The organism is Streptomyces sp. NPDC032745 (genome assembly GCF_055579465.1).
The window spans coordinates 1-57,671 of sequence record NZ_JBVING010000010.1 but is presented as its reverse complement, the minus strand read 5'-3'; the positions used below and the strand labels follow the sequence as shown (position 1 = coordinate 57,671).

Below are 57,671 nucleotides of genomic sequence, written 5' to 3'. Positions count from 1 at the left end.
TGGCCTTGGTGTCGGCTTCTGGTTCGGCGTCGGCGTCGGCTTCGGCGTCGGCCTCGGTCACGGGTGCGGTGGTGTCTGTGTCCATGGTGTCCCCCTCAGCCCTTCGCCAGGGCGGTCTTGCGGTGGCGGGTGAACTCGGCCTCGTGGCCGGAGCCGCCGATGTAGCCCCACGGGAACTCGCTCGCGCGGTCGCCGAGGGCGCGGAAGTGCGGGGCCGCCTCGGCGTGCCGGCCGGCCGCGCAGTGCGCGGCGGCGAAGGCGCTGTGCGCGCCGACGAGCTGGTACGCCTCGGCGCGGGCCGCGGGGTGCAGGACCGAGTGCGCGGCGGCGTCGAGGAGGGCCTGCCGGGTCCCGGCGCCGCGCAGATACGTTTCTGCAGTCCGGTCGCCCGCCCGCTCCCGCAGCTCCAGGTACTGCTCCATCTGCGCGATCGCGACCAGGGCGCCGTTCGGGCTCCCGGGCGGCGCGGCCTTCGCGCACTCCTCGGCGAAGCCGTGCGCGGACTCCCAGGTTCCGCCCCACTTGGGGCAGATCTGCTGGAGCAGCTGCTGCTGGCCGGGGTAGTGGTGCGGGTGGTGCTCGGCGAGCCGGTCGTACCGGCGCCGGGTCTCGCCCGGGCCGAGTTCGAGGCCGCGCGAGGTGATGACGCGCAGGTACCAGGCGAGCGCGTACTGAGGGTGCTCGGCGCAGACGTCGATGAGCAGGACCTCCGCGCGCCGCAGGTGGGCGTGGAACTCGTCGAACTGCTGCCGTGTCACGTGCTGGGCGCGGTACCCGGAACGGATGGCCCAGCCGGCCTGGATCAGCCGGTCGGCGAGCAGGGACCGGGCCAGCGGGCCGTGCGGGTCGCGGTCCACGGCCTGCCGCAGGAACCCGTCGTGGTCGGGGATCTCTGCGACGACCCGGCAGGCGAGGGCTCGGTCGTCCTCGTCGGGGTGCGCCTCGAAGGCGGCGGACACGGCGTCCCAGTCGTGGCGCAGGACGGCGTCGCGCAGGGCGCCGAGGGCGGGGATGCGGTCGGCGGGTTCGAAGACGGGCCGGCCGGGCGGGGGGTGAGCGGACACGCGCGGATCATATGGCCGCCGGACGGGCCGTCAACAGGGATTTCTGCCGAACGTGCCTGCTCAGAAGCGCCCTTGGATCAGTCGTTGATCTTCCGGGCCGTGCCGAAGGCCACGAAGCCGCCGACGACGAGGAAGACGTAGTCCATCGCCTCCGCACCCTTCTGCCAGATGTCGCCCAGGCCGCTGACGCCCTCGTGGTCCAGGACGTCGCCGAGGCCGACGTTGCCGTAGTCGGCCAGTTGCAGCGCGATGTAGAACAGCTGGCCGAGGTAGACGGCGCCGAGCGAGAGGATCGCGCCGACCACGGGGAGCACGGGGTTCCTGCCGCCGAGCTTTCCGGCGGCGAAGCCGACCAGGATGCCGACGCCGACCGCCGCGTAGCCGATCTGGCGGTCGATCGCGTTCATGATCCCGCCGTACGCGGCGGCCGCGACCAGGGCGGCGACCACGGCAGCGGCGATGCCGAGGCCGATGTTGCCGGTCCGGGCGGGCTCGGCCGGGTACGGGACGGCCGGGGTCGCGGAGTCGGGCGCGGGCGGCTGGAATGGCTGGCTCATGAGAAATCCCCCCCAGGGATTCGGGCATACGCGTGGGCGTGTGCAGGAGGCACAGGGAGCCCAGGACGTATGTGCGAGATAAGTCGCCGCAGGCTAGCAGCCGGATCCGGCATCCGGAGAAGGGATTTGCGGCGTGGTCAGAGCCGGTGTGCCGCGCCCGCCGGGCTGGCGCCGCGGGTGTCCAGCAGCAACTGCGCCTTCACCGCCAGACCTTGGAGGTCGTACGTGCGGTGGTGCTGGAGCAGGATCGTCAGGTCGGCGTTCGCGGCCGCCTCGTACAGGGATTCGGCACGGGGGACGGGCTGGTCCCTGACGCGCCATCCGGCGATGTACGGGTCGTGGTAGCTGATCAGCGCGCCGAGGTCGAGGAGGCGGCTGGCGATCTCGCAGGCGGGCGAGCCCTCCTGGTCGCCCAGATCGGGCTTGTACGTGACGCCGAGCAGCAGGACCCGGGCCCCGCGGGCCGATTTCCCGTGCTCGTTCAGCAAGGTGGCGGAACGCTGGATGACGTACTGGGGCATCCGGCTGTTGATCTCCTGCGCCAGCCCGACCATGCGCAGGGGGTGGCCCGGGGTGCGGGTGGTGTGGGGCAGGTAGTTGGGGTCGAGGGGGACGCCGTGGCCGCCGACTCCCGGACCGGGCCGGAAGGCCTGGAATCCGTACGGCTTCGTCTCGGCGCAGCGGATGACGTCCCACAGGTCGACGCCGAGGTCGTGGCAGAGCACCGCCATCTCGTTCATGAGGGCGATGTTGACGTGCCGGTAGTTGGTCTCCAGGAGCTGCACGGTCTCGGCTTCGCGCAGACCGCGCGCGCGGACCACCTTCTCGGTGAGCCGGGCGTAGAAGGCGTGCGCGGACTCGGTGCAGGCGGGGGTGAGGCCGCCGATCACCTTGGGGGTGTTGGCGATGCCGTGGGTGCGGTTGCCCGGGTCGAGGCGGCTGGGGGAGTAGGCCAGGTGGAAGTCCCGGCCGGCGCGCAGTCCGGAGCCGGTCTCGAGGATCGGGCGCAGGTAGTCCTCGGTGACGCCCGGGTGGGCGGCGGATTCGAGGATGACGGTGGTGTGCGGGCGCAGCCGGGCGGCGAGCGTGCGGCCCGCCTCGCCGACGGCGGAGAGGTCGAGTGCGCGGTCGGCGCCGAGCTGGGTGGGGGCGCAGATGACGGCGGTGCGGACCCTGCCGAGTTCGGCGGGGTTGGTCGTGACCCGGAAGCCGGCGGCCGACATGCGGCGGACCTCGGCGGCGGTGAGGGTGGAGTCCGTGGCCGGACCGCTGTCGTAGCCGACCGTCTCGATTCCGGCGGCGACGGCCGCCTGGGCCAGCGGGAGGCCGAGGTGGCCGAGTCCGATGACGGCGAGATCTGCGGGCATGGGGTGCCGTCCCTTCCCTGGCATGCATGAGGGGGCTGGGTGCGCAAGCCCTGTGGACCGTGCGGGTCCAGGTGTGAAGCTGGCGCGATGTCAGACTAGGCGTATATATGACCGATCTGTCGTATTACGGGGTGATGGTCGCCGTTGTGTTGTCCACAGGCGGTGGCTGATGTGGGTGCGGCGGGTCAGAATCGAGGGCGGGGGATGTGAGCGGGATCACCCGCACCGAGCGGGGAAACACCCGCACCGAACGGGAGGCAGCCGTGAGGACAGCGACACTGGGGCCGGTCCAGCGCGAAGAGGCGCTCGCCCGGATGGCCGAGCGGGAACTGGACGTGCTGGTGGTGGGCGCGGGCGTGGTGGGCGCCGGCACCGCCCTCGACGCCGCGACCAGAGGCCTCTCGACGGGGCTGGTGGAGGCCCGGGACTGGGCGTCCGGCACCTCCAGCCGGTCGAGCAAGCTGATCCACGGCGGCCTGCGGTACCTGGAGATGCTGGACTTCGCCCTCGTACGGGAGGCCCTGAAGGAGCGCGGCCTGCTGCTGGAGCGGCTGGCCCCGCACCTGGTGAAGCCCGTGCCGTTCCTGTACCCGCTGCAGCACAAGGGCTGGGAGCGGTTCTACGCCGGCTCCGGCGTCGCGCTGTACGACGCGATGTCGGTGTCCAGCGGGCACGGGCGGGGGCTGCCGTTGCACCGGCACCTGTCGCGGGGGCGCGCGCTGCGGGTCGCTCCGGCGCTGCGCAAGGACGCGCTGGTGGGGGCCCTGCAGTACTACGACGCCCAGATGGACGATGCGCGGTACGTGGCGACGCTGGTCCGGACGGCCGCGGCGTACGGGGCGCAGTGCGCCAATCGGGCGAGGGTGGTCGGCTTCCTGCGCGAGGGGGAGCGGGTCGTCGGCGCGCGGGTGCAGGACGTGGAGGGCGGCGGGGAGTACGAGATCCGCACGCGGCAGGTGGTGAACGCGACGGGGGTGTGGACGGACGACACGCAGGCCCTGATCGGGGAGCGGGGGCAGTTCCACGTCCGGGCGTCGAAGGGCATCCACCTGGTCGTCCCGAAGGACCGGATCCACTCCTCGACGGGCCTGATCCTCCGGACGGAGAAGTCGGTCCTGTTCGTCATCCCGTGGGGGCGGAGCTGGATCGTGGGGACGACGGACACGGACTGGGACCTGGACAAGGCGCATCCGGCGGCGTCCAGCGCGGACATCGACTACCTGCTGGAGCACGTGAACTCGGTGCTGGCGGTGCCGCTGACGCGCGACGACGTGCAGGGGGTGTACGCGGGCCTGCGGCCGCTGCTGGCCGGGGAGTCGGACGCGACGAGCAAGCTCTCGCGCGAGCACACGGTGGCGCATCCCGTACCGGGGCTGGTGGTGGTCGCGGGCGGCAAGTACACGACGTACCGGGTCATGGCGAAGGACGCCGTGGACGAGGCGGTGCACGGGCTGGACCAGCGGGTCGCGGAGTGCGTGACGGAGGACGTGCCGCTGGTGGGGGCGGAGGGGTACCGGGCGCTGTGGAACGGGCGGGTCCGGATGGCGGCCCGGACGGGCCTTCATGTGGTGCGGGTGGAGCACCTGTTGAACCGGTACGGCTCGCTGACGGACGAACTGCTGGACCTGATCGCGGCGGACCCCGGGCTGGGCCGGCCGCTGGGCGGGGCGGACGACTACCTGCGGGCGGAGGTGGTGTACGCGGCCTCGCACGAGGGGGCGCGGCACCTGGACGACGTGCTGACGCGGCGGACGCGGATCTCGATCGAGACGTTCGACCGGGGGACGCGGTCGGCCAGGGAGTGCGCGGAACTGATGGCTCCGGTCCTGGGGTGGGACAAGCAGCAGATCGAGAAGGAAGTGGAACACTACGAGAAGCGGGTGCAGGCGGAACGGGAATCGCAGCGTCAGCCGGACGACCAGACGGCGGATGCGGCGCGGTTGGGGGCTCCCGACATCGTTCCGTTGTAACTCCGGGATGCGGAGGGGGGAACCGCGGACCCGGGGCGCCCGTCCGTTGCGGAGTGAGGAACAATGAGGGTTCTGCCGGGGCGGGTTACCGCACGGGTTCTCCCGGGGCGGGCCACCGGGGAGCCCGGAGGCTGCCGGAGCAGCCGGAGCAGGCGGCACGATCGCAGAGGGGACGCATGTCGAAGCCGGAGCACACCGAGTCGCCCGCCGAGTCGCCTGCGGCGAAGCAGGACCGGGCGAAGCCTGTGTCGGCGGAGCCAAAGTCGCCTACGGCGGACCAGGACGGCCACCCGACTCCTGCCACGCCGCCTGCGGCGAAGCCGGACCTGAGCAAGCCTGCGGCTGCCGCCGGGTCGGCGAACGCTGCGGCTGGTGCCGCCGGGGACGGGAAGCCGGCCCCGGGCGGGGCCGGTGGTGGCGCGTCCGAGGATGCGAAGCCTGCCCGCACGCCTGCGGCGAAGGCTGCTGCGGTGTCCGCCGAGTCGGCGGAGCCGAAGGACAAGGCACCTGCTGCGGCGAAGGCCGATCTGAGCAAGCCCGCGGCCGGCGCCGGGCCGGCGAAGGCTGCGGCGGGGGCCGGTGGTGGTGCGTCCGAGGGCGCCAAGCCTGCCGGCACGCCTGCGGCGAAGGCCGACCTGGGCAAGGCTGCCGCGCCGTCTGCCGCGCCGTCTGCCGGGGCGGCGAAGCCGGCGGGCGCGGTGGCGGAGTCCGAGGACAAGAAGCCTGCTGCGGCGAAGCCCGTTGCAGGGGGGAATCCCGTCGTCGAGAAGGCCGATGCCGTTGCGGCTGCCGTCAAGGCCGCTGCCGCCAAGGCCGCCGAGGGCGCGGGAGCCGAGGGGCGGCTGCTCGCACGCCGCTACCGGCTGCGTGAAGTGCTCGGCAAGGGCGGCATGGGCACCGTCTGGCGCGCCGAGGACGAGACCCTCGGCCGGACGGTCGCCGTCAAGGAACTCCGTTTCAGCACTGGCGTCGACGAGGACGAGAAGCGCCGCCTCATCACCCGCACCCTGCGCGAAGCCAAGGCCATTGCCCGGATCCGCAGCGGCGGCGCCGTCACCGTCTTCGACGTCGTGGACGAGGATGAGCGCCCGTGGATCGTCATGGAGCTCATCGAGGGCCCTTCGCTCGCCGAGTTCATCCGTGAACAGGGCCCGCTGACTCCGCACCGCGCCGCCGAGGTCGGCCTCGCCGTGCTCGACGTGCTCCGCGCCGCGCACGGCCAGGGCATCCTGCACCGGGACGTGAAGCCGTCCAACGTGCTCATCGCCCGCACCGGCCGTGTCGTCCTCACCGACTTCGGCATCGCCCAGGTCGAGGGGGACCCCTCCGTCACCTCCACCGGCATGCTCGTCGGCGCCCCCTCCTACATTTCCCCCGAGCGCGCCCGCGGCCAGAAGCCCGGCCCGCCGGCCGACATGTGGTCCCTCGGCGGACTGCTCTACGCCGCCGTCGAGGGCGTGCCCCCGTACGACAAGGGGTCCGCGCTCGCCACCCTCACCGCTGTGATGACCGAGCCGGTGGATCCGCCCAAGAACGCGGGTCCGCTGACCGAGGTCATCTACGGCCTGCTGGCCAAGGATCCGGCCCGCCGCCTCGACGAAGAGCGCGCCCGGGCGATGCTCACCGCCGTCATCAACGCGCCGGAGCCGGCCCCCGCCCCGGTCCTTGCCCCGGCCGTCGAGGAGACCCGGCAGATCTCGCTGGCCGACGCCAAGGAGGCCGCGGCCAAGGTCACCGCCGAAAGGGCTGCCGAGAAGGCCGCCGAGAAGGCGGAGAAGAAGGAGCGCGAGCGGCTCGAGCGCGAGCAGCGCGAACGGACCCGCGCTGCGCTGAAGGCGACCCGCAAGGCCGCAGCAGCAGCCGCAGCCGCAGCGGCGACGACGGCGGCCTCGGCTGCCGAGCCCCCGGTGACGGGCAAGCCGTCGCCGGTCGCGGCACCGCTCACCGACGTCATGTCCCGCCGCACCATCGCCTTCGCGATAGTGGGCGTGGTCGTCGTGCTCGCCGTCATCGGATCCCTGATCGCGTACGCGATCAGCGGTGACGACCCGTCCGACAAGAAGGAAGAGGGCAAGGGCGGTCCGGGTACGACGGCTTCCGGCACGCCGAACCCCAGCGCGTCCGCCAAGAACGGCGAGACCAACGCCACCGCAGGCAAGGGCGGCAGCGGCAGCACCGCCGGCACCGGCGCCGGCACCGGCGGCACCGCGCCGAGCCAGGGGCAGTCCCCTGGCGGGCAGCAGGGACAGAGTCAGGGCCAGGGGCAGAGCCAGGGCCAAGGCGCCTCGCCGGGCGGTCCCGGAGGCGCACTCCCCGAGGGATACGCCAAGGTGACGGACCCCGGGTTCCACTTCTCCATGGTGATGCCCTCGGGCTTCCACGTGACGGGCATAGCCGGCAAGAACTCCGGCGCGATATACAGCCGCGACGGCGGCTTCCCGCGCATCCAGGTCGACCACACCTCCAGCCCCGGCAACGACGCCCGCGCCGCATGGGCGGAGGCGGTCGCCGGAACGGCGAGCTCCAGCACGAACTACCGGACGATCCGGATCGACGCGACGGAGTACAACGGCTACCCGACCGTCGCCGACTGGGAGTTCGAGCGGGAGCAGAACGGCATCAAGGTCCGGGTGCTCAACCGCGGTTTCAAGGTGGACGGGAAGAACGGCTACGCCATCATGATCAGCTGCGCGGCGGACCAGTGGGACGGCGCGGAGTGCACGACGATGCGCAACACGGCGTTCCAGACCTTCCAGCCGCTCGGCTGAGCAGCCGCTCGCCACGAGCCTTCCCAGGCCCGGGACGCGGGCGCCCTGCGCGACGTATCGTGGCAGCGGGGCCATGGGACACGTGCGCCCCCAGCACTCGGGGGAGGCGAAGTGGAGGACTACGCCGGCCGGATCCTGGCCGACCGCTACCGTCTGCCGCTGCCGCCGTCGGACGAGTACGAGCTGGTCGAGACCCGCGCCTTCGACACGCGCAGCGGGCAGGAAGTCCTGGTACGGCAGGTGCCGTTGCCGGAGCTCGTGGATGCCGAGCTGCTGGACGGGGACGCGGCGGCCGGGGCCGGGGCGCGGGCCCCGATGGCGCCCGGGCGCCGGGCGGCGGGGGATCTGCCGGCCGTGCGCAGGGCCATCGCCGCTGCGCAGGCGGCCGCGTCCGTGCCGGACCATCCGCGGCTGGACCAGGTCTTCGACGTGTTCGCCGAGGGCGGTTCGCTGTGGATAGTGAGCGAGTTGGTGCCGGCGCGTCCGCTGGCCGCGCTCATCGCCGATGAACCGCTGAGCCCGTACCGGGCGGCGGAGGTCGCTGCGGACGTGCTGACTGCGCTGCGGGTGCTGCACGCGCACGGCTGGACGCACCGGAACATCACCGTCCGGACCGTGTTGATATGCGAGGACGGGAGGGTCGTGCTGACGGGGCTGGCGGCGGGTGCCGCCGAGGACGCCCTGTGCGGCTACGACCCGGTCCCGCCGAACCCCGGCGGGTCCGACGCATGGGCCCCGCCCGCCGCGACGCCGGCCCCTGCCCCGGCCCGGGGCTGGGGCACGCCCCCGGCGGCCTCCCCGAACCCCGGCGCCGGACCCGGCCGGAACTCCGCCGCCCAGGCCCGGAGTGCACCGCCCCCGGCATCACCGGAGCCGGGTACGGATGCCTTAGCCGCCGGTCCGGGCCGGGCCGCGGCGCCGGACCCCGACGGGGAGCAGGGCTGGGGGACACCGCCCGGTACGGGGGCGAACTCCGCGGGCGTCCGGCCCGGTGCGGGGCTCGCCGTACGGGGCGGCCGAGGCGGGGAAGGGGACGAGCCGGCGGGCGGCGGGCGGGATGCCGGTCCGGGCGCCGGCGGTTACGCGCCCCTCGTGGCGCCCGGGTACGACACCGGACCGCGGTACTCCGACCACATCACCCCCGGGGCTGCCGAGGAGCGGCCCGACCTCAAGGCGGCCGCCCGCGCCGGGGCCATCGCCGCGTACCGGGCGGGGGCACAGGCCGCCGCCGCGCGGGTCACCGAGCAGCGCAAGGGCGGATCCGAGCTCGCGCCGGAGCCGAGGCCGCAGGGGTCGAACCTCCCGCAGGGGTACTCGTACCCGTACGGCGGCCCGGAGACCGGTACGAGCGCGCCGTGGCACGGGGCCACCCCGCGTCGGCAGGCCGCCCTTCCGTCCGCCGAGCAGCCGGAGCCCGAGCCGCAGTCCGAACCGGCGCCGGCCCGTCCCCCGCTGCCCGCGCAACTCGCCCTGCCCCAGGGCTACCACCAGGCCGACCCCCCGCCCCCGGCCGCCCATCCCCACCCGGGCCGGCCGCAGGGCGCCGAGGGCCCGGACATGGCCTCGTACTTGCCCCCGGGCGAGCCCGGCCCCGTTCGGCAGAACGGGTCCGAGGGCCCGGACACGGGCTCGTACGTACTCCCCGGCGAGCCGGCCGCCCTGCTCCCGCCCGGCCGGTCTCGCCGGCAACAGGACGAGGTTGCGGATGCGGGCTTGAACCCGTACCCCGCCCAGTCCGCCCAGCCGGCCGGTGGCCCGTTCCCGCCCGGCCCGCCCGGCCCGGCCGGGCCGCAGGGGACCGGGGGTTCGGATGCCGCGGCCGCGCACCCGCTCCCCGGCCGGCCCAGCCCGCCCGGCCACGGCGGGGGTTGGGGTGGCGGCGGGATTCGGAGCGGGCTGGATGCCGAGCGGGCCCGGCAGACGCGGATGGCCGTCGTCGGGGCCGTCACCGAGCGGTGGGCCCCCGAGCAGGCCGGGCCCGTCACGGGGCCCTGGCAGCTGGCCGCCCCCGTCGGGCCCGCCACCGACCTCTGGGCGCTCGGCGCGCTGCTGTACCGCGCCGTCCAGGGCCACGCCCCGTACCCCGAGGACAGCGTCACCGAGCTCGTCGAGATGGTCTGCGCCGAATCCCCGGCCTTCGCCGAGGAATGCGGCCCGCTGCGCCCGGTCGTGGAGTCGCTGCTGCGCCAGGACCCCACCGAGCGCCCCGACTTCGAGGAGCTCCGCGGCTGGCTGCGCTCGCTCGTACGGTCCGCCCCCGAACCGGACGGCGGCCTCGGCGCGCTCCCGGTGCCGGAGCCGGATCCCGCGCGGCTGCCCGTCGTACGCCGGCGTGGCGAACTGCACGGCAGGCACCGCAATCCCGCACCCTCGCGGGGGCCGCGCTCCCTCGGACGGATCCTGCTCATCGGCATCCTCGCCCTGCTCGCCGGGGCGGTGGCCTACGCCATGCTCTTCCTGCCCCGGGAGGCAGACCGGCAGGACGCCGCCGCCAAGACCCCCGTGTCGTCCTCGGGCTCCCCCACCCCGCCCACCTCCGCTTCGCCCTCGCCGAAGCAGAGCCAGACGCCCCAGACCCCCCAGACCGGGGCCCCCGCCCCCGCCCCGCCCGGCTACACCACCCAGCAGGACCCCGAGCACTTCGAGATCGCCGTCCCGGGCGGCTGGGAGCGGCGCGGCATGAACGAGGCCGGGCAGGTCCGCTACACCGACGGGGAGTACGTCCTGACGGTCGTCCCCGGCCGCGACAAGGTCGACGGCAATCCGGACCCGGCGACGTACCAGAAGGACAAGGAGCCGGAGCTGGCCCCGTACCGGTCCTCCACCTGGGCCAGCGGCGGCGACGTCAAGACCACGAAGGTCGGCAACCAGCTCCGCGTCACCGGCCGGTACACGTGGATCGACGGCAACGGCCGCAGCGTCGTTGCCCGGAATTTCGTCGTGGCACTCGGCGGCAGTTACCACGTCGTCATGGTCACCGGTCCGCAGGACGGGGAGGGCAAGGTCACCGAGGTCTTCGAAAAGGCCACGGGGAGTTACAAATCGGGGGGCTGAAGCCGACTGACGGTGACTCAGTACGGCGATTGCGTCACAGTGCTGCCGGAACCGAGCCTTCACGGTTCCGGCAGCCCCGAGGGCTCCGTAATCTGGCCCGAAGTGCACAGAGTGGCGGGGTTTCGTGGAACAGCAGACAGGTGCGGGTGCGGTGCTCGCTGGCCGGTACCGGCTCGTGGAGCCCATCGGCAGCGGCGGCATGGGCAAGGTGTGGCGCGCGCATGACGAGCTGCTGCACAGGACCGTCGCCGTCAAGGAACTGACGGCGGGTCTGTACGTCGCCCAGGCCGACCGGGAGGTCCTGCACGCCCGGACGCAGAAAGAGGCCCGGGCCGCGGCCCGGATCCAGCACCCGGCGGTCGTCGTCGTCCACGACGTGCTGGAGCACGACGACCGGCCGTGGATCGTCATGGAGTACATCGACGGCCCCTCCCTCGCGGAAGCGGCCAAGGCGGCCGGCCGGATCGAGCCCACCGAGGCGGCCCGGATCGGGCTGCACGTACTGGGTGCGCTGCGCGCCGCGCACGCGGTCGGCGTCCTGCACCGGGACGTGAAGCCCGGCAACGTGCTGCTCGCCAAGGACGGGCGGGTCCTGCTCACGGACTTCGGGATCGCCGCGATCGAGGGCGACTCCTCCATCACGCGGACCGGCGAGATTGTCGGCTCCATCGACTACCTGGCCCCGGAGCGGGTCACCGGCGGCACCCCCGGTACGGCCTCCGACCTGTGGTCGCTGGGCGCGACCCTCTACACGGCAGTCGAGGCCCGTTCGCCCTTCCGCCGCACCTCGCCCATCTCCAGCCTGCAGGCCGTGGTCAACGACGAGCCGCCGGCGCTGCGGCAGTCGGGGGCCCTGGGACCGGTCATCACCGCCCTGCTGCGCAAGGATCCGGCCGAGCGGCCCTCGGCCCAGGAGACCGAGCGGATGCTGATCGAGGCGATGGAGGGCCGGGAGCCGAAGGCGGCGCACGCGTACGTGCCCACCCGCGCGGTGACTCCGGAGGAACTCACCGACGCCCAGGAGCCCGACAGCGGCACCGGCACCGGCAGCGCGACCGAGCCCGTCCCGCCCACCGGCCCGGCGCCCGATCAGGGGCGCACGGCGGCCCTGCCCGAACAGGACGGGCCCGCGCCCGCAGCGGGGAGCCAGGCCACGGGCCGGATCAAGCGGGCCGCGGCCGTCGCCCTCGTGGCGGCACTGGTCGGCGGCGGTGCCGTGTTCGGCGTGCTGAAGTTCACCGACGACACGGATGGGGGCGGCGGCTCCGACAAGAACGCGAGCGCCCCCGACCAGCAGGGTGACGACGAGGACGCCGGCCCTCCGGCGGGCTACAAGGAGGTCACCGACCCCATCGCCGGCTTCACCCTGTTCGTCCCGGAAGGCTGGAAGCGCCAGGCGAACGGCGATCAGATCGACTACACGCCGGACGACGGAAAGCACTTCATCCGGATCGCCTCCGATTCCACCCCGGACTACCAGGACCCGTACGCGCACCTGCTCGACCTGGAGAAGCAGGTGGCGAAGCGGACCGACTACAAGAAGGTGCGGCTGAACCAGAACACGTTCCGGGACAGCACCCGGGCCGCGCTCTGGGACTTCAGCTGGACGGAGAAGCAGAACCACCCCGGTCCGCGCAGGGCCAAGGAGCAGATGTACGTCGCCCCGGACGGGACGGAGTACGCCATCTACATGTCGAGCCCGGTCGCCGACTGGGCCACGACCGAGCAGCAGTTCGACATCGTGCTCAGCGGCTGGGAACCGCCTGCCAAGAAGCCCTGATCCCGTCACCCTGCCAGCGATCACTGGCGGAAATGGCAAAATCCGGTTACCGGCGGGTACCCAAAGGCTGTCCGGCGCAATACGCTCACCGGCATGACGGACTCGCAGGCCCCGGCCCCCCTCCGCACCGCACCGGCACCCACCAATCCGGTCGCCCCGGCCCCGGCCGGTGCCCGCACCGCCGCCGACGTGGTGACCCCCGACCTGGTCGCCCGGCTCACCCGCGGAGTGATCGGCTCCGGCCGGACCGCCAACCACACCCCGTTCACCGGGGCCAAGCTGGCGGACCTGCCCGAGGCCACCCCCGAGGACGTGGCCGAGGCCTTCGACCGGGCCCGCGCGGCCCAGAGCGCCTGGGCCGCGGCCCCCGTACGCAAGCGGGCCGCCGTACTGCTGCGCTTCCACGACCTGGTCCTGGCCCGCCAGGCCGAGGTGCTCGACCTCATCCAGCTGGAGACCGGCAAGGCGCGCCTGCACGCCCACGAGGAGGTGCAGGCCGTCGCCGTCGCCGCCCGGCACTACGGCCGCAAGGCCCCCGCGTACCTGCGCCCCAAGGGCCACACGGGCGCCATGCCCACCCTCACCAAGGTCACCGAGCTGCGCCAGCCGCGCGGGGTCGTCGGCCAGATCGCCCCCTGGAACTACCCCCTCGAGCTGTCCGTCGGCGACGCGCTGCCCGCGTTCGTCTCCGGCAACGCCGTCGTCATGAAGCCCGACACCGAGACCGCGCTCACCGCCCTGTGGGCCCGTGACCTGCTGATCGAGGCCGGACTGCCCGCCGAGGTCTTCCAGATCGTCCTCGGTGACGGACCCGTCGTCGGCCCCGAGGTGGTCCGCCACGCCGACTACGTCTCCTTCACCGGCTCCACCCGCACCGGCCGCGAGGTCGCCCAGGGCGCGGCCGCCCGCCTCGTCGGGGTCTCGCTCGAGCTCGGCGGAAAGAACGCCATGCTCGTGCTGCACGACGCCGACATCGAGAAGGCCGCCGCGGGCGCCGTCCGCGCCTGCTTCTCCTCCGCCGGCCAGCTCTGCATCTCCATCGAGCGGCTGTACGTCCACGCCTCGATCGCCGACGCGTTCGTCGAGCGCTTCGCCGCCCGTACGAAGGCCATGCGGCTCGGCGCCTCCCTCGCGTACGGCGCGGACATGGGCTCGCTGGTCGGCGAGCGCCAGCTGGAGACCGTGCAGCGGCACGTGGACGAGGCCGTCGCCAAGGGCGCCACCCTCGTCGCGGGCGGCACCGCCCGCCCCGACATCGGGCCGCTCTTCTACGAGCCCACCATCCTCGACGGCGTCGAGGCGCCGATGGCGGTCTGCGGCGAGGAAACGTTCGGCCCTGTCGTGTCCGTCTACCGGTTCACCGACGAGGACGAGGCGATCGCGCAGGCCAACTCCACCGCGTACGGGCTCAACTCCAGCGTCTGGACCAAGGACGCCCGCCGCGGCCACGCCGTCGCCGCCCGCCTGCGCACCGGCACCGTCAACATCAACGAGGGCTACGCCCCCGCCTACGGCAGCGCCCAGGCGCCCATGGGCGGCATGAAGGACTCCGGCCTCGGCCGCCGCCACGGCTCCGAGGGCATCCTCAAGTACACCGAGGCCCAGACTGTCGCCCACCAGCGGCTGCTCCCGATGGCGCCCTCGCTGGGCATGGACGACGAGAAGTACGCGGCGTTCATGACCCGCAGCCTCAAGGTCATGAAGGCTCTCCGTCTGCGCTAGGCACGCCAGGACCCAACCGGGAGGCACAAGCAGTGTCGTACGACCACGATTACGACTACGACGTCATCGTCATCGGATCGGGCTTCGGAGGGTCGGTCTCGGCGCTGCGACTGACCGAGAAGGGGTACCGGGTCGGCGTCCTGGAGGCGGGGCGCCGGTTCAGCCGCGAGAGCCTGCCCCGCAACAGCTGGGACCTGCGCAACTACCTGTGGGCCCCGGCCCTCGGGCTGTACGGGATCCAGCGGATCCACCTGCTCGGCAACGTGATGGTGCTCGCCGGCGCCGGGGTGGGCGGCGGCTCGCTCAACTACGCCAACACCCTGTACGTGCCGCCCGCCGCCTTCTTCGAGGACCGGCAGTGGGCGTCCATCACCGACTGGCGCGAGGAACTCGCCCCGTACTACGACCAGGCCAAGCGGATGCTCGGCGTACGCCTCAACCCGACGCTGACCCCCTCCGACGTCCACCTGAAGGCCGCCGCCGAGAAGATGGGCGTCGGGGACTCCTTCCACATGGCGCCGGTGGGCGTCTTCTTCGGCGACGGCGCGGACGCCGATGGCGGCTCCGGGGCCCGCCCCGGCCAGGAGGTCCCCGACCCGTACTTCGGGGGCGCCGGCCCGGCCCGCAAGGCCTGCACCGAATGCGGCGAGTGCATGACCGGCTGCCGGCACGGCGCGAAGAACACCCTGAACGAGAACTACCTGCACCTCGCCGAGCGCGCCGGCGCCGTCATCCACCCGATGACCACCGTCACCGCGCTCGCCGAGCACCCCGACGGCGGCTACCGCATCCGCGCCGTCCCCACCGACGCGCGCCGCCGGGGCATCGCCAAGGAGCTGCGCGCACGGTACGTGGTCGTCGCGGCGGGCACGTACGGCACCCAGACCCTGCTGCACACCATGAAGGACAACGGGCTGCTCCCGCGGATCTCGGACCGGCTCGGCGAGCTGACGCGGACCAACTCGGAGGGCCTGGTCGGAGCGCAGACCGACGACCGCCGCTACCGCCGACGCCGCGGCGCGGGCCCCGGCAAGGAGCAGCGCGCCGACTTCACCCGGGGCGTGGCGATCACCTCGTCCGTGCACCCCGACGCCGACACCCACATCGAGCCCGTCCGCTACGGCAAGGGCTCCAACGCCATGGGGTTCATGACCGTCCTCCAGGTGCCGTTCGGCAAGCACCGGGTCCGGGCCTGGTTCGCCCGGACCGCGAAGCACCCGGTGCAGCTGGCGCGCTCGCTGTCCAACCGGCGCTGGTCGGAGCGGACGATCATCGGACTGGTCATGCAGTCGCTGGACAACTCGCTCACGACGTACCGCAAGCCCGGCGGCCTCGGGAAGGGCCTGCTCACCGCCCGCCAGGGGCACGGCGCGCCGAACCCGGTGCAGATCAAGGAGGCCACCGAGGCGGCCACCCTGCTGGCCGAGGAGATCAACGGCTTCCCGGGCAGCAACATCGGCGAGCTGATGGGCACCCCGCTGACGGCGCACTTCCTCGGCGGGTGCCCGATCGGCGCCTCGGCCGAGGAGGGCGTGGTGGACCCGTACCACCGGCTGTACGGGCACCCGGGCATCTCGGTGGTGGACGGCTCGGCGGTCTCCGCGAACCTCGGGGTGAACCCGTCGCTGACGATCACGGCGCAGGCGGAGCGGGCGATGTCGTACTGGCCGAACAAGGGCGAGCAGGATCCGCGGCCGGAGCAGGGCGGGGCCTACACCCGGCTGGCGGCGGTGGAACCGGCCCGTCCGGCTGTCCCGAAGGAGGCGTTCGGCGCGTTGCGGCTGCCTTTGCTGCTGCCGGTGCCGGAGGTCCCGAAGAAGGCGTGACACGTGTAGCGGCGGCAGGGTCTGCGCTCCCCCTCCGAGCGCAGAACCCGCCGCCGCGTACATAAGTGACAGGTGATCAGTCCGGATGGTTGCATGTGATGCCCGTCACGCCGCGAAGTGTGCAACTGTGACCCGCCCTCAGGGGTCTCGGTCTTCATGGACAAGCGCATCTCCCTTTTGGCAGCTACGGGGTTGGCGACGCTGAGCCTCGGCGTGGCCGCCCCCGCGCTCGCCGCGGAACCCGCCTTCCCGCTCGGTGGCCCCTCCGCCCAGGTGCTCCAGCCGTACCCGGACTCGGGCGCCCCGAAGGAGCGGAGCCTTCGCTACAACCTGAGCTATGTGGGCCCCGGGAACAGCTTCCCGGGCGAGTTCACCATCAGCGTCGACCTGAGCAAGGTCGCCGGGGTGGCGTCGGTCCGGCTCGACCCGGCCAAGCCCAACCCGAACTGCACCGTGAGCGCCACCGCGATCGTCTGCAAGCAGCAGGGCCTGTCCGTCGGGAACCCGGGCGGCAACACGTTCGACCTGCTCGTCTCGGCCGCGCAGGGCAGCAAGAACGGTGTGAGCGGTGAGATCGCCGTCACCGGCAAGGTGGCGGGCGCGAGCGTCACGCCCGTCACCACCAAGCTGACCGTCGGCGGCCCCGACCTGCACCTGGGGGAGCTGAAGCTCAAGGCCGACGTGACGGCGGGCGAGCAGCAGGACCTGCCGCTCGCCTTCGCGAACCGGGGCACGCTGCCCGCCAAGTCGGTGGCGCTGGAGCTGGACGGCTCGGCCGGCCTGGAGCCGGCGGAGACGTACGACAACTGCCGGCGGCAGGACCACGGCGGCATGGGCGCCACCACGGTGTGCCTCGTCGAGGGCGAGTTCCTGCCGGGCGAGTCCTACCAGCTCGCCCCCGACTCCCCGCTGCACCTCAAGACGACCGAGCGGGCCTACCAGGACCGGCTGAGGTACGGGGTCGTCCCCGACCCGGCGCCGAGCAAGGACGCGCCCGAGGGCAAGCCGCCCACCGGCAAGAAGCTGAAGCTGGTCAAGGCATCGGCCGCGGTGCCGGTCACGGAGTCCAACCTGGCCGAGCGGGACGCCCAGCGGGCCCGGGACACCGACCTGAACCCGCGCGACAACGAGCGCGCGTTCGAGTTCACCGCCAAGGGCGCCCGGGCCGACTTCGAGGCGGTCACCGCCTCGCCCTCCGGCAAGGTGGGCGACACGGTCGTGGCCGAGCTCGGCTTCCGCAACAAGGGCCCGGCCGTGATCAGCCATCTGCGCTCGGGCCAGAGCGTGGCCCGTGCCGACATCGTGATGCCGGCCGGCGTGCAGGTCACGGACGTGCCCCGGAACTGCCGCGCGGTCAACGCCGACGGCAGCGACCGCGCGGAGCAGCTGGGCGCGCCGCGCTACTTCTGTGACGGCGGGCAGTTCGCGGACGTTCCCGGTACGTACGCCAGCCGGTTCGCGATGAAGATCGAGAAGGCGGTGGCGAACGCCAAGGGCTCGGTCACCGTCGGCGAGCCCGTCGCGGGCGGCACCAAGCCGCTCGCCTTCGACCCGGTCGCGGGCAACGCCCAGGCCGCGTTCGTGGTCGAGGTCAAGGGCGGTACGAGCCCGAGCCCGAGCACCTCGGCCTCCGCCTCGCCGTCGCCGTCCGCGTCCGCCTCGGCGTCGGCCACGCCGTCCTCCACCACCGCTGCCGGCGCCACGGGCGGCAACCTGGCCTCGACCGGCAGCTCGGTCGGCCCGGTCGCGCTGGGCGCGCTGGCCGCCGTGGTCGTCGGCGGTGCGCTGTACGTGGGGGTGCGCCGCCGGTCCGGCGGGCACGCGTAGGCGCAGGAACGGAGAACGGCCGGCCCGGGGCGTCCCCTGGGCCGGCCGTCCTTTTCCGGGGTGACCGGGCTGCTGTCCCCTGCCGTCCGGTCACGCGAAGGAGCGAGGTCCCACGGCGCACGTCCCCGACGGGCCGTACGTCTCATCGCTCCGGCGGTGCCACGCGTGGTGCTCGGTCCCGCGCCTGGCTGACGCGGCCATCCACACCAACGAAGCCCGTCGGGGCCGGTCACGGTCCGGACGAGTGACGAACAGGCGTAAGAGGCGCGGGCGCACGGGGCGGGGCGGCGTCAGACGCGGCCGCGGCACAGCTCCAGCAGGGTCATGGCGAGCGCGGTCCCGGGCTTGCCGAGGGCGTCGCGCCAGTGCTCGAGCACCTCCATCTCGCGCGAGAGGTTCACCCGGCGGCCGCCCGAGGAGATCCGGGCCTCCTGGATGACGGTCGAGACGGCCATCCGCTCCTGGATCAGGCCGATGATCCGGTCGTCGATGGCGTCGATGCGCTGGCGGGACTCGGCGATCAGCTGCGCGTGGGTGGTGGTCACGGTCATGTTCTTACTCCTGTGGGTAGTTCCGGCAGGAGCGGAAACGCCAGAGCGCCCCGGTCCTGTCGGACCGGGGCGCTCTGGGAAGTCAGCGGCTCAAGCGAGCATCACGAGGACCCATGGCGACCGGACCGGCCGGTGCCATAGGTAAAGAGGAAGCTCAGCTGCTTGCGCATGGAGTGGATTATGGCCGCCCACCCCCTCCCGGGCCAACCCGGCCCGGATCGTGAGACGGCCCGTCCGCGCGCGTGACGCGCGCATGGTCGGTGAACACCCGGCGGAACAGCTCGTGCCCGGTCCGCCCCGTGTGCCGCAGGGCCCAGTCCTGGGCGGCCTCCTGCGCGTCCTGCGGCCCGGACTCGGCCCCGCAGCGGTACGCCGAGCAGAACACCTCGTAGGTGACCCCGCCCTCGGGCGCGTGCCGGATGGTGTGCGCCGCGTACCGGAACACGGCCCGCCGGCTCAGCACCGGCTGCGCCCGCGGTGCGCGACGATCTCGACGTTGCAGTCCGACACCGCCGAGCGGTCCCCCCGCCGGTACGCATCCGACCGCTGCCCGGCCAGCGCCGCGCACACATCGCAGCCGGGGGCCGGTCTCGGGGCCTCGGCGGGCAGGGAGAGGTGGACGGGCGGGCTCATGGTGGTCTGCGATGCCATGAACTGGACGCTAGGGCTGGCTTGTTGGGTGGTGCCATCCGATGTTCTCGACTGTTCTCGCACACCGGTCAGGTGTTCTCGCATGTTCTCGGATGGTCTCGGGTAGGGGCTATCGCGGCGATCGCAGTCCCCTGAATGCTGGGGCGACCAGTTTCCGGCGGAAAGGGTGTGACCATGGCGCGTCGACTGCGCTTCAACGGCACGGGATCGGTTGGTGGCGGTTGCCCGGCCGTGCACGAAGACCTGGACAGCGGAGAGGTCATCGTTCACGGAACCCCGCTCAGCGACCCGGAGGACATCGCGCAGCTCCAGCACCTGGGCGAGGGGGAAATCCCGATCGTGGTCCCACGAGAGCTGCTGGTCGACTTCGGCCCCAAGGAAGTCACGCGCGTGCCGCGCATCCTCGATCTGGACGAGTTCGGGCGGCTCTTCGAAACCTTCGAGCACACCGCCTGGCGGCTGGAGACGCGGCGCCGTTTCGCCTCCGACGAAGCTGCCGAGACCTACGCCCAGTTCGTAGCGGGCCTGCCCGTCGAGTGGGACTACGACGACGAGTGGTCCCGCACCATCCGGTCGCAGAGTTCCCAGGGGAAGCGGGTCGAGCGCGTGCGGCTCGTCGACGACCCGCCGACGCCCGGGCAGCTGTACCTGCTCGACAACGCCAAGCGCAACTGCGCGGTGGGGGAGGACATCCGCAACCTCTCGCGTGCGGAGGCGAACCGCCTGCGCCTGCCGGCTGAGGACTTCTGGATCTTCGACTCCCGATTCGCCGTTCTGCTCAACTTCGACGATGACGACAACCTGCTCGACGTCGAGCTGATCACCGAGCCGGCGGAGGTCAACCGCTACGCCCAGATCCGGGACGTTGCCTGGCACTACGCGGTGCGGTACGAGGAGTTCGCCGCGGGCCTGACCGAATGAGCAGACCGCGAAGTAGCGTGTGCCGGTGAGCACAGACTTCCAGGCGGCGCGAGCCGCCCTCGGTGCCAGGCTCCGGGACCTGCGGGTCTCGGCGCCTGGCGGCAAGCTCACCGGGACACAGCTCGCGGACCGGCTCGGCTGGGCGCACTCCAAGGTCTACAAGCTGGAGAACGGCCGCCAGACCGCGAGCGCGGAAGACCTGCGGGCGTGGGCCGAGGCGACCGGTCAACCCGGTGCCGCCGACGAACTGCACGCACGTCTCGGCGGGCTCGAATCCCACATCCGCTCCTGGCGCCGACAACTTGCTTCGGGCCACCGCGCGGTGCAGGACGCGATCACCGCCGAACATGCCCGAACCAGCATCTTGCGGATCTGGGAGAACTGCGTCGTCGCAGGCATGCTCCAGACAGCCGACTATGCCCGCGCGGTCTTCACCCGGCACGCCGAACTCATGCAGTCGCCTCGGGACACCGAGGACGCCGTGCGTGCACGGGTCCGCCGTCAGGAAGCGCTGTACGACTCCGACAAGCGGCACCAGATCATGATGTGGGAAGGGGCGCTGCACGCCCGGGTCTGCCCGCCGTCGGTCCTGGCGGCGCAGCTCGACCGGCTGCTGAGCATCATCGGCCTTGACACGGTCGAGCTGGGTGTCATCCCCTTCACCGCGCCGTTGAAGATCCACGCCGGGAACGGGTTCTGGATTTACGACGAGCGGCTGGTGATCGTTGAGGACTGGCATGCCGAGCTCTGGATCGACGACGCGGGCGGCGTCGCGACGTACCTCCGGGTCTGGAACACCCTGCGCGAGTCCGCCGTGTACGGCGCCGAGGCTCAGCGCGTGATCAGCGAGGCGCGGCGGGCGCTGTGATCGGGGTGTCGCGGGGTGTCACGGTGACGTGCGCCTCGGATGGTGCGACAAAGTGGCGGCCGGCGCCACCGGTAGAATCGACAAAACAGCCACCTCTTCCGCCGGAAGGCCGCCCCGTGCCAGAAGCACCCTCCGCCGCCCACGACAGCGCCCCGGACACGGTTCTCGTCGTCGACTTCGGCGCCCAGTACGCCCAGCTCATCGCCCGCCGCGTCCGCGAGGCTCGGGTCTACAGCGAGATCGTGCCCAGCACGATGCCCGTGGCCGAGATGCTGGCCAAGAACCCCAAGGCGATCATCCTCTCCGGCGGCCCGTCCTCCGTGTACGAGGAGGGCGCCCCGCGTCTGGACGAGGCCCGCGCCCTCTTCGAGTCCGGGGTCCCGGTCTTCGGCATGTGCTACGGCTTCCAGCTGATGGCGACCACCCTCGGCGGCACCGTCGACAACACCGGCGCCCGCGAGTACGGCCGTACGCCGCTCGCGGTCTCCAAGGCCGGCTCGACCCTCTTCGAGGGCACCCCCGTGAACCAGTCGGTGTGGATGTCGCACGGCGACGCCTGCTCCGCCGCCCCCGAGGGCTTCACCGTCACCGCGTCGACGAACGTCGTCCCGGTCGCGGCCTTCGAGAACGACGAGAAGAAGCTGTACGGCGTGCAGTACCACCCCGAGGTGATGCACTCCACGCACGGCCAGCTGGTGCTGGAGCACTTCCTCTACCGCGGCGCCGGCCTCGAGCCCACCTGGACCACCGGCAACATCGTCGAGGAGCAGATCGCGGCCATCCGCGAGCAGGTCGGCGACAAGCGCGCCATCTGCGGCCTCTCCGGCGGCGTGGACTCCGCGGTCGCCGCGGCCCTCGTCCAGAAGGCCATCGGCTCCCAGCTGACCTGCGTGTACGTCGACCACGGTCTGATGCGCAAGGGCGAGACCGAGCAGGTCGAGAAGGACTTCGTCGCCGCGACCGGCGTGCAGCTGAAGGTCGTCGACGCGCAGGAGCGCTTCCTGACCGCGCTCGCCGGAGTCTCCGACCCGGAGACCAAGCGCAAGATCATCGGCCGCGAGTTCATCCGCGTCTTCGAGCAGGCCCAGCTGGAGATCCTCCAGGAGGACGGCCCGGCGGTGGCCTTCCTGGTCCAGGGCACCCTGTACCCGGACGTCGTCGAGTCCGGCGGCGGCACCGGCACCGCGAACATCAAGTCGCACCACAACGTGGGCGGCCTGCCCGACGACATCGAGTTCGAGCTCGTCGAGCCGCTGCGCCAGCTGTTCAAGGACGAGGTCCGGATGGTCGGCCAGGAGCTCGGCCTGCCCGACGAGATCGTCCAGCGCCAGCCCTTCCCGGGCCCCGGCCTCGGCATCCGCATCGTCGGCGAGGTCACCAAGGACCGCCTGGACCTGCTCCGCGAGGCCGACGCCATCGCCCGCCACGAGCTGACCGCGGCCGGCCTGGACCGCGAGATCTGGCAGTGCCCGGTCGTCCTGCTCGCGGACGTCCGCAGCGTCGGCGTCCAGGGCGACGGCCGTACCTACGGCCACCCGATCGTGCTGCGCCCCGTCTCGTCCGAGGACGCCATGACCGCGGACTGGACGCGCATGCCGTACGAGGTGCTCGCGCGGATCTCCACCCGCATCACCAACGAGGTGCCGGACGTGAACCGCGTGGTCCTCGACTGCACGAGCAAGCCCCCGGGCACCATCGAGTGGGAGTAGTCCCCGCTCGACGCCCGTGACGAAGCCGCCGTTCCCCCCGGGGAGCGGCGGCTTCGCCGTTGGTATGGCCTGTTGCGGGAGCCGCCGGTACCTTGCGCCGCGAGCCGAGCCGTCGAAGGAGCGCCCATGGCCCAGCAGCCCCCACCCGCACCCCCACCCGCACCCGCACCCGTGCCCGTGCCCGTGGACCGGCTGCGGTTCTCGATGCCGCCCGTGCACACCGGGGCGGCCGAGGAGCGCGCGTACCGCAAGGAGCGGCTGGCCGGGGCGCTGCGGCTGTTCGGGCGGCTCGGGTACGAGGACGGGGTCGCCGGCCATGCCAGCGCGCGGGACCCGGAGTTCGAGGACTGCTACTGGGTGAACCCGTTCGGGCGGGCCCTGGCCGCACTCACCGCCGACGACCTGCTCCTCGTCGACGGGGACGGGCGCGTGCGCCGGGGGGACCGGCGGGTCAACGAGCTGGCCTTCGCGGTGCACGCGGCCGTGCACCGGGCCCGCCCCGAGGCGGTCGCCGTGGTGCACACGCACGCCCCGTACGGCAGGGCGCTGGCCGCGCTCGGGGAGCTGCTCGCCCCGATCAGCGAGGAGGCCTGCGCCTTCTACGAGGACCACGCACTCCTGGACGGGTTCGCGGGTCCGCAGGACTCGGGGAGGATCGCCCGCGCCCTGGGCCCGTACAAGGCGCTGGTCCTGCGCAACCGCGGGCTGCTGACGGTCGGGGACTCGGTGGACGCGGCGGCCTGGTGGTTCGTCGCGGCGGAGCGCGCGGCGCAGGTGCAGCTGATCGCGCGGGCCGCCGGGAAGCCGGTGCCGATCGACCACCGCAGCGCGCTCGCGGCGCGGGAGCGGTTCGGCACGGATCTCGCCGCCTGGGTCAGCTACCAGCCCCTCTGGCAGACCGTCGCCCCGTGACGCCGGGACTGGGCCGGGCGGGTGACGTCAACATCATGAACGGTTAATCACCTGCTCTGACATCGTGCGCAATCCGGAGCACTGCCGCAGTGGTGCACAATTCGCTGGCATTGCACCGTAGTTCAGAGAGGCGGCACGCACGTGGCTGTCCAAGAGATGTCCCGAAGCACCCACGGCGGCACCTGCACCTGCGACGACTGCCCGCACGGCGCGCAGGAGGGGCACCGGCGCGCGGTCGTCGCGTTCACGGAGAAGAGGGACGAGTTCGCCGCCGGCCAGGGCCTGCCCGCGGCGGTGGCCCGCTCCGCCGGGGCGTCCCGGCAGTGGGTCTCCGACGAGCTGACCCTGTCGGCCCGTACGGTCGCCGACCGGGGCCGGGAGGCCGGCAACTCCTGGCTGTACCTGTTCTCGCGGCGGGCCGTGCTCGCCGTGTGGATCGCCGCCGGGGTGCTGCTGCTGGTGCAGGTCGGCACCGCGCTCGGCACCGGCTGGTCCACGGCGCGCACCGCCGGGCTGCTCGCGGCGGTGGTCCTGGCCGGGCTGCTCACGGTCGCCGCCCGGGCACAGTCGCTGCGGGGCGGGCTGCTCGCCCCGCTGGTCGGCGAGGACAACCGGCTGTCCACCTCGAAGGCGGTGCCGAGCGCGTGGGTGGTGCTGACGGCGTTCGCCGCGCTGCTGCCCGCGCTGCGGCTGGCGGCCTCCTCGCCCGGGCCGGAGCGGCAGGCACTGTACGCGGGGCTCGCGCTGGGGCGGGCGCTGCCGCTGCTGGCGGTGGTCGCGCTGACCTCGGCCGTGGCGGTGCTGGTGCGCCGGGTGGTCACCGTACGGATCATGGGCCAGCGGATGCAGAAGCTGCCGGCGGACCGGCCGCGCGGGGTCGACCTGCTGACGGACGACGCGGGCCGCGGGAGCTTCCCGGACGCGCAGTACGTGCTGGTCTCCACCGTGGTGCTGGCCTTCGCGGCGGTGTCGATGGCCCGGTTCCCGGACCGGCTGCCGCGGCTGCCGTGGGCGCTGGCCATGCTGGTGGCCCTGTCGGCGGCGGTGTACCTGGCGGCGAAGTACGCGGAGGTGACCCGTCCGCTCGTGCTGTCGGTGGTCCGCAGACGGGAGCCCGGCGACCTCGACGCGGCCATCCGGCCGGGCGACGACATCGAGATCCGCGGCGTGGGCTTCGTACCGCCGGGGGCGCAGACTCCGGAGATGCTGGCCCGGCTGGTCGTACGGGTCGGCGCGGTGCACGTGCACGTGCCGCTGGTGCCGGTCGCGGGCGGGTTCACCAACCCCTCGGACTCGGTCCTGACGGTGCCGGTCCCGGCGGAAGTGGAACCCGGGCGCATCGAGGTCCAGGTGGTCACGGCCGCCGGAGTGGAATCCAACCGTTGCACCATCGACGTGGCCGAGTGAACGGGGTACACATGGGGCGTGACCCGAACTGATGTCCCTTCCGCCGCCCCGGCCGGACTGCGGGAACAGGCCGCCCGGTACGCCCTGCTGCCGCTGCGGATCTTCCTCGGCGTGACCTTCGTCTACGCGGGCCTGGACAAGCTGACCGACTCCGCTTTCCTGTCCGCCTCCGGCCCCGGCTCCATCGGCGAGCTGATGCACGGCGTGCGCGACACCTCCGCGATCCCCGCCCTGGTGGACTGGGCCCTGCTCTCGCCCGTCGGCTTCGCCGTGGTGCTCGCCATCGGGGAGCTCCTCGTGGGCCTCGGCGTCCTGGCCGGCCTGCTGACCCGGATCGCCGCCACCGGCGGAGCGCTGATCTCGCTCAGCCTGTGGCTCACGGTGTCCTGGCAGGTGTCCCCGTACTACTACGGCAACGACCTGATCTACCTCATGGCCTGGATCCCGATGATCCTGGCCGGTGCGCCCTACCTGTCGCTGGACTCGGTGATCCGGTCGCGCCGGTCCCGGCGTACGGCGTAGGTCACCACCCCGACCAGTGCGGCCAGGCAGAGCCCGCCCATGGTCATCGGGATGACCAGGAACCAGGGCAGGTCGGCCTCGCCGGTCGCGTCGAGCAGGTACAGCACGCCCGCGGCCACCAGGACCAGGCCGGCCAGCAGCCGTCCGGGCTGGAACTCATGACGCGGCACGGGCCACCTCCACCTGTCCGACACCTGCGTTCAGGTGCAGCTCGATCGTTCCCCCGGCCTCGGTGCCGGCGGGCGGCTTCAGGGTCGCCTGCTGGGTTTCGCCGCCGCTCTTGATGCGTACGTCCTGACCGGTCTCCCCGGGCATGTGGATGTCGCCCAGCTTCACCGAGACGTCGGCCTGCGCGGTGACCTCGCGGGGCACGATCACCTTGAGCCGGCCCGCCTCCGCGGTGGCGCGGACGGACAGGGTGGTGCCCTTCGGCACGTCCAGCCGGCTCAGGTCCAGCGTGGCCAGCCCGGTGCCCGCCGTGTAGACGGGCTTGACGTCGGCCACCGCGGCCGGCCGCCATTCCACGGCCTTCCAGTCGGTGCCGATCTCGCGGGGCAGCGCAGAGGCCCCGGCGAGCAGCCCGGCGGTGATCATCGCGAGCAGGACGGTGCCGAAGCCGGTGCGGCCCTTGACCGAGCTGACCGCGAGGCCGAGACCGAAGACCGCCAGGGCCGAGGCGAGCCCGATCTGGAGGGCGTGCGAGAGGGTGCTGCCCTGCCAGACCGAAGCGGTGGCGGCGCCCCCGGCCAGCAGGGCCAGCACGAACACCCGGCCGCCGATGCCGCCGCGCGGGACCCTCGGGGCGGCGGCCCGCTCGGGCACCGCCGCGGCCCTGCCGCCCGCGGTGTCCGCCGCGGCCTCGGCGGAGTCGTCCGGGCCCCACAGGTATCCGGTGGAACCGACGGGGCCGGTGGTGCCGTCCTTGACCAGCGGGTCCCGCCACCAGGAGGGGGTGCCGGGCACGGGCGGAGCCTGGGTCTCCGGCGGGCCCGGGCGGTGGGCCGCCTGGGGCTCCGCCTCGGGGGCGGCGGCGGCGCGGCGGCGCTGCGACCAGTACGAGGCCCCGCCGAGGGCCAGGATGACCAGCACGGAGAACACGGCCAGTCCGCCGTTGTCCAGCATCGACAGGAACAGCGCGCAGCCGACCAGGGCCGCGAACACCGCGGCCAGGGTGGCGCCTTCGACCCGGCCCGTCAGCAGCTTCTTCGCCTCGCTGTCGTCCTCGCCCTCCACCGGCAGCAGCAGCCAGGCGAAGCCGTAGAAGATCAGGCCGACGCCGCCGGTGACCGCGAGGACGCCGAGCACGATCCGGAAGATCGCCGGGTCCAGGTCGAAATACCGGCCGAGGCCGCCGCACACGCCCGCGAGAACCTTGTCGCGCTTGCTGCGGCGCAGGGGCGGACGGTCGGCGGCGCGATCGGCGGGCCGGTCGGCGGGCCGGTCTGCGGACCGGTCGCCCGGCGGCGGTGCCGCGCCGGCACCGGCCGGCGACGGCGGGGAGTCGTGCTTGGTCATGGATCCATGGTGACGGGCCGCCGCGCCCCGCGGCACCGGGCCCGACCCTGGCACAACCCTGATATCCCCCCTACAGAACTGGGGGGATGCCCTGATGCCCCGCGTGCCGCGCGCGTGTGACCATCAGGAACATGCCCGTTTCCGCCGCCCCCCGTCCCCCGCACGCAGCAGAAGCCGACGAACCGCCGCAGCGCAAGCTCTACCGCAGTGCCGACGGCCGGATGCTCGGCGGTGTCGCGCGCGGTCTCGCCGGGCACCTCGGGCTGCCCGTCATCTGGGTCCGGCTCGCCTTCCTCGGCCTGTTCATGTGGGGCGACGGGCTGGGCGTGCTGCTGTACGCCGCCTTCTGGGTCTTCGTACCGCTGGGCGTCGGCGGGCGCACCGGCCACCGCTCCTTCTTCGAGACCCTCCCCGACGGCAGCCGGCGCCTGCGCAAGCCCGACAAGGGGCAGATCACCGCGCTCATCGCGCTGTGCATCGGCGCCGGGATCTTCATCGCCAAGGTCCAGGGCGGGGGCGCGTCCGGGCGCTACGTGTGGCCGACGCTGCTGGTCGGCGCCGGCGTGGTCCTCGTATGGCGGCAGGCCGACAACGCCCGCCGCGCCCACTGGGGCGCCGCCGCCGGACGCAACGCCCGACTCCTGCAGATGGCCCGGGGGTTCGCCGGGGTCGCGCTGGTCGGCGTGGGCCTGACCGTGTTCATCGTCGTACGCGGCTCCGCGGCGCAGCTCGGCAACGTGCTCACCGCGGCCCTCGCCGTCCTCGTCGGCATCGCCCTGCTGGCCGGGCCCTGGCTGATCCGGATGACGCAGGACCTCTCCGAGGAGCGCCTGATGCGCATCCGGGCCCAGGAGCGCGCCGAGGTCGCCGCCCACGTGCACGACTCGGTGCTGCACACGCTCACCCTGATCCAGCGCAACGCGGAGGACGTGGGCGAGGTGCGCCGCCTCGCCCGCGCCCAGGAGCGGGAGCTGCGGAACTGGCTGTACAAGCCGGAGGGCACCGGCAAGGACGAGGCCGAGGAGCCGGCCACCCTCGCGGAGGCCGTCAAGAAGACGGCCGCCGAGGTGGAGGACCACCACGGGGTCCCGATCGAGGTGGTCGTGGTCGGCGACTGCCCGCTGGACGAGAAGCTCTCCGCACAGATCCAGGCCGCGCGCGAGGCGATGGTCAACGCCGCCAAGTACGGTGGCGAGGGAGGGCCGGTGCAGGTGTACGCCGAGGTGGAGGGGCAGACGGTGTTCGTGTCCGTACGGGACCGGGGACCGGGCTTCGACATCGACGCGGTACCGGACGACCGCATGGGCGTACGAGAATCGATCATCGGCCGGATGCAGCGCAACGGCGGGACCGCACGGCTGCGGTCCGCGCCCGACGGCGGCACGGAAGTCGAGCTGGAGATGGAGAGGGCGGCGAACGCAGCATGACCGAAGAGACCGGCAGCGGGGGAGTGGCCAGGAACGTCCGGGTGGTGCTCGTCGACGACCACCGGATGTTCCGTACGGGCGTGCAGGCCGAGATCGGCGAGACCGCCCGGACCGGCGTCGAGGTCGTCGGCGAGGCGGCCGACGTCGACCAGGCCGTCACCGTCATCACCGCCACCCGGCCCGAGGTGGTCCTGCTCGACGTGCACCTGCCCGGCGGCGGCGGCGTCGAGGTGCTGCGGCGCTGCGCCCCGCTGATGTCGGCGGCCGAGGACCCGGTTCGGTTCCTGGCCCTGTCGGTGTCGGACGCGGCCGAGGACGTCATCGGGGTCATCCGGGGCGGCGCCCGCGGGTACGTCACCAAGACCATCACCGGGACCGACCTGGTGGACTCGATCTTCCGGGTGCAGGAGGGCGACGCGGTGTTCTCGCCGCGGCTCGCGGGCTTCGTGCTCGACGCCTTCGCCTCGACGGACGCGCCGCCGGTCGACGAGGACCTGGACCGCCTCACGCAGCGCGAGCGCGAGGTGCTGCGGCTGATCGCGCGCGGGTACGCGTACAAGGAGATCGCCAAGCAGCTCTTCATCTCGGTGAAGACCGTCGAATCGCACGTCTCGGCGGTGCTCAGGAAGCTCCAGCTCTCCAACCGGCACGAGCTGACCCGCTGGGCGACGGCGCGCCGCCTGGTCTGATCCGGGGTCCGGGGATCCGGGCACGGCGCACGCGCCGGGCGGGCTGGGCAGGCCGGGCGGGCTGGGCACGCCGGGCGGGAACCCTTGGCCTGTGATTTACGCCGCAGCCACCTGCGGGAACCCGCGCGTACGGCGCGGCACTCTTGGGTGGCGTGATGAGCTTGACGGGGATCCCCCTCTTCGCGACGGTGATCGCCCTCACGGCGATCGCCGTCGTCCTGCCGCTGGCCGTGTGGAGCAAGGTGCGCGGCCCCGCCGTCGTACGCGTGTCGACCCGTGCCCTGATGGTGCTGTTCGCCCAGGTCACCGCCGTTGCGCTGGTGTTCATCGCGGTGAACCGGCAGGAGACCTTCTACAACTCCTGGGGCGATCTGCTCGGCACCGGCAAGTACGTCACCGCCGCCCCCGACCTGGGCCCTGACGGGCTCGGCGGGAAGAAGGCCACGGAGGTCAAGGCGGAGCCGAAGGTGCTCCAGGAGTTCCAGCCGGTCGACGGCCTCGGCGGCCGGGTCAAGAAGACCGAGCTCAACGGCAAGATCTCCGGTGTCAAGGGCGAGGTCATGGTGTGGCTCCCGCCGCAGTACGACGACCCGGCGTTCAAGAACAAGAAGTTCCCCGTGGTCGAGCTGATCCCGGGCATACCGGGGACGGGCAAGTCCTGGTTCCAGGGGCTCAAGGCGCACGAAGTGCTGGAGCCGCTCATGAAGAGCGGCAAGGTACAGCCGTTCATCCTGGTCTCGCCGCGCGCCATGCTGCTGGGCAACGGCGACACCGGCTGCGCGAACATCGCCGGCAAGGTCAACGCGGACAGCTGGTTCAGCGTCGACGTCCGCAAGATGGTCACCGACAACTTCCGGGCGTCGGACGAGGCCCGCACCTGGGGTGTCGCCGGGTACTCGGCGGGCGCGTACTGCGCCGCCAAGCTGGGCATCCTCCACCCCGACCGCTACAGCGCGGCCGTCTCCCTGTCCGGCTACAACGACCCGGGCCAGGAGCCCACCTCGCTGGTCGCCCAGGACCCGGAGATGCGGCGCACCCACAACCTGAAGGCCCTGCTCAAGGCCGCGCCCACGCCGCCGGCGGTCGCGCTGTGGATGTCGGGAGCCGAGCAGGACGGCTACCTGTCCGGCACGGACCTCAAGGCCATCGCGCAGAACCCGACCACGGTGCACGCGGAGAAGGTGGTCGGCGGCCACAACCTCGACTCGTGGTCGAAGCAGATCCCGCAGACCTTCGGCTGGCTGAGCACGCAGGTCAAGGCGCCGTAGGCGGGAGTGACCGGGTCCCGACTGGCCGGGGCGAGGGGAATCGGCGACGATGGAATGGTCCCGGAACGCATGCCGTTGGTGCCGTGCCGCTTCACTGGCCGCCAGCATGGAGGGACATGATGGGTATCGTCGTAGTACTTGCCATCCTCGTGGTCCTCTTCGTCTATCTCGTATGGCAGCTGCGCGGACACGCCAAGGGGAGCAGCAGCCCGCCAGCCAACGAGCAGAGCAGCAGCCCGCCGGTCCACGAGCAGAGCATTCCACCGTTCCAGATCGTGGCCCTGGGCGTTCAGGGTTCGGGGAAGACGCTGCTGCTGGCCAGCATGTATCACCGGCTCCGGACGCCGACAGGCCAGAGCTATTTCCTCACCACATCGCACGCAGATGCGTTGCAGCTCAATCATTGGTTCAGTCAGATGGCAGACACCGCCTGTGCGGACGGCTGGCCACCCGGAACGGCAAAAGGCGAATCGCGGCATTTTTCGTTCACGGTGAAAACGCGCACCGCAGACGGAGCTCTCCCCGTTCTCCGGCTGAATTACCTGGAATACGCGGGAGAACTCCTGACCGAGCCTCAGGCGCCCGGATCGAGAGTGCAGGAAGAGCTGCTCGCCCACATCGAGGAAGCCGACGCACTGATCGGGATCATTGACGGCAACCACATCCGGCAGCATCTGGATGGTGTCGCCGGGGGGCTGATGCGTCTGGAGAAGACCCTCGACGCCTTGGTGCCGATCATGATTGAGGCGACGTGTCCCGTCAGCTTCGTCATCACCAAGTGGGACCTTCTCAGGGATCTGCACCCTGATGAGAGCACCCGGCTGGAACTCGTCCAGGACCTGCTGACGTCCAACGACCAGTTCCAGTCGCTGGTGAAAATCCACGGAGCCGCCCGGGTGGTCCGGCTCATCCCCGTCAGCGCGGTGGGTCCCGGGTTCGCGACGGTCGACTCCACAGGGAGGATCGTCAAGGTGCCCGAAGGCAAAGTACATCCCACGCGCGTGGACGTTCCGCTGTCGGCCGTGGTTCCCGACCTCTTCGACCAGGTCGAGGGCCGGCTCGACAGGGACGTCCGCTCGGCTCTCTACGCCGGGGCGCGTCGACGCAACCAACTGGGCCCTAGGGAGGCGCTTGCCTTCGTGTCCGCTTTCGCCGGCAAGGTGGCAGGCCAGGCACTGCTCGCGGCGTTCGGTGCCTCGGCGGCAACGCTGGCATGGACTGCCCTGCTCGATCTCTTCTTCGACTCCAACGTCAATGCGCGCGAGCAGTCGCAGACGCGTCTGGACCAGGACCTGAGCCAGGCCGAGAAGCGCCTCGAAGACGTTCGGGAAGCGCGGCGGCGGGTCATCGAGGACATGCGCCGCAAAGTGGGAGTCCTGGAAGACCAGTTGCCGCACTCCAGGCTGTCCTGACATGACCGGCCCCTGGTCCCCGCATCAGGCGTGGCCGTTCCTCGTCGCGCGCGGACGCCACCACGGCTACCGGACACTCCTCGCCCCCGACTTCCTCCTCGCCGAGCGCGACTACGGAGTGCTCGACGACTCCGTGATGCCGAGCGCGGTGGACGATCAGGCACAGGTCATGCCCGTGGTCACCAAGGCCGGACGTCCTCTGACGGTCGTGCACGCGACGCACCGGGTCACCGCGGCCGACATCGCGGAGCCGGGAGCGGCCCCCCCGGACCAGCCGCCGCGGGACGAGTACGGCCGCCCCCTCCAGTTGATGTACGGATTCGTCCGCGTAGACGGCGGTGGCGGCGAACCGCACGCGGACGATGTGAACGGAAGCCGTGAGACCGCGCTCCGTGTCTACCGACGGTTCCTCGCTGACGAGGAGGGCTTCACGGTCGAGCCTGGGCGGGCGTTCCCACTGCGCTCGGCCGGCACCCGCCAGCCGTATCCGCGACCGCCCGACGACGGGCCGACCTCAGCCCCACGCCCCTTGCCGAGTCGCACGACCTGGCCGATCCGCGCTGCGATCCTGGTGATCGTCGGGATTCTGATCCTCGTGCTGGCGAAAGGGTGCGGTTGCGGCCCGTTTCGAGAGGATGAGGATGCCGATCCGGACTGTACGTCGGTCAGCGTCGTCGAGCCCACGTGTCGACCCTTCATAGAAGCCCCGCGGTAGCACGCCGGCGGCGGCCCGGGGAGGGCTATGCCGGGCGGGAGGCGCCGGCCCAGGGCATCGAGTCGATCGGGGCCACGCGGACCGTCGAGCCGGGGCGGGGGGCGTGGACCATCTGGCCGTTGCCGATGTACATGCCGACGTGGGTGACCCCGGAGTAGAAGAACACCAGGTCGCCGGGGGCCAGCTGATCGTGCGAGACGCGCTGTCCGGCGTTGATCTGCGTGTAGGTGGTGCGCGGGAGGGAGACCCCGGCCGAGCGCCAGGCCGCCTGGGTCAGCCCGGAGCAGTCGAACGAGCCCGGTCCCGTCGCACCCCACACGTACGGCTTGCCGATCGCCCCGTACGCGAAGGCCACTGCGCGGGCGGCGCGCGTACCGTCCGCGACGGGCGCCGGCGGGGTCGTGGCGCGCGGACCGGCCGGGGCCGCGCCGGCCGATCGGGCCTCGTACGCGGCCCGCTCCTCGGCGGTGAGCTTGGCCAGCAGCCGCTTGGCGGTGCCGAGCTTGCCCTCGATGGTCGCCTTGTACTCGGCGAGTTCGCCCTCGCGGGCCCGCAGGTCGGCGAGCCGCCCGGCGGCCTGGTCCCTGAGCTGTCCGACCTCGTCGAGCCGGCGCCGTACCGAGGAGATCTCGGCGGCGCTGCGGTCGCCGGTCCGGGTGAGGAACGCGGCCCGGTCCAGGTACTCCTGCGGGTCCGCGGCCAGTGCCAGCTGCATGGCGGGTCCCAGGCCGCCGCTGCGGTACTGGCCGGCGGCCAGGGAGCCGAGCGCCCTGCGGGCGGTGTTGAGGCGGTCGGTCTTGCGGGCGGTCTCGTCGCGCAGCCCGTCGAGCGCGCGCTGGGCCTCGTCGGCCTTCACCTTCGCCCCGTTGTACCGCTCGGTCGCAGCCTCGGCCTCCTCGTAGAGCCGGTCCACCTCGGCCTTCACCTGGGAGGGCGTCTGCTGGGGGTCGGCCTGCGAGGTGCCTTCGAAGGCGGTGGCGGTGGCAGCGCCCGCGAGGGCGAGCGTGGCGGCGGTCCGCACGGTGCCGCGGGAGAGCGGGTGGAGCGGGCGCTGCCTGGGCTTTCGGTGACTGGCCACGAGGGCCTCACGTCCTTCCTCGCTCGGGAGCTCGGTGCTTGGAGGAGGACGCTAGACCTGAAGGTAACGGTCGGATGACGAGATGATCGTAAGTGCCCCGACGTGACCCGATGTGACCGGATGTGGCGCTTGCGGATCAGCGCCAGAGGACCGCGATGAAGATATTGACCACGGTCAGTCCGCCGACCGCGCCGAACAGCGCCTTCTCCACCCGCTCCTCGTCGCGCTTCACGTAGACGAGGGCGAGGATCACGAAGAGGACGGCGAGCTTCACGCCGATCTTGATGTTGTTGACATGGCCGCCGTCCATCTCGCGGAAGCCGACCAGCAGGACGCCGGTGACGAGCATCGTCAGCGCGCCGTGCAGCATCGCGGGCACGAAGCGGGCGGTGCCGGCGCTCATCGCCTTCATCTGGGTCAGGAAGCCGCCCAGGAGGGCGGCGATACCGATGATGTGCAGGCCCACGAAGACATTGATGAGTACGTCCATGGCGCCGAGCGTACGGGGGCTCCCGACCGGCCCGGGAAGCGGGTCGGCTCGCGACGGCCAACCTCCGGGAGCTCCTCCGGGAGGGTCCGTTCCGGGGGGTGTCCGTACGAGATCTGCGTACAGTGGCGGCATGCCTGCCGCCGCCGAGCCGACCCACCCCTGCGCCGAGGATCTCGACCTGGCCGAGGTGCTCGCGGCCCTCGGGCACCCCGCCCGCCTCGAGATCGTCCGCAAGCTCGCCTCCGGCGAGGAGACGTTCTGCGGCGAGGTCGTGCCCGACCTGCCCAGGTCCAGCGTCACGCACCACCTCAAGACGCTCCGCGAGGGCGGGGTGATCTGCCAGCGCCCGCAGGGGCGCAGGCTCTGCCTCACGCTGCGCCGGGACGACCTGGAGCTGCGCTTCCCGGGCCTGCTGGAGCTCGTACTCAGGTGACGTGAGGGGGACCACAGGGGCGGGTGCGGTCGATTTTCCGCGGCCGGGGCCGGGTGTCCGTCCCGACCCCTAGACTCGGAAAGCGATGAGCAGCCTCTTTGACGACAGTTTCCTGGCGGACCTCACCCCCTCCGACGAGGTCCCTCCGCCGCCCGAGGAGCACGCCGCCCCGGAGCCGGATGCGGACGATCTCTTCGGGGGCCGCTTCGACGCGCCCATGAGTGGTGACGCGTACTACCGGGACGGCTCCCCGAAGCCCGTCATCGACCCCGCGACCCTCCTGGACGGGCTGAACGAGCAGCAGGCCGCGGCCGTGGTGCACGCGGGATCCCCGCTGCTCATCGTGGCCGGCGCCGGCTCCGGCAAGACCCGGGTGCTGACCCACCGCATCGGCCACCTGCTGGCCGCGCGGGGCGTCCACCCCGGCCAGATCCTGGCGATCACCTTCACCAACAAGGCCGCCGGCGAGATGAAGGAGCGCGTCGAGGGCCTGGTCGGCCCGCGCGCCAACGCCATGTGGGTGTCCACCTTCCACAGCGCGTGCGTGCGCATACTGCGCCGCGAGTCGAAGCGGCTCGGCTTCACCTCGTCCTTCTCGATCTACGACGCCGCCGACTCGAAGCGCCTGATGGCGCTCGTCTGCCGCGACCTGGACCTGGACCCGAAGAAGTTCCCGCCCAAGGCCTTCAACGCCAAGATCTCGAACCTCAAGAACGAGCTCATCGACGAGGACGCCTTCGCCGGCCAGGCCGCCGACGGCTTCGAGAAGACGCTCGCCCAGGCGTACGCGATGTACCAGGGGCGGCTGCGCGAGGCCAACGCGCTCGACTTCGACGACATCATCATGACCACGGTGCACCTGCTCCAGGCGTTCCCGGACGTCGCCGAGCACTACCGGCGCCGCTTCCGCCACGTACTGGTGGACGAGTACCAGGACACCAACCACGCCCAGTACACGCTGGTGCGCGAGCTCGTCGGCACCGGCTACCCGGACCTGCCGCCGGCCGAACTGTGCGTCGTGGGCGACGCCGACCAGTCGATCTACGCCTTCCGCGGCGCGACCATCCGCAACATCCTCCAGTTCGAGGAGGACTACAAGGACGCCACGACGATCCTGCTGGAGCAGAACTACCGCTCGACGCAGACGATCCTCTCCGCCGCCAACGCGGTCATCGAGCGCAACGAGAACCGCCGCGCCAAGAACCTGTGGACCCAGGCCGGCACCGGCGCCGTCATCACCGGCTACGTCGCGGACACCGAGCACGACGAGGCGCAGTTCGTCGCCGACGAGATCGACCGGCTGACGGACGCGGGCGACGCCAAGGCGGGCGACGTGGCGATCTTCTACCGGACCAACGCGCAGTCCCGTGTGTTCGAGGAGATCTTCATCCGGGTCGGACTCCCGTACAAGGTCGTCGGCGGCGTCCGCTTCTACGAGCGCAAGGAGGTCCGCGACGTCCTGGCGTACCTGCGCGTCCTCGCGAACCCGGAGGACAACGTCCCGCTGCGCCGGATCCTGAACGTGCCCAAGCGCGGTATCGGCGAGCGCGCCGAAGCGATGATCGACGCCCTCGCGATGCGCGAGAAGATCACCTTCCCGCAGGCGCTGCGGCGCGTGGACGAGGCGTTCGGCATGGCCGCGCGTTCGACCAACGCGGTGAAGCGGTTCAACGTGCTGATGGAGGAGCTCCGCACGATCGTCGACTCGGGCGCGGGCCCGGCGGTGGTCCTGGAGGCGGTGCTGGAGCGTACGGGCTACCTCGCCGAGCTCCAGGCCTCGACCGACCCGCAGGACGAGACGCGCATCGAGAACCTCCAGGAACTCGCGGCCGTAGCCCTGGAGTTCGAGCAGGCCCGCGGGGAAGACAACCCTGGCACGCTCGCGGAGTTCCTGGAGCAGGTCGCCCTCGTCGCCGACTCCGACCAGATCCCGGACGAGGACGAGGACGGCTCGGGCGTCATCACGCTGATGACCCTGCACACCGCCAAGGGACTCGAGTTCCCGGTGGTCTTCCTGACCGGCATGGAGGACGGGGTCTTCCCGCACATGCGGGCGCTGGGCCAGACCAAGGAGCTGGAGGAGGAGCGCCGCCTCGCGTACGTGGGCATCACCCGGGCGCGCGAGCGGCTGTACCTGACCCGCTCCAGCATGCGCAGCGCATGGGGCACCCCCTCGTACAACCCGCCGTCGCGGTTCCTCGAGGAGATCCCTGCCGAGTACCTGCAGTGGAAGCGCACGGGCGCGGCGCAGAAGCCGGCGGGCCCGATGCGGAGTTCGGGCTCCGGGTACGGGTCGTCGGGCTCGGGCGGCGGCAAGGCCACGTTCGGGACCTCCCCGGAGGCGTTCCTGTCCTCGTCGCGTACGAAGTCGGGGCCGTCCGGGTTCGCGACGCGCCGGGCCGCCGACAAGCCGGTCATCGCGCTGGCGGTCGGGGACCGGGTCACGCACGACCAGTTCGGGCTGGGCACGGTCATGGAGGTCAGGGGCGCCGGCGCGGACGCGCAGGCCACCGTCGACTTCGGGGACGACAAGCCGAAGCGCCTGCTGCTGCGCTACGCGCCGGTGCAGAAGCTGTAACGGGGGGCGGGGGGCCGGGGGATCGGTTCCCCGGCCGGCCGGGCTTAGGTCGGGTCCAGGCCGTGGCTGCGGAGCCAGGGCAGGGGGTCGATCGCCGAGCCGCCGCCGGGCCGTACCTCGAAGTGGAGGTGCGGGCCAGTGGAGTTGCCGGAGTTGCCCGAGTAGGCGATGACGTCGCCCGCCTTGACCTTGCCGGACCGGATCTTGGTGCTGCTGAGGTGGCAGTACCAGGTCTCGGTGCCGTCGGGCGAGGTCACTATGGCCATGTTGCCGTAGGCGCTGTTCCACTGGGTGCGCACGGTGCCGTCGGTGGCGGCCATGACCGGGGTGCCGTAGGAGACCGGGAAGTCGATGCCGGTGTGCACGGACATCCACATGCCGCCGGCCTGGCCGAAGCTGGCGCTGAGGCCGTGCTGCTCGACCGGGATCGCGAACTTGGGGCGGGCCGCCTCCTTGGCCGCCTCCTCCTCCGCCTTCTTCTTCTTTTCCTCTTCCTGGCGCTGGCGCAGGTCGATGCGCTCCTGCGTGCGGCTCGCGCGGTCCGCGAAGTCGCCCGCGTCGGCGCTGAGCGCCGTCAGCTGGGTGTCGAGCTTGCTGTTCGCCGCGACGGGCTTCACCGAGGCCGGGTCGGGCGCGGCCATCGTGGTGGTTTCCTCGGCGGGCTTGTCCGCGGCGGTGAGTCCGCCGACGGAGGCTGCCGCGACACCGGCGACGCCCATCACGCAGGCGGAGGGCACGGCCACGGTCAGCAGGGCGGAACGCTTCGCCGGGGTACGGCGCCGGCTGCTGCCGCCGCTTCCGGACGGGGAAGCGGCCGCGGACGCCGACTTGGTCTTGGCGCCGGCGCGACGCGAGCCGCGCGGCACGGGCGCGGCGGCCGGGGTGACCGGCATGGCCTGGGTGGGCAGGTCGTGCACCGGGGCGGCCGCGAGGTCGGCATCGAGATCGAGCCCGAAGTCGTGGTCGAGGCCGAGGTCGGGTCCGTGCTCGAGGCCGAGGTCGTGGTCCGGCTCGGGGGCTTCGCCGCCGAGGACCTCGAAGACGGCGGTCTCGCTGTAGCCGTCGGCGGCGGGTGTGGCCGGCGCCTCGTAGGCGTAGGCCGTGTCCTGCTGCTGCGGCTGTGCCTCGTGCTGCTGCTGGTACTCGTACTGGTAGTCGTACGAGAAGGTCTGGGTCTGCTGCTCGTGCTGCGGGACGGTGTTCCAGGCGGTGGCGTCGTACGCGCCGGTCTCGGTGCCCGTGGTGCCGTAACCCGGCATCGCCCACTGCCCGGTCTGCGCGGCCTGCCCGGTCTGTTCGTAGCCGAAGGCGGTGGCCTGGTAGTCCGTGCTGCCCGGCTGGTTCCAGGCGCTCGCATCCCACTGTCCGGTGCCGGCGTCACCGGTGACGCCGGCCTGGGCGGGGATGGTCGACAGATAGCCGCCGTCCTGCGGGTAACTGCCCTGGGCGGACCAGGCGGTGGAGTCGTACGCGCCGGTCTCGTACGAGGCGTAAGAGGCGTAGTCGTACCCCTGGCCCTGCGTTTCGTAGGAAACATAGGCCGAGTCACCAGCGAAAGTGGTGTCGGAAAGGCCGTCGTACCCGGAATCGGGGTACAGGCCCGACGAGGGGCGGTCGTTCACCAACTTCTCTTTCGCCTCGGCAGTGGGGGCCTGGGTGGCCAGGGAACTCGAGGTTCCCTGGGGAGAGCAGTGGCGTGACTGTACCCGGCGGTTACTGGCAACGACAATCTTCGAGAGGCTCCGAGCTTTCCGGAACCGGGCATTCGGCCGTCTTTCGGTCGCGGCAAGGCCGAGCCTTGGCCTTGAGTTCGAAATCCGTTCGAGTCCGGGTGGGTTGGTGTTCACGCGACGGAAGCGGCGTCTCCCAGGCTCTCGACCGCGGCCGGACCGGATCCGTCCAGCGTGCGCCGGACCGCCGCCGTCACGGCGGGATGGGCGGGCAGGGCGAGGTGCCCGATACCGGTGACCTGCACGTTCTCCACGCGAAGATCCGGATGCTCGATGCGGGCCGTCTCGGTCGGATCCATCAGCTCGTCGAACTCGCTCCAGAACGCGACGCATCGGGTCCGGCAGCCGGGCGCGGGTGCCCGCAGTTCGGCCATCACCTCGGAATCCGGGCGCATCTGCCGGACCAGCGGGTGGGCGTCCATGAAGGGGGCGACCCGCGTGCCGGAATGCGGGGTGCCGAGCGTGACGAGCGTGCGCACGCGGGCCTCGCCGCCGAGGCGCTGGACGTAGTACCGCCCGACCAGTCCGCCCAGGCTGTGCCCGACCAGGTCCACCTGCTCCTGTCCCGTGCGCTCGCACAGCTCCTCGACGCGCCGGGCGAGGTGGCGGGCGGTGACGCGCAGGTCGCGGGTGAAGGGGGAGTAGTTGTACGTCTCCACCTGTCGGCGTCCGCCCGCGGCGAGCGTGCGGCGCAGCAGGACGAAGACGGACCGGTTGTCGGTGAACCCGTGCAGCAGGAGTGCGGGTGTCTGTCCGAGGTGTTTTCTGCCGATTTCGGCGGGCTTCTCCTGGCGTATCCCGGTCGGGTAGAGGAGCAGGTGGCCGCCGAGGACCACCGCCTCGAGCACGCCGGCCCGCAGCGCGGCCCCGGACACGGGTACGGGTATGGACACCCCCATGGACGGCCCCCCTAAGCCTTGTGGGACAGCGCCTCTTGGGGCTGCGGCCGGCCGCGCCACCGTGCCGTGCGGCTGTCGGTACGGTGGCGCGGCGCCCCCGGTGCGGCTCCCCTGGCGGTGAATCAACGCCGTCCCACGTGTGATTTCCCCCTCGTGGTTGACCGCGAAACGGGGGTGTGCGCGATGCTGTACTTAACGTTCGTTCACTCGGGAGGCAGTGCGATGGGTGTGACCGGTCCGATCCGTGTGGTGGTGGCCAAGCCGGGTCTCGACGGCCACGACCGCGGGGCCAAAGTGATCGCGCGTGCGCTGCGGGACGCCGGCATGGAGGTCATCTACACCGGCCTCCACCAGACCCCCGAGCAGATCGTGGACACCGCGATCCAGGAGGACGCCGACGCGATCGGCCTCTCGATCCTCTCCGGCGCCCACAACACGCTGTTCGCGCGCGTCCTCGAACTCCTCAAGGAGCGCGACGCGGAGGACATCAAGGTCTTCGGCGGCGGCATCATCCCGGACGACGACATCGCCCCCCTGAAGGAAAAGGGCGTGGCCGAAATCTTCACCCCGGGCGCAACGACGACGTCGATCGTGGACTGGGTCCGCGCCAACGTCCGAACCGCGTAGCCGCCGGGCCACCGCTGCGCGGAGTCGAATGCCGCGCAGCGGGTACCCCCCGGGCAGGTCAGGGCCGCGGGGCCAGCTCCGCGAGCATCGTGGCGCGCAGGCGCAGCGTGGCGACCAGCCGCTGGAAGGCCTCCGACCAGTACGCCGCCGCGCCCGGAGACGTGTCCGGCGGGCCGTCCGACGCCGTCGTCAGGGACTCCAGATGGTCGGCCGCCGCGGGATCCAGGCAGCGCTCCGCCAGGCCCATCACCCCGCTGAAGCTCCACGGGTAGCTGCCCGCCTCCCGCGCGGCGTCCAGCGCGTCCACCACCGCCCGTCCCAGCGTCCCCGCCCACGGCACCACGCACACGCCGAGCAGCTGGAAGGCCTCCGAAAGGCCGTGGGCCCGTATGAACTCCGCGACCCACTCCGCCCGTTCCCCGTCCGGCAGGATCGACAGCAGCTTCGCCCGCTCCGCGAGCGACGCCGTGCCGGGGGCCGTCGCGGGCGGCGCCGAGGCTGCGCCGAGCAGGGCCTTGGACCAGTCCGGATCACGCTGGCGAACGGCCGCCCGGCACCAGGCCGCGTGCAGTTCCTCCCGCCAGCTCTCGCCCTCGGCCACCGGCAGCGCCACGATCTCCGCCGGGCCGAGCCCGCCGAACCGCTCCCGCCAGCAGGACAGCGGCGCCGCCTCCACCAGCTGGCCCAGCCACCAGGCCCGCTCCCCGCGCCCGGCCGGCGGCCGTTTGACCACCCCGTCCCGGAGCATCCCCGCATCGCACTCGGCCGGCGGGGCAACCCCCTCGGGCCCCACGCAGGCCAGCGCCCGCTCCGCCATCCGCCCGGCCAGCGCGGACTCCGGGAGAGCGGACAGCAGCTCGGCGGCCGTCGCCCGGACGTTGCGGCTCCGGTCACCCAGGGCCGCCTCCAGGAACGGCTCGTCCCCCGCCGTCAGCCCCACCCGTAGCGAATCGAGGAACATCAGCCGGTCCTCGGCCCGTTCCGTGGCCCAGGTCGTCGACAGCAGCCGCCTCGCAGCCGCCGCCTCGTGCGCCCGTACGGCCCCCAGTAGGGCCACGCGCTCCGCGAACAGCCCCTCCTGCCACAGTCGTTCCACCCCGGCCCGGTCCTCGGGGCCGGGCAGTTCCCCCGCGCCGCCCGCCCCGCCGCGCAGGGCGAACCGCCAGTCCGGGTTCAGCCGGGCCAGCCACAGCCCCCGCGCCCCGGCCAGGGCCAGCGCCTGCGGGCGCAGGTCCGTACGGGCCCGGGCCGCGTCCAGCAGCGCCGGCACCAGCGCGGCCGGCGCCCGGTAGCCGTACCGCCCGGCGGCGGCCAGCCACTGCGGCAGCAGCTCCGTCAGATCCGGGGCGGCCCCGCGCCGCCCGCCGCCGCTGCCCGCGCCGGTCCGGCCGGCCAGCAGCTGGGCGAGCCGCCGCCGGGCCGGCTCCGGCGGGGCCGGGCGCGGATCCCGTGGCGCGGGATCCGGCCGCGGACCCGCCTCGGCGGGCCGCAGCCCGGCCCGGCGCCGTACGGTCTGCACGGCCGCCGCGTCGAGCAGCGCCGCCGGACTCCCCTGCCGCCGTCCCGTCCCCAGCAGCGCGGCCCCGACCAGCTCCTCCCACTCCCCGTAACCCGCGTCCGCGGTGGCACCCGTAGTCGTAGTCGTAGTCGTGGTTGTCGTCGTGCCCGTGGTCGTCTTGGCCGTCACCGCGTCCCTCCCTCTCGTCGTGCAGTGCTCCGGTCCCGCCCCCTCCGCGGGACCGGAGCAGCTTTCGTGTCCCGTCCGCCGACCCTTCAGCTTGCGTGGTTGTCGTTCACAAAAGCCCCCCGGCTTCGTCGTTTGTGCACGTCAGCGCCCCCGCGCCAACGCTCCCTCCCCTACACCGCCCCCGGCGCCGTCACACCAGGGCGACCGGTTCCGGGCAGCCCGGATGCCACGCCGTCAATGGAGTGAATCCGCGGTGTCCGCATTCGCCGAACACCGTGACCGGGCCGCCGCCCGAGAGCGCGGCCAGCTGCCACAGCCCGGACCGCGACCCGCCGCCGGCGAGCGTGACCGGCAGCGCGGAGTCGCCCTCCGCATCCGCCAGTTGCCAGCCCGGTTCCCCCGGAATCGGGATCACCGGGCCCAGCACCACCGGCCACGAGTCGAGCCACGGGTCCTCCCGCAGCGCCGCCCCGTACGCCTCCAGTGCCGCCCCCGTACCGACCCCGGCCGGGATCCGGTCGCACGGCGCGGCCGCCGCGGATCTCTCCCCGAGATCCGCCCGCAGCCCCGCCGAACCGGGCCGGAAGCGGGCCTCCGCCTCCAGCACCAGCCCCACGGGCAGTGCCAGCCCCGGAGGCCGCCCGGGCGGACCGAAGTCCAGTACCAGGGCCGGGCGCCCGCTCCCCAGCCCGTGCAGCCAAGTCCGCCGGGTGGTGAGCCGGCCGTCCGGTGACACCGAGTCGTACTGGGACAGCACCAGCCAGCGGTCCCGTACGGCCTCCCCCTCCGCGGCGGTACCCGGAAGCCCCACCCTGCTCCGGACCGTCGCGGCGAGCGGCTCCGGCAGACCTGCCAGCCCGAGCCAACCCCGGTTCAGCAGGTGCAGCAGCGCGCCCTCCTCCAGCATCCGGGCGGGCCATCCTGGACCGCAACTGGGTATCGTCCCCAACTCCCGTACCCGCGCCGCCAGTCCGGGCGCCTGGGCGTCGACCATCCGTGCGGCCGTCTCCTCCCAGGGCGCGTACCCCGCCTGCTGCTGGCCGGCCAGGCCGCCGCGCAGCACGTCCTCGAGCCGCTGTTCCAGCTCGCCGACGCCCGCGCTGATCCGGGCCGCCCTCCGTTCGGCCCGGCGCTTCGCCGCCTCCTCGTCCGCCGGTCTGCCCGCCGCGGCCGCGGGGCGCCCGGCCTTCGCCACCCGCTCCGCCAGCCATCCGGCGGCCCAGTCCGGCGCCTCACCGGGCTCGCCGAACCCCTCCGCCGCCCAGAGCAGCAGCAGCCCGAGCGCGTGCTTGCACGGAAACTTCCGGCTCGGGCAGGAGCACGTGTACGCCGGGCCCCTCAGGTCCACGACCGTCCGGTACGGCGTACTGCCGCTGCCCTTGCACAAACCCCACACCGAACCGGAAGCGGAATCTCCGGTCTGCGACCACGGACCCGCCCCGCCCAGCTTGGCCCCCGCCTTGCGTGATGCATCGTCAGGGGCCAGGGCCAGTACCTGTTCCGCCGTCCAGCGGACCGCCTGCTCAGTCATGTGTCCCACCGTAGAGACCCCCACTGACAATCGCTCTGACCTGCAACAACGGTATGAGGGAAGGGCGTTGTCAGTGGCGTGGTGCACGGTTGTTCCAGCAGTCGGGAGCGGCTGCCGAGCATTGGAGGGGGACCATGACCATGCCCGGGAACGGCAAGGGCGCCGAGGCGCTGCGGCCGCACGCCGAAGACGCCTTCGCAGACGAACTGAAAGCCCTCGCGGCCGCCGACGACCGGCCCCGCCCGACGCGCTGGAAGCTCTCCCCGTGGGCCGTCGCGACCTACCTCCTCGGCGGCACCCTCGACGACGGCACGGTCATCACGCCCAAGTACGTCGGCCCGCGCCGCATCGTCGAGGTCGCCGTCACCACCCTCGCCACCGACCGCGCCCTGCTCCTGCTCGGCGTGCCCGGCACCGCCAAGACCTGGGTGTCCGAACACCTGGCCGCCGCCGTCAGCGGAGACTCCACCCTCCTCGTCCAGGGCACCGCCGGCACCCCCGAGGAGGCGATCCGGTACGGCTGGAACTACGCCCGCCTCCTCGCCCACGGACCCAGCCGCGAAGCCCTCGTACCGAGCCCCGTGATGCGGGCCATGGCCGAGGGCATGACCGCCCGCGTCGAGGAGCTCACCCGCATCCCGGCCGACGTCCAGGACACCCTCATCACCGTCCTGTCCGAGAAGACGCTCCCCATACCGGAGCTCGGCCAGGAGGTGCAGGCCGTGCGCGGCTTCAACCTCATCGCCACCGCCAACGACCGCGACCGCGGGGTCAACGAGCTCTCCAGCGCGCTGCGCCGCCGCTTCAACACCGTCGTGCTGCCGCTGCCGGCCACCGCCGACGCCGAGGTCGACATCGTCGCCCGCCGCGTCGACCAGATGGGCCGCGCCCTCGACCTGCCGGCCGTGCCCGAGGGCCTGGAGGAGATCCGCCGCGTCGTCACCGTCTTCCGCGAGCTGCGCGACGGGGTCACCGGAGACGGCCGTACGAAGGTGAAGTCGCCCAGCGGCACCCTGTCCACCGCCGAGGCCATATCGGTCGTCACCGGCGGCCTGGCCCTGGCCGCCCACTTCGGCGACGGCGTCCTGCGTCCGTCCGACGTGGCCGCCGGGATCCTCGGTGCCGTGGTCCGCGACCCGGCCGCCGACAAGATCGTCTGGCAGGAGTACCTCGAGGCCGTGGTGCGCGAGCGGGACGGCTGGAAGGACTTCTACCGCGCCTGCCGGGAGGTGACGGCATGAACGGTACGAGCGGCCGGGCCGCCGAGCGGCGGGGGCCGCTGCTGCTGGGCGTACGGCACCACGGGCCCGGCTCGGCCCGCGCGGTGCGGGCCGCCCTCGACGCGGCCCGCCCGGCGGCCGTGCTGATCGAGGGCCCGCCGGAGGGGGACGCGCTGCTGCCGCTGGCCGCCGACCCGGGGATGCGGCCGCCCGTCGCCCTGCTCGCGCACGCCTCCGACGATCCGGGCAGGGCCGCGTTCTGGCCGCTGGCCGCGTTCTCGCCGGAGTGGGTCGCCATCCGCTGGGCGCAGGAGCAGGAGGTGCCGGTTCCGGTGCGGTTCATCGACCTCCCGGCCGCGCACACGCTGGCCGCGCAGACCGACACCGACCCGGACGCGGCCGAGTCCGTACGGCCGGACCCCCTCGCGGTGCTGGCCGAGACCGCCGGGTACGACGATCCCGAGCGCTGGTGGGAGGACGTGGTCGAGCACCGCGGCGCCGTCCGGGAGGACCCGCTCGCCGCGTTCGAGGCTCTGGGGGAGGCCATGGGGGCGCTGCGCGAGGCTTACGGGGACGGCGGCCACGTGCGTGACCTGGTGCGCGAGGCGTACATGCGGCAGCGGATGCGGGCCGCCCGCCGGGAGTTCGGCGATGCGTACGCCGTCGTGTGCGGGGCCTGGCACGTGCCGGCGCTGCGCGCGAAGACCACGGCCGCCGCGGACCGGGCGCTGCTCACGGGGCTCCCCAAGGTCAAGGTGGAGACCACCTGGGTGCCCTGGACCCACCGGCGGCTCGCCCGGGCCGGCGGGTACGGCGCGGGCATCACCTCGCCCGGCTGGTACGCGCACCTCTTCGCGGCCCGGGACCGGCCGGTGGAGCGGTGGCTGACCAAGGTCGCCGGGCTGCTGCGGGAGGAGGACCGGCAGGTCTCCCCGGCGCACGTCATCGAGGCGGTCCGGCTGGCGGGGACGCTGGCCGCGGTGCGCGGGCGGCCGGTGGCCGGGCTGACGGAGACCCTCGAGGCGGTGCGGGCCGTGATGTGCGACGGCTCCGACATACCGCTCGCGCTCGTCGAGGACCGCCTGGTCGTCGGCGACGTGCTCGGCGAGGTCCCCGACGGGGCGCCCGTCGTACCCCTGCAGCGGGACCTGACCCGGCAGCAGCGCTCGTTGCGGCTCAAGGCCGAGGCGCAGGAGCGCGAGCTGGAGCTCGACCTGCGCAAGGACAGCGACGCGGCCAAGTCCCTGCTGCTGCACCGGCTGCGGCTGCTCGGCATCGACTGGGGCACGCCGGCCGTCTCGCGGGGGAGCACGGGGACGTTCCGCGAGACGTGGCGGCTGCGCTGGGAGCCGGAGCTGTCGGTGCGGGTCGCCGAGGCCGGGATCTGGGGCACCACCGTCGTGGCGGCCGCCACCGCCAAGGCCGAGGCGGACGCGTCCGGGGCGGCGGAGCTCGGCGAGGTGACGGCGCTGGCCGAGCGGTGCCTGCTGGCCGGGCTGTCCGAGGCCCTGCCCGCCGTCCTGCGGGCCCTCGCGGACCGGGCCGCGCTGGACACCGACGTGGCGCGGCTGGCCAAGGCCCTGCCGGCGCTGGCCCGTTCGCTGCGGTACGGGGACGTACGGGGGACGGACGCGTCGGCCCTGGGCACGGTCGCGGGCGGGCTCGCGGAGCGGATATGCGTGGCGCTGCCGCCCGCGTGCGCGGCGGGCCTGGACGGGGACGCGGCAGCGGAACTGCGGGGGCATGTGGACGGGGTCCACGCCGCGATCGGACTCCTGGAGGCGGACGGCCTGCGGGATCGCTGGTCGGCGGTACTGCGGGCGCTGGCCGGGCGGGACACGGTGCCGGGGGTGATCCGCGGGCGGGCGGCCAGGCTGCTCCTGGACGACGGGCGGCTGCCGGCGCAGGAGACGGCGCGGCTGATGGGTCTCGCGCTGTCCCCGGCGGCGTCGCCGGCGGACGCGGCGGGCTGGATCGACGGCTTCGCGGGAGGCGGGGGCACGTTGCTGGTCCACGACGAGCGGCTGCTGGGGCTGGTCGACGCGTGGCTCACCGGGGTGCCGGAGCGGGCCTTCACCGACGTACTGCCGCTGCTGCGCAGGACGTTCGGGGCGTACGAGGCGGGCGTGAAGCGGAGCCTGGGCGAGCTGGTCCGCCGCGGCCCGTCGGCGAAGCAGGTGCCGTCCCGGGCCCCAGCGGGCTTCGCCCCCACCCTGGACGCCGCCCGCGCGGACGCGGTCCTCCCCGTCCTCCGCCTCCTCCTCCCCGCCCCGGGATGACCACCGACGCCCCGGCGGGCTCACCGGGCCCCGCGCCTCGATCGCCGGCGGGGCCGGATGTGCCGGCGTCGGGCCGGATGCGCGCGGGTCCGGGCGGAGCTCCGGGGAACGGGGGAAGCGCGCGGCGGGGACGGCTCCGCGCAGCGATGGGGCGGGGCGGGGCGCTTGGCACCGGCGGGTACGGGGGCTCGGTGCGTCGGAGACGGAACGGATACGCGCCGTCGGCACGGGCCGGTGGCCGGGACGAGCACAGGGGGACGGGCAGATGAGCAGTACGGGGATCCCGGCAGTGGGCGACGCCGCCGCGCAGGCGCGGCTGCGCAGGTGGCGGATGGTGCTCGGGGGGGACGGGGACGGGACCGGGTGTGCCTTGAGCGGGCGCGACGCCGGGATGGATGCCGCGCTCTCGGCGCTGTACGGCGGAGGCGGGGCCCCGAAGAGCGGCGGGGAGCGCAGTGGGGGGCTCGGGGGGTCCGCGCCCAACGTGGCCCGCTGGCTCGGGGACATCCGTACGTACTTCCCCAGCTCGGTCGTCCAGGTCATGCAGCGGGACGCCATCGAGCGGCTCGGCCTGTCCACCCTCCTCCTGGAGCCCGAGATGCTGGAGGCCGTCGAGCCCGACGTCCATCTCGTGGGGACGCTGCTCTCTCTCAACAAGGCCATGCCCGAGACGACCCGTGAGACGGCCCGGGCCGTCGTCCGCAAGGTGGTCGAGCAGTTGGAGGAGCGGCTCGCGTCCCGCACCCGAGCCACCCTCGCCGGCGCCCTCGACCGCTCCGCCCGGACCAGCCGCCCCCGGCACGCCGACATCGACTGGGACCGGACCATCCGGGCGAATCTGAAGAACTACCTGCCGGAGTACAAGACCGTCGTCCCCGAACGGCTCGTCGGGTACGGGCGCGCCGCCCGGGCGGTGAAGAAGGAGGTGGTCCTCTGCATCGACCAGTCCGGATCGATGGCCGCCTCCGTCGTCTACGCCTCCGTCTTCGGCGCGGTGCTCGCCTCGATGCGTTCGATCGCGACCCGGCTCGTCGTCTTCGACACCGCCGTCGTGGACTTGACGGATCAGCTCGACGATCCGGTCGACGTCCTGTTCGGCACGCAGCTCGGCGGCGGCACCGACATCAACCGCGCCCTCGCCTACTGCCAGTCGAAGATCACCCGCCCTGCCGACACCGTCGTGGTCCTGATCAGTGATCTCTACGAGGGCGGCATACGCAACGAGATGCTGGGCCGCGTCGCGGCGATGAAGGCGTCGGGAGTCGAGTTCGTGACCCTCCTGGCCCTGTCCGACGAGGGTGCTCCCGCCTACGACCGCGAGCACGCCGCGGCCCTTGCGGCACTGGGCTCTCCGGCCTTCGCCTGCACCCCCGACCTCTTCCCGGAGGTCATGGCCGCGGCCCTGGAGAAGCGCCCCCTGCCCGTCCCCTGACGCGTCCCCGGACCCGCCACCGCCCGCGTCCCGAACCGGCCCCCGCCCGTCCCCCGACCCGCCGCCGCGCCGCTCCCCGAACCGTCCCCGATCGGCGCGGCCGGGCCTGGCGGATCACACGAACTTCCAGTTCAACCGTGAGGCGATCTGTGACAGGTATCACCGCTCAGGTGTGATCTGCGATTTAGGGACCCACGTCCCACGGGGATAACCTGCGGGACGGACATGCCGCGTCCACGGTCACCGTGTGCGCCTCCCTAGTGACAGCGCCGTCACGTTGCCCTCCGCGGCACGCCCACGCAGACAACCGCGAATCACTGCGAATCTTTGAAGACAAGGGACGGACGCGCGTGGACCTGTTCGAGTACCAGGCGAGGGACCTCTTCGCCAAGCACGGTGTACCGGTGCTGGCCGGTGAAGTCATCGACACGCCTGAGGCGGCTCGCGAGGCCACCGAGCGGCTGGGCGGCAAGTCGGTCGTCAAGGCGCAGGTGAAGGTCGGCGGCCGCGGCAAGGCCGGCGGCGTCAAGCTCGCCGCCACCCCGGACGAGGCCGTCGCCCGCGCGACGGACATCCTGGGCATGGACATCAAGGGCCACACGGTCCACAAGGTGATGATCGCCGAGACCGCTCCCGAGATCCTCGAGGAGTACTACGTCTCGTACCTGCTGGACCGCACCAACCGCACCTTCCTGGCCATGGCCTCGGTCGCGGGTGGCATGGACATCGAGCAGGTCGCCGAGGAGACCCCGGAGAAGCTCGCCAAGGTCCCGGTGAACGCCAACGAGGGCGTGACCATCGAGAAGGCCCGCGAGATCGTCGCGCTGGCGCAGTTCCCGGCCGAGGTCGCCGAGAAGGTCGCCGAGGTCCTCGTGACCCTGTGGGACACCTTCATCGCCGAGGACGCGCTCCTCGTCGAGGTCAACCCGCTCGCGAAGGTCGCCTCCGGCGACGTCATCGCGCTCGACGGCAAGGTCTCGCTCGACGAGAACGCCGAGTTCCGCCAGCCGGGCCACGAGGAGTTCGTGGACCACGCGGCCGCGAACCCGCTCGAGGCCGCCGCCAAGGCGAAGAACCTCAACTACGTCAAGCTCGACGGCGAGGTCGGCATCATCGGCAACGGCGCGGGTCTCGTCATGAGCACCCTCGACGTCGTCGCGTACGCCGGTGAGAACCACGGCGGCGTCAAGCCCGCCAACTTCCTGGACATCGGCGGTGGCGCCTCCGCCGCCGTCATGGCCAACGGTCTCGAGATCATCCTCGGCGACCCGGACGTCAAGTCCGTCTTCGTCAACGTCTTCGGTGGCATCACCGCCTGTGACGAGGTCGCCAACGGCATCGTCCAGGCGCTGGCCCTGCTGGAGGAGAAGGGCGAGGCGGTCACCAAGCCGCTCGTCGTCCGTCTCGACGGCAACAACGCCGAGCTGGGTCGCAAGATCCTCTCGGACGCCAACCACCCGCTGGTGCAGCGCGTGGACACCATGGACGGCGCGGCCGACAAGGCCGCCGAGCTCGCGGCTGCGAAGTAAGGGCAGAGGTCACAGACTCACATGGCTATCTTCCTCAACAAGGACAGCAAGGTCATCGTCCAGGGCATGACCGGTGCCACGGGCATGAAGCACACCAAGCTGATGCTGGCTGACGGCACCAACATCGTCGGTGGCGTGAACCCGCGCAAGGCCGGCACGACCGTCGACTTCGACGGCACCGAGGTCCCGGTCTTCGGCTCCGTCGCCGAGGCGATGGAGAAGACGGGCGCCAACGTCTCCGTCCTCTTCGTCCCGCCGGCCTTCGCCAAGGCCGCCGTCGTCGAGGCCATCGACGCCGAGATCCCGCTGGCCGTCGTCATCACCGAGGGCATCGCGGTGCACGACTCCGCCGCCTTCTGGGCGTACGCGACCGCCAAGGGCAACAAGACCCGGATCATCGGCCCGAACTGCCCGGGTCTGATCACCCCCGGCCAGTCCAACGCCGGCATCATCCCGGGCGACATCACCAAGCCCGGCAAGATCGGTCTCGTGTCCAAGTCCGGCACGCTGACCTACCAGATGATGTACGAGCTCCGTGACATCGGCTTCACCTCCGCCGTCGGCATCGGTGGCGACCCGGTCATCGGCACCACGCACATCGACGCCCTGGAGGCCTTCGAGGCCGACCCGGAGACCGAGCTGATCGTCATGATCGGCGAGATCGGCGGCGACGCCGAGGAGCGTGCGGCGGACTTCATCGCGAAGAACGTCACCAAGCCGGTCGTCGGTTACGTCGCGGGCTTCACCGCCCCCGAGGGCAAGACCATGGGCCACGCCGGCGCCATCGTCTCCGGCTCCTCCGGCACCGCGCAGGCCAAGAAGGAGGCCCTCGAGGCCGCCGGCGTCAAGGTCGGCAAGACGCCGACCGAGACGGCGAAGCTCGCGCGCGAGATCCTGAACGCCGCGCAGTAACGCTTGCCGCTGCTGTACTCGTGTACGGCTGTACGGGCGTGGCCCGCATCCCGAACGGGGTGCGGGCCACGCCCGTTTCTGCTCCCGCCCTACTCCAGGCCGGGGGCGAGCCGCTCGGGTCTGTGCGCCGGATGCGCGCGCAGCTTCTCGCGCAGCTGCCGGGTCTCGTCGGTGAGCCGCTGGGGGCCGCCGAGCGGGGGGACCCCGGAGACGCTCGCGCCGGGCGCGATGGGGGGCTCGTACTGCCGGGGCGCGGTCGCGGTGGTGTACGCGGTCGCGACGGCGATCACGGCGCTCAGGCCGAGGACCGCGCGGGTCAGCCGCTTGACGCGGTGCTCGGCGGCGACGCGTACGGCGGCTGCGGCGCGGGGCTCCAGCCGGACGGCCGGCTTGACCGCGCCGAGCCGCTCGCGCAGCAGCGCGGACCGTTTCCCGGGCGGCGCGGCGGCCAGTTCCGGGATCCGGTCGGCGAGGGCGGCGTGCGCGTGCAGCAGGCGGCCGCCGGCGGTGGGGGTGCTGGCCTCGGTCTCGGCGGCGGTGTCGGGGAGGTCGAGGCCGACGCCGTCGTAGAGCAGGACGGTACGGCGGTGGGCCGGCGGGAGCGCCAGCATGGCGTCCATCAGGATCCGGTCGGCGGGGGCGGCCGGGGCCTTGTCGGGGTGCTTGTGGGCGCGGCGGAACCGGTGCCAGGGGGAGAGGGCGTACTCGTACGCGGCTGCGCGCACCCAGCCGACGGGGTCGGGATCGGTGGCCACCTCGGGCCACCGCGCCCAGGCGAGCTGGAACGCCCGCTCGACGGCCTCTTGGGAGAGGCGTCGGCGGCCGGTGAGCAGGTACGCCTGCCGCGTGAGGGCGGGGGCGGCGTACCCGTACAGCGCATCGAACACCTCCCTGGGCCCCAACGGCCCATCCGCAGCCCCACCGTCCGGAACCTCCTGATCCGCCTCCGGCCCGTCCGGTGTCTGCTCCGGCCCCTCGGGCTGGGCCGCGGCGGGCGACGACGCCCCGGGCTGCTCGGTGGCGTCGTCCGGTGCCTGCGGGTGCCCCTCCGGCCCGGCCGGCGGGGCACCCGGGTGGGGTGCAGTGGCCCCTTCGGGCGTGGGCCGGTGCCCCTCCGGGGCGGCGGGGTCCTGTCCCGGCCCCTCCGGGTGGGACGTGGCGGGCGGCTGCCCGGGCTGCTCCGTGGCAGCGGCCTGGACCTGCCGGGACCCTTCCGGGTGGGGGGAGTCCTCGGGGGCGGTTTCTGACGGTGCGTGGGGCGGGTCCTGCTCGGACGCGGGTGCGTGGTCGTCGTGATGCGGGAGCTCCGGGGGGCGGCCGGACGGGCCGGGGGTCGTCCGGCCGGGCGTGCCGATGCCGCGGGCAGTGGCCCTGACGTTGACCTTGGCATCGTGCCGGGGCATGGCCGCCGCGCCCGACCCGGCGGCCACCGCGTCCTGCGCACGCGCGTCCGGGGGCTGGAGGGCCGTCAGGAAGCCCGCGTACGCCTCGCGTTTGCGGCCCCGGGGGTCCGTGCGGCCCGTCTCCCAGGAGCGGACCGTGCCGACCGTGACGCCCACCGCCGTCGCGACGTCCTCGTACGTCAGGCCCGCCGCCTCGCGCAGTCTGCGGCGTTCCTTGGGCGAGGGGAGCCTCGGCTCCTCGACGCTCTCTGTCATGCCACACTCCCCGTGACCTGCCGGCAGCCCTGGGCGTAAAAGTACATAAAACGTATATTGAGCGACACCACGGACATTCGCCTGTTACACGCCCATAGCGCGTGTCGTTGGCACCATGGCGGGGTGACCCAAGTGACCGAACGCGGCACCTCGTTGCCGACGGTGCTGCCGCCCGCCCCGCGGGCCGCCGCCGGGCGGCGCCGTTCGCCGGCCGCCGCGGCCTGTGTGCTGGGCGGGGCCGTGGCCGCCGGGCTGGGGCTCGGCTTCCTCGCCGTGCTCGTCATCGTGCTGTGGATCAGCTCCCCCTACCCCGACAGCGGCCCCGGCGGCGCCCTGCACCTGGCCGCCGGGCTCTGGCTGCTCGCCCACGGGACCGAGCTCATCCGGTACGAGACCCTCTCCGGGGTCCCGGCCCCCGTCGGGGTGACCCCGCTGCTGCTCGTCGCGCTGCCCGCCCTGCTCATGCGCCGAGCCGCCCGCCTCGGCAGCGCCTCGGGCGACGGCAGCGACGGGGACGAGGTCCTGCCTGCCGGCGCCGTCTTCTCCGCCGTGACCTGCGGATACCTCTCCGTCGGATCGCTGGCCACCGTCTACGCGGCCGGCGGCCCCATGCCCGCCGACCCCCTCAGCGCCGCCTGGCACGTCCCGCTGGTCGCCGTGCTCGCCGCCGCCGGCGGGGTGTGGGCGGCCAAGGGGCGTCCGGTCGGGCCGCTGCCGGAGTGGGTGCCGGGGGGCGTACGGAGGGCCGTCGCGCGCCCCCGCTACGCCGTCGCGCTCCGCGCCGGAGCCGCCGGGGCCCTCGTCCTCCTGGGCGGCGGCGCGCTGCTCGTCGGGGCCTCGCTCGCCTGGCACGCCGCGGAGGTCCAGGGGTCCTTCCTGGCGCTGACCGGGGTCTGGTCCGGCCGCTTCGCGGTCCTGCTCCTCGCCCTCGCGCTGCTCCCGAACGCCGTGGTGTGGGGCGCGGCCTACGCCCTGGGGCCCGGCTTCGCCCTCGGCACCGGCGCGACCGCGACCCCGCTCGGCTTCGCCGGATCGCCCGCGCTGCCGAGGTTCCCGCTGCTGGCGGCACTGCCGCCGGAGGGGCCCGGGACGCTGCTGACCTGTGCGACCGCCGGGGTGCCGCTGCTGGCCGGGCTGGCAGTCGGGTGGTTCGCGGTACGCCGGGCGCGTGAAGTCTCGTACAGGGAAACCGCTCTGACGGCGGCTCTGGGCGCGCTCGTGTGCGCGCTGGTGCTGGCCGGGCTCGCGGCGGCCTCGTCGGGGCCGCTCGGCTCGCGGGGGCTGGCGAGCTTCGGCCCGGTGTGGTGGGCGACCGGCGCGGCGGCCTTCGCGTGGACGCTGCTGCCGGCGGTGCCGGTGGCGGTGGCCGTGCACTCCTGGCGGACCCGGCCCGCACGGCAGGCGGACGCGATCGCCGTGGAGGGGGAGGACGAGTGGCACGACAGCGGCGAACGGGAGCGGCGCTGGGAGGCCCTGCGGCGTGCCGCGGGCGCCCTGATCCCCGACCTGGCCCAGGACGCGCCGCAGGCCCCCGCCGAGCGGATCCCCGCCACCCCGCCACCCGGCGCACCCGCCACACCCGCCACGCCCGTCAAACCATCGCGCCGGTTCACCGTCATGACGGGACTTCACCTGGACCTGACACCGACTCCGGTCCCGGCGGAGCGGGCCGCGCCACGGGAACCCAAGCCGTCCGGGTCGCTCGTACCGCCCGTGACCGGCGCCCGCGTACTGCCCCGCCGCAGGCCCCCGGCCTGAGCCGGCGCGACCGCCACCGACGGCCGCTGCTGCTGCCTGCCGCTACTGCTGGACCTTGAGGATCTTGCCCAGCACGTTGTCCGGCAGCAGCGTGTTGCACTGCAGCTCCGCCGACTTGGTGAGGGCGTCCTCTCGGCAGATGTAGAAGTCCTTGTACGCCAGCTGCAAGCCGTACGAGCTCAGGGCCAGCAGGATCGCCAGCGAGGCCGTGACCAGCCCGCCGATCGCCGCCGTCCGCTGGGGGCGGGCGGCCGGCCCGAGGGCCGCCAGGCCCCCCTGGGCGGCAGGGCCCGCCACGGCGTCGGCCCCCGCGCCCGACGGGGATCCGGCCGCAGGCTTCCCGCGCAGCCCGCTGATCCCCCAGTACAGGGCGAGCGCACCCAGCAGCAGCCCGACCGACGGGATCCCGAAGATCCCGAAGAAGAAGCCCCACATGCCGGCCAGCAGCGCGTACCGGGCGCGCCGCTGGACCGGGTCCGTCGGGTCCCAGCGCACGGGGCCGCTCGGGCCGGTGCCGGGGTCCTCGCCGGGGCGGCCGCCACCGCCGTCGCCACCGCTGCGCGGCTGCCACGGCTGGTCGGGCCGGCCCTCCGGGGGAGCCGCGAAGGGGTTGTCGTCGGTGGAGGAGTCGGGCTGGCGGCGATCCGGCATCGAGTGCGTTTCTTCCCCTGTGTCGTGGCCCTGTGCGGCTTGTATGCCAGACGCTACCGCCCGCCCGTCCCCCCGTCCCTCGGGGGCTGTCCGGTGTGCCGGTATCGTTGCAGGCGGTCGGCGGCTTCGTAGGGTCCCCCGTATTTCGGGATACCGAAGTTTTGTCTGATCACACAAGATGTATGGAAGCATTCCCGCAGAAAGGGCCTCCCATGGCCGCCTCCCGCCTGGTCGTGCTGGTCTCCGGTTCCGGCACCAACCTCCAGGCCCTGCTCGACGCCATCGACGCCCACCCGGGCGGATCCGAGGGCTTCGGCGCCGACGTCGTCGCCGTGGGGGCCGACCGCGAGAACATCGTCGGCCTGGAGCGGGCCGAGAAGGCGGGGATCCCCACCTTCGTGTGCCCGGTCAAGGCGTACGGGACCCGTGAGGAGTGGGACACCGCCCTCACCGAGGCGACCGCCGCCCACGCGCCGGACCTCGTCGTGTCCGCCGGGTTCATGAAGATCGTGGGCGCGTCGTTCATCGGCCGCTTCGGCGGCCGCTTCATCAACACGCATCCCGCCCTCCTCCCGGCCTTCCCGGGCGCCCACGGTGTACGGGACGCCCTCGCCTACGGCGCGAAGGTCACCGGCTGCACGGTCCACTTCGTGGACGCCGGCGTGGACACCGGTCCGATCATCGCCCAGGGTGTGGTCGAGGTCCGGGACGAGGACGACGAAGCCGCTCTGCACGAGCGCATCAAGGAAGTCGAGCGCCAGCTGCTCGTCGACGTCGTGGGGCGCCTGGCCCGGCACGGCTACCGCATTGAGGGACGAAAGGTAACAATCCAGTGACCGCCGTAGAGAGCAGCACCACCTCGTCGAGCTCGTCGAAGCGACCGATCCGGCGCGCGCTCGTCAGTGTCTACGACAAGACGGGACTGGAGGAGCTGGCCCGCGGCCTGCACGAGGCGGGCGTCGCGCTCGTCTCCACCGGCTCCACCGCCTCCAAGATCGCCGCGACCGGCGTGCCCGTCACCAAGGTCGAGGAGCTCACCGGCTTCCCCGAGTGCCTGGACGGCCGGGTCAAGACCCTGCACCCGCGCGTGCACGCCGGCATCCTCGCCGACCTGCGCCTGGAGGACCACCGGAACCAGCTCGCCGAGCTCGGCATCGAGCCCTTCGACCTGGTGATCGTCAACCTCTACCCGTTCCGGGAGACCGTCGCCTCGGGCGCCACCCCCGACGAGTGCGTCGAGCAGATCGACATTGGCGGCCCGTCGATGGTCCGCGCCGCCGCCAAGAACCACCCCTCGGTCGCCGTCGTCACCAGCCCCGCCCGGTACGCCGACGTCCTCGCCGCGGCCCAGGGCGGCGGCTTCGACCTCACCGCGCGCAAGCGGCTGGCGGCCGAGGCCTTCCAGCACACCGCCGCGTACGACGTCGCCGTGGCCTCCTGGTTCACGAATGCGTACGCCCCGGAGCCGGAGGCCGTACTGCCCGAGTTCCTGGCCGGCGCGTGGGACCGCAAGTCCACCCTCCGCTACGGCGAGAACCCGCACCAGGCCGCCGCGCTGTACACGGACGGCCGGCCGGGCGGGCTCGCCAACGCCGAGCAGCTGCACGGCAAGGAGATGTCCTTCAACAACTACGTGGACACCGAGGCCGCCCGCCGCGCCGCGTACGACCACGACGAGCCCTGCGTCGCGATCATCAAGCACGCCAACCCGTGCGGCATCGCCGTCGGCGCGGACGTCGCCGGCGCGCACCGCAAGGCGCACGCCTGCGACCCGCTGTCGGCCTTCGGCGGCGTCATCGCCGTCAACCGCCCGGTGACCGTCGAGCTCGCCGAGCAGGTCGCGGAGATCTTCACCGAGGTCATCGCCGCCCCGGCGTACGAGGACGGCGCGGTCGAGATCCTGGCCAAGAAGAAGAACATCCGCGTCCTGAAGGTCGACGGCACCCCGCACCAGCCCGGTGACCTGAAGCCGATCTCCGGCGGCGCGCTGCTCCAGCAGTCCGACCTCTTCCAGGCCGAGGGCGACGACCCGGCGAACTGGACCCTCGCCACCGGCGACGCCCTCTCCCCGGAGGAGCTCGCCGAGCTCGCCTTCGCGTGGAAGGCCTGCCGGGCCGTCAAGTCCAACGCGATCCTGCTCGCCAAGGACGGCGCCTCGGTCGGCGTCGGCATGGGCCAGGTCAACCGCGTCGACTCGGCGAAGCTCGCCGTCGAGCGGGCGGGCGCCGAGCGCGCGCAGGGCTCGTACGCGGCCTCCGACGCGTTCTTCCCCTTCCCGGACGGGCTGGAGATCCTGACCGCCGCGGGCATCAAGGCCGTGGTCCAGCCGGGCGGTTCGGTCCGTGACGAGCAGGTCGTCGAGGCTGCGAAGGCGGCCGGCGTGACCATGTACTTCACCGGCACCCGGCACTTCTTCCACTGAGCACCGGTCACTGGCCACCGGGCACCGAGTACGGCGAAGGCCGCCACCCGCAGCACTGCGGGTGGCGGCCTTCGCCGTACCGTACTGGCAGGGTCGTGTGCCGCGTCCTGGGTCGTGTCGTCAAAGTCCCTCCCCCAGCTACCGCTGGGAGGTGCCCCCAGGCTGGCGGGGTCTGGCACGCACGCTCGCCGCGTTGTCGTCGGTCAACGACGCTCCGCGTCGCTTCCCTCCTCCGCCTTGCGATCGCACGCACCA

45 protein-coding genes and 1 pseudogene (1 of these 46 running past the window's edge) are annotated in these 57,671 nt (G+C 72.9%); 29 read left to right on the top strand and 17 right to left on the bottom strand.

Features of this window, described 5'->3' with window-relative positions; genetic code table 11:
* From ACZ5WG_RS24995 to ACZ5WG_RS24980, 4 genes are all read right to left on the bottom strand, one after another.
* Positions 1-85: the 5' portion of a M16 family metallopeptidase gene (locus tag ACZ5WG_RS24995; RefSeq protein WP_468726059.1), read on the bottom strand. Its footprint begins 1,709 nt before the window's first position; only the first 85 of its 1,794 coding nucleotides appear in the window; it begins with the start codon at positions 83-85; its stop codon lies beyond the left edge, outside the window.
* Between the two features lie 10 nt (positions 86-95).
* Positions 96-1,064 carry a hypothetical protein gene (locus ACZ5WG_RS24990; RefSeq protein WP_468726058.1) on the bottom strand — a complete coding sequence of 323 codons (969 nt, stop codon included), beginning with the start codon at positions 1,062-1,064 and terminating at the stop codon, positions 96-98.
* Positions 1,065-1,141: 77 nt separating this feature from the next.
* On the bottom strand, positions 1,142-1,621 hold the full coding sequence (locus ACZ5WG_RS24985) for a hypothetical protein (RefSeq protein ID WP_468726056.1): 480 nt from the start codon (positions 1,619-1,621) through the stop codon (positions 1,142-1,144).
* Between the two features lie 137 nt (positions 1,622-1,758).
* Positions 1,759-2,988 (bottom strand): nucleotide sugar dehydrogenase, encoded by a 1,230-nt coding sequence (locus tag ACZ5WG_RS24980; protein WP_468726055.1) that lies wholly within the window; start codon positions 2,986-2,988, stop codon positions 1,759-1,761.
* A 263-nt stretch (positions 2,989-3,251) separates the two neighbouring features.
* On the opposite strand from ACZ5WG_RS24980, the gene ACZ5WG_RS24975 reads away from it, so the two are divergent.
* From ACZ5WG_RS24975 to ACZ5WG_RS24945, 7 genes are all read left to right on the top strand, one after another.
* The gene (locus tag ACZ5WG_RS24975; RefSeq protein WP_468726053.1) at positions 3,252-4,958 is read left to right on the top strand and encodes a glycerol-3-phosphate dehydrogenase/oxidase; all 1,707 of its coding nucleotides are present in this window, start codon (positions 3,252-3,254) and stop codon (positions 4,956-4,958) included.
* 176 nt (positions 4,959-5,134) lie between these two features.
* The gene (locus ACZ5WG_RS24970) at positions 5,135-7,726 is read left to right on the top strand and encodes a serine/threonine-protein kinase (RefSeq protein WP_468726051.1); all 2,592 of its coding nucleotides are present in this window, start codon (positions 5,135-5,137) and stop codon (positions 7,724-7,726) included.
* 111 nt (positions 7,727-7,837) lie between these two features.
* Entirely contained in the window at positions 7,838-10,780 is a 2,943-nt protein-coding gene (locus ACZ5WG_RS24965; RefSeq protein ID WP_468726049.1) for a protein kinase family protein, read from the top strand.
* Between the two features lie 124 nt (positions 10,781-10,904).
* Positions 10,905-12,560 carry a serine/threonine-protein kinase gene (locus tag ACZ5WG_RS24960; RefSeq protein ID WP_468726048.1) on the top strand — a complete coding sequence of 552 codons (1,656 nt, stop codon included), beginning with the start codon at positions 10,905-10,907 and terminating at the stop codon, positions 12,558-12,560.
* Positions 12,561-12,653: 93 nt separating this feature from the next.
* Positions 12,654-14,282: a succinic semialdehyde dehydrogenase gene (locus ACZ5WG_RS24955; protein ID WP_468726047.1), complete on the top strand. Its 1,629-nt coding sequence runs from the start codon at positions 12,654-12,656 to the stop codon at positions 14,280-14,282.
* 32 nt (positions 14,283-14,314) lie between these two features.
* Positions 14,315-16,108, top strand: coding sequence for a GMC oxidoreductase (locus ACZ5WG_RS24950; protein WP_468726045.1), 1,794 nt, complete (start codon positions 14,315-14,317; stop codon positions 16,106-16,108).
* Between the two features lie 156 nt (positions 16,109-16,264).
* Positions 16,265-17,935 (top strand): peptidase, encoded by a 1,671-nt coding sequence (locus ACZ5WG_RS24945; protein WP_468726044.1) that lies wholly within the window; start codon positions 16,265-16,267, stop codon positions 17,933-17,935.
* Between the two features lie 290 nt (positions 17,936-18,225).
* On the opposite strand, the pseudogene ACZ5WG_RS24940 reads toward ACZ5WG_RS24945, so the two are convergent.
* The 3 genes and pseudogenes from ACZ5WG_RS24940 to ACZ5WG_RS24930 all read right to left on the bottom strand — a co-directional run.
* Positions 18,226-18,522, bottom strand: a pseudogene (locus ACZ5WG_RS24940) (chorismate mutase); the annotation flags it as partial.
* A gap of 142 nt (positions 18,523-18,664) precedes the next feature.
* Positions 18,665-18,949 (bottom strand): DUF7848 domain-containing protein, encoded by a 285-nt coding sequence (locus ACZ5WG_RS24935; protein ID WP_468726043.1) that lies wholly within the window; start codon positions 18,947-18,949, stop codon positions 18,665-18,667.
* Complete coding sequence (locus tag ACZ5WG_RS24930) at positions 18,943-19,137, bottom strand: hypothetical protein (protein ID WP_468726042.1); 195 nt, start codon at positions 19,135-19,137, stop codon at positions 18,943-18,945. The genes ACZ5WG_RS24935 and ACZ5WG_RS24930 overlap by 7 nt, the downstream gene beginning before the upstream one ends.
* A 174-nt stretch (positions 19,138-19,311) precedes the next feature.
* Between ACZ5WG_RS24930 and ACZ5WG_RS24925 the strand changes: the two genes are divergently transcribed.
* The 6 genes from ACZ5WG_RS24925 (at position 19,312) to ACZ5WG_RS24900 (ending at position 25,476) form a co-directional block, all read left to right on the top strand.
* Positions 19,312-20,058: a DUF6879 family protein gene (locus ACZ5WG_RS24925; RefSeq protein WP_468726040.1), complete on the top strand. Its 747-nt coding sequence runs from the start codon at positions 19,312-19,314 to the stop codon at positions 20,056-20,058.
* A 25-nt stretch (positions 20,059-20,083) separates the two neighbouring features.
* Complete coding sequence (locus ACZ5WG_RS24920) at positions 20,084-20,926, top strand: helix-turn-helix domain-containing protein (protein ID WP_468726039.1); 843 nt, start codon at positions 20,084-20,086, stop codon at positions 20,924-20,926.
* A 116-nt stretch (positions 20,927-21,042) separates the two neighbouring features.
* Positions 21,043-22,635, top strand: a complete 1,593-nt coding sequence (gene guaA, locus ACZ5WG_RS24915; RefSeq protein ID WP_468726038.1) for a glutamine-hydrolyzing GMP synthase — start codon at positions 21,043-21,045, stop codon at positions 22,633-22,635.
* Between the two features lie 126 nt (positions 22,636-22,761).
* Positions 22,762-23,547, top strand: a complete 786-nt coding sequence (locus ACZ5WG_RS24910) for a class II aldolase/adducin family protein (RefSeq protein ID WP_468726036.1) — start codon at positions 22,762-22,764, stop codon at positions 23,545-23,547.
* A gap of 156 nt (positions 23,548-23,703) precedes the next feature.
* Positions 23,704-24,954, top strand: a complete 1,251-nt coding sequence (locus ACZ5WG_RS24905; protein ID WP_468726035.1) for a hypothetical protein — start codon at positions 23,704-23,706, stop codon at positions 24,952-24,954.
* A gap of 18 nt (positions 24,955-24,972) precedes the next feature.
* Positions 24,973-25,476 carry a DoxX family membrane protein gene (locus tag ACZ5WG_RS24900; RefSeq protein ID WP_266996619.1) on the top strand — a complete coding sequence of 168 codons (504 nt, stop codon included), beginning with the start codon at positions 24,973-24,975 and terminating at the stop codon, positions 25,474-25,476.
* Here the strand turns inward: ACZ5WG_RS24900 and ACZ5WG_RS24895 are convergent.
* Positions 25,422-25,646 carry a hypothetical protein gene (locus ACZ5WG_RS24895; protein ID WP_468726034.1) on the bottom strand — a complete coding sequence of 75 codons (225 nt, stop codon included), beginning with the start codon at positions 25,644-25,646 and terminating at the stop codon, positions 25,422-25,424. The two genes, ACZ5WG_RS24900 and ACZ5WG_RS24895, sit on opposite strands and share 55 nt — an antisense overlap.
* Entirely contained in the window at positions 25,633-26,991 is a 1,359-nt protein-coding gene (locus tag ACZ5WG_RS24890) for a PspC domain-containing protein (protein ID WP_468726032.1), read from the bottom strand. The genes ACZ5WG_RS24895 and ACZ5WG_RS24890 overlap by 14 nt, the downstream gene beginning before the upstream one ends.
* A 131-nt stretch (positions 26,992-27,122) precedes the next feature.
* Here ACZ5WG_RS24890 and ACZ5WG_RS24885 point away from each other — a divergent pair, with 131 nt between their 5' ends.
* The 5 genes from ACZ5WG_RS24885 to ACZ5WG_RS24865 all read left to right on the top strand — a co-directional run bounded on the left by ACZ5WG_RS24885 (position 27,123) and on the right by ACZ5WG_RS24865 (position 32,502).
* Positions 27,123-28,418: an ATP-binding protein gene (locus ACZ5WG_RS24885; RefSeq protein WP_468726031.1), complete on the top strand. Its 1,296-nt coding sequence runs from the start codon at positions 27,123-27,125 to the stop codon at positions 28,416-28,418.
* Entirely contained in the window at positions 28,415-29,107 is a 693-nt protein-coding gene (locus ACZ5WG_RS24880) for a LuxR C-terminal-related transcriptional regulator (RefSeq protein ID WP_030290583.1), read from the top strand. Before ACZ5WG_RS24885 ends, ACZ5WG_RS24880 begins: the two co-directional genes overlap by 4 nt.
* A gap of 155 nt (positions 29,108-29,262) precedes the next feature.
* On the top strand, positions 29,263-30,375 hold the full coding sequence (locus tag ACZ5WG_RS24875; RefSeq protein ID WP_468726030.1) for an alpha/beta hydrolase: 1,113 nt from the start codon (positions 29,263-29,265) through the stop codon (positions 30,373-30,375).
* A 116-nt stretch (positions 30,376-30,491) separates the two neighbouring features.
* Positions 30,492-31,787 (top strand): hypothetical protein, encoded by a 1,296-nt coding sequence (locus ACZ5WG_RS24870; RefSeq protein WP_468726028.1) that lies wholly within the window; start codon positions 30,492-30,494, stop codon positions 31,785-31,787.
* Position 31,788: 1 nt separating this feature from the next.
* Positions 31,789-32,502 (top strand): hypothetical protein, encoded by a 714-nt coding sequence (locus tag ACZ5WG_RS24865; protein ID WP_468726026.1) that lies wholly within the window; start codon positions 31,789-31,791, stop codon positions 32,500-32,502.
* Between the two features lie 25 nt (positions 32,503-32,527).
* Here ACZ5WG_RS24865 and ACZ5WG_RS24860 read toward each other — a convergent pair whose 3' ends face one another.
* A complete protein-coding gene (locus tag ACZ5WG_RS24860; protein WP_468726024.1) occupies positions 32,528-33,580 on the bottom strand; it encodes a C40 family peptidase in 1,053 nt (350 codons plus the stop codon).
* A 136-nt stretch (positions 33,581-33,716) separates the two neighbouring features.
* Positions 33,717-34,070 carry a hypothetical protein gene (locus ACZ5WG_RS24855; RefSeq protein ID WP_468726023.1) on the bottom strand — a complete coding sequence of 118 codons (354 nt, stop codon included), beginning with the start codon at positions 34,068-34,070 and terminating at the stop codon, positions 33,717-33,719.
* A 130-nt stretch (positions 34,071-34,200) separates the two neighbouring features.
* Between ACZ5WG_RS24855 and ACZ5WG_RS24850 the strand changes: the two genes are divergently transcribed.
* Both ACZ5WG_RS24850 and pcrA read left to right on the top strand, forming a co-directional pair.
* Positions 34,201-34,503 (top strand): ArsR/SmtB family transcription factor, encoded by a 303-nt coding sequence (locus ACZ5WG_RS24850; RefSeq protein ID WP_468726021.1) that lies wholly within the window; start codon positions 34,201-34,203, stop codon positions 34,501-34,503.
* 85 nt (positions 34,504-34,588) lie between these two features.
* The gene (gene pcrA, locus ACZ5WG_RS24845) at positions 34,589-37,081 is read left to right on the top strand and encodes a DNA helicase PcrA (protein WP_468726019.1); all 2,493 of its coding nucleotides are present in this window, start codon (positions 34,589-34,591) and stop codon (positions 37,079-37,081) included.
* Between the two features lie 44 nt (positions 37,082-37,125).
* Here the strand turns inward: pcrA and ACZ5WG_RS24840 are convergent, their stop codons facing one another.
* Together ACZ5WG_RS24840 and ACZ5WG_RS24835 are read right to left on the bottom strand one after the other, a co-directional pair.
* Complete coding sequence (locus ACZ5WG_RS24840; RefSeq protein ID WP_468726018.1) at positions 37,126-38,703, bottom strand: M23 family metallopeptidase; 1,578 nt, start codon at positions 38,701-38,703, stop codon at positions 37,126-37,128.
* Between the two features lie 221 nt (positions 38,704-38,924).
* Positions 38,925-39,710 (bottom strand): esterase/lipase family protein, encoded by a 786-nt coding sequence (locus ACZ5WG_RS24835; protein WP_468726016.1) that lies wholly within the window; start codon positions 39,708-39,710, stop codon positions 38,925-38,927.
* 222 nt (positions 39,711-39,932) lie between these two features.
* Here ACZ5WG_RS24835 and ACZ5WG_RS24830 point away from each other — a divergent pair, with 222 nt between their 5' ends.
* The gene (locus ACZ5WG_RS24830) at positions 39,933-40,337 is read left to right on the top strand and encodes a cobalamin B12-binding domain-containing protein (protein ID WP_383505609.1); all 405 of its coding nucleotides are present in this window, start codon (positions 39,933-39,935) and stop codon (positions 40,335-40,337) included.
* A gap of 58 nt (positions 40,338-40,395) precedes the next feature.
* Here ACZ5WG_RS24830 and ACZ5WG_RS24825 read toward each other — a convergent pair whose 3' ends face one another.
* Positions 40,396-42,024, bottom strand: a complete 1,629-nt coding sequence (locus ACZ5WG_RS24825; protein WP_468726014.1) for a DUF5691 domain-containing protein — start codon at positions 42,022-42,024, stop codon at positions 40,396-40,398.
* A 190-nt stretch (positions 42,025-42,214) separates the two neighbouring features.
* A complete protein-coding gene (locus ACZ5WG_RS24820; RefSeq protein WP_468726012.1) occupies positions 42,215-43,555 on the bottom strand; it encodes an SWIM zinc finger family protein in 1,341 nt (446 codons plus the stop codon).
* A 134-nt stretch (positions 43,556-43,689) separates the two neighbouring features.
* Here ACZ5WG_RS24820 and ACZ5WG_RS24815 point away from each other — a divergent pair, with 134 nt between their 5' ends.
* From ACZ5WG_RS24815 to sucD, 5 genes are all read left to right on the top strand, one after another.
* Positions 43,690-44,796 carry an ATP-binding protein gene (locus ACZ5WG_RS24815; protein ID WP_468726010.1) on the top strand — a complete coding sequence of 369 codons (1,107 nt, stop codon included), beginning with the start codon at positions 43,690-43,692 and terminating at the stop codon, positions 44,794-44,796.
* A complete protein-coding gene (locus tag ACZ5WG_RS24810; protein WP_468726009.1) occupies positions 44,793-47,054 on the top strand; it encodes a DUF5682 family protein in 2,262 nt (753 codons plus the stop codon). The genes ACZ5WG_RS24815 and ACZ5WG_RS24810 overlap by 4 nt, the downstream gene beginning before the upstream one ends.
* A 265-nt stretch (positions 47,055-47,319) precedes the next feature.
* The gene (locus tag ACZ5WG_RS24805) at positions 47,320-48,486 is read left to right on the top strand and encodes a vWA domain-containing protein (RefSeq protein WP_468726007.1); all 1,167 of its coding nucleotides are present in this window, start codon (positions 47,320-47,322) and stop codon (positions 48,484-48,486) included.
* A 350-nt stretch (positions 48,487-48,836) separates the two neighbouring features.
* On the top strand, positions 48,837-50,015 hold the full coding sequence (sucC, locus tag ACZ5WG_RS24800) for an ADP-forming succinate--CoA ligase subunit beta (RefSeq protein ID WP_366100195.1): 1,179 nt from the start codon (positions 48,837-48,839) through the stop codon (positions 50,013-50,015).
* Between the two features lie 21 nt (positions 50,016-50,036).
* Positions 50,037-50,927 carry a succinate--CoA ligase subunit alpha gene (gene sucD / locus ACZ5WG_RS24795; RefSeq protein WP_030710487.1) on the top strand — a complete coding sequence of 297 codons (891 nt, stop codon included), beginning with the start codon at positions 50,037-50,039 and terminating at the stop codon, positions 50,925-50,927.
* 89 nt (positions 50,928-51,016) lie between these two features.
* Here sucD and ACZ5WG_RS24790 read toward each other — a convergent pair whose 3' ends face one another.
* Positions 51,017-52,585 carry a helix-turn-helix domain-containing protein gene (locus tag ACZ5WG_RS24790; RefSeq protein ID WP_468726005.1) on the bottom strand — a complete coding sequence of 523 codons (1,569 nt, stop codon included), beginning with the start codon at positions 52,583-52,585 and terminating at the stop codon, positions 51,017-51,019.
* 123 nt (positions 52,586-52,708) lie between these two features.
* Here ACZ5WG_RS24790 and ACZ5WG_RS24785 point away from each other — a divergent pair, with 123 nt between their 5' ends.
* Positions 52,709-54,343 (top strand): cell division protein PerM, encoded by a 1,635-nt coding sequence (locus tag ACZ5WG_RS24785; protein ID WP_468726003.1) that lies wholly within the window; start codon positions 52,709-52,711, stop codon positions 54,341-54,343.
* Positions 54,344-54,385: 42 nt separating this feature from the next.
* Here ACZ5WG_RS24785 and ACZ5WG_RS24780 read toward each other — a convergent pair whose 3' ends face one another.
* Entirely contained in the window at positions 54,386-54,994 is a 609-nt protein-coding gene (locus ACZ5WG_RS24780; RefSeq protein ID WP_468726001.1) for a hypothetical protein, read from the bottom strand.
* Between the two features lie 212 nt (positions 54,995-55,206).
* Here ACZ5WG_RS24780 and purN point away from each other — a divergent pair, with 212 nt between their 5' ends.
* Together purN and purH are read left to right on the top strand one after the other, a co-directional pair.
* The gene (purN, locus tag ACZ5WG_RS24775) at positions 55,207-55,830 is read left to right on the top strand and encodes a phosphoribosylglycinamide formyltransferase (protein ID WP_468726000.1); all 624 of its coding nucleotides are present in this window, start codon (positions 55,207-55,209) and stop codon (positions 55,828-55,830) included.
* Positions 55,827-57,416: a bifunctional phosphoribosylaminoimidazolecarboxamide formyltransferase/IMP cyclohydrolase gene (gene purH / locus ACZ5WG_RS24770; RefSeq protein WP_468725999.1), complete on the top strand. Its 1,590-nt coding sequence runs from the start codon at positions 55,827-55,829 to the stop codon at positions 57,414-57,416. The genes purN and purH overlap by 4 nt, the downstream gene beginning before the upstream one ends.
* The last annotated feature ends 255 nt before the right edge of the window (positions 57,417-57,671 follow it).

Bases quoted from the DNA above. Each gene is read 5' to 3' on its own strand.
- ACZ5WG_RS24790 (WP_468726005.1), bottom strand. From the start codon at position 52,585: ATGACAGAGAGCGTCGAGGAGCCGAGGCTCCCCTCGCCCAAGGAACGC.
- ACZ5WG_RS24955 (WP_468726047.1), top strand. From the start codon at position 12,654: ATGACGGACTCGCAGGCCCCGGCCCCCCTCCGCACCGCACCGGCACCC.
- ACZ5WG_RS24810 (WP_468726009.1), top strand. From the start codon at position 44,793: ATGAACGGTACGAGCGGCCGGGCCGCCGAGCGGCGGGGGCCGCTGCTG.
- ACZ5WG_RS24820 (WP_468726012.1), bottom strand. From the start codon at position 43,555: ATGACTGAGCAGGCGGTCCGCTGGACGGCGGAACAGGTACTGGCCCTG.
- ACZ5WG_RS24890 (WP_468726032.1), bottom strand. From the start codon at position 26,991: ATGACCAAGCACGACTCCCCGCCGTCGCCGGCCGGTGCCGGCGCGGCA.
- ACZ5WG_RS24910 (WP_468726036.1), top strand. From the start codon at position 22,762: ATGGCCCAGCAGCCCCCACCCGCACCCCCACCCGCACCCGCACCCGTG.
- ACZ5WG_RS24970 (WP_468726051.1), top strand. From the start codon at position 5,135: ATGTCGAAGCCGGAGCACACCGAGTCGCCCGCCGAGTCGCCTGCGGCG.
- ACZ5WG_RS24805 (WP_468726007.1), top strand. From the start codon at position 47,320: ATGAGCAGTACGGGGATCCCGGCAGTGGGCGACGCCGCCGCGCAGGCG.
- sucD (WP_030710487.1), top strand. From the start codon at position 50,037: ATGGCTATCTTCCTCAACAAGGACAGCAAGGTCATCGTCCAGGGCATG.
- ACZ5WG_RS24855 (WP_468726023.1), bottom strand. From the start codon at position 34,070: ATGGACGTACTCATCAATGTCTTCGTGGGCCTGCACATCATCGGTATC.
- ACZ5WG_RS24875 (WP_468726030.1), top strand. From the start codon at position 29,263: ATGAGCTTGACGGGGATCCCCCTCTTCGCGACGGTGATCGCCCTCACG.
- ACZ5WG_RS24815 (WP_468726010.1), top strand. From the start codon at position 43,690: ATGACCATGCCCGGGAACGGCAAGGGCGCCGAGGCGCTGCGGCCGCAC.
- purN (WP_468726000.1), top strand. From the start codon at position 55,207: ATGGCCGCCTCCCGCCTGGTCGTGCTGGTCTCCGGTTCCGGCACCAAC.
- ACZ5WG_RS24905 (WP_468726035.1), top strand. From the start codon at position 23,704: ATGTCCCGAAGCACCCACGGCGGCACCTGCACCTGCGACGACTGCCCG.
- ACZ5WG_RS24780 (WP_468726001.1), bottom strand. From the start codon at position 54,994: ATGCCGGATCGCCGCCAGCCCGACTCCTCCACCGACGACAACCCCTTC.
- ACZ5WG_RS24885 (WP_468726031.1), top strand. From the start codon at position 27,123: ATGCCCGTTTCCGCCGCCCCCCGTCCCCCGCACGCAGCAGAAGCCGAC.
- ACZ5WG_RS24925 (WP_468726040.1), top strand. From the start codon at position 19,312: ATGGCGCGTCGACTGCGCTTCAACGGCACGGGATCGGTTGGTGGCGGT.
- ACZ5WG_RS24980 (WP_468726055.1), bottom strand. From the start codon at position 2,988: ATGCCCGCAGATCTCGCCGTCATCGGACTCGGCCACCTCGGCCTCCCG.
- ACZ5WG_RS24945 (WP_468726044.1), top strand. From the start codon at position 16,265: ATGGACAAGCGCATCTCCCTTTTGGCAGCTACGGGGTTGGCGACGCTG.
- ACZ5WG_RS24930 (WP_468726042.1), bottom strand. From the start codon at position 19,137: ATGGCATCGCAGACCACCATGAGCCCGCCCGTCCACCTCTCCCTGCCC.
- ACZ5WG_RS24880 (WP_030290583.1), top strand. From the start codon at position 28,415: ATGACCGAAGAGACCGGCAGCGGGGGAGTGGCCAGGAACGTCCGGGTG.
- ACZ5WG_RS24865 (WP_468726026.1), top strand. From the start codon at position 31,789: ATGACCGGCCCCTGGTCCCCGCATCAGGCGTGGCCGTTCCTCGTCGCG.
- ACZ5WG_RS24985 (WP_468726056.1), bottom strand. From the start codon at position 1,621: ATGAGCCAGCCATTCCAGCCGCCCGCGCCCGACTCCGCGACCCCGGCC.
- ACZ5WG_RS24870 (WP_468726028.1), top strand. From the start codon at position 30,492: ATGATGGGTATCGTCGTAGTACTTGCCATCCTCGTGGTCCTCTTCGTC.
- ACZ5WG_RS24835 (WP_468726016.1), bottom strand. From the start codon at position 39,710: ATGGGGGTGTCCATACCCGTACCCGTGTCCGGGGCCGCGCTGCGGGCC.
- pcrA (WP_468726019.1), top strand. From the start codon at position 34,589: ATGAGCAGCCTCTTTGACGACAGTTTCCTGGCGGACCTCACCCCCTCC.
- ACZ5WG_RS24850 (WP_468726021.1), top strand. From the start codon at position 34,201: ATGCCTGCCGCCGCCGAGCCGACCCACCCCTGCGCCGAGGATCTCGAC.
- ACZ5WG_RS24830 (WP_383505609.1), top strand. From the start codon at position 39,933: ATGGGTGTGACCGGTCCGATCCGTGTGGTGGTGGCCAAGCCGGGTCTC.